Here is a 53840-nt window from a genome sequence, read left to right on the forward strand (position 1 = left end):
CGAGGCTTTGATGCCATCTTTGCACAGACCTTCGAGGACAATGCGCCCTTAAACGCGGTGCTCAAGCAGTTTACCAACCACAAGGCAGAACTCCTGCGCGTCCTGGAGATGCCAGCGCTGCCTTTGCATACCAATGCCGCTGAATCTGATATTCGCGAGATGGTCACTCGTCGTAAGATTAGTGGCACCACTCGCCATGACTTGGGCAGGCAGGCGCGTGACACCTTTGTCGGCCTCAAAAAAACCTGTCGCAAGCTGGGCTTTTCGTTCTGGCAATATTTGACCTCCAGGCTCAAACACGATGACACTGTTCCCTTGTTGCCTGATGTCATTAGACAAAGAGCGGCTCAGGCAACGGCTCAGGCCCTGCCTGCTGAGTCGGCTTGTTTTGTTGCAAGCTAAAACAAGCTTGCCTTCTACCAGCGGTTATTGAGCTATTGCGATTCGTGTACGTATTAGTCTAAAGAGTATCTAACTGGTACAGCTATGGCTTTTGTAAAAGATATAAGAATCGCAGATAATGCAACTCCGGCTGCAGCTACATCTCATATTGTTGCCAAACGCCTTGGCAAATCATTTAGAGAGAGATTCCAAGCCTTCATACACAAACGCGAATGTAAGTCCAGTCAGGTTGATTATGAGATCAAAATGGCTAGTAGAGCTATAGCTGCATTTTCAATATATAACTTGGCTGTAGTAGATGATGCTACGGCTGGACAAAGTGTATGTGATAGTTCTGAAGATGGTGGCATTGATGCTTTATGCGTCAATCACAGTGAAAAAAGAGTTGTAGTAGTTCAGTCAAAATTCAACCAAAAAGGTAGTAGTACCTGGACAAAAGACGATTTTCTTGCATTCAAGGATGCATGCGAAAAACTTCAGCGAGAAGAATATTCTCGATTTGATCAAATTTTGCGACAAATGGCTAGTGATATAGAAATCGGCCTTGAATCTCAAAATTATAAATTTTTATTTGTAATGGCGCACACAGGGAAGCGTGGTGCTGCCGAGGCAATTCTAGGTGATATGCAAAGGTGGCAAGATGAACTAAATTCAGCAGCTCTTGCCCCCGAAAATACCCCGCAGGATGATCTTCCGTTTCAAGTACATCTTGTCTCTGCCGAAGATTTGACAGAGTGGCTACAAACTGGAACACACGTAAATATCGATCTTGATGACGTTGAAATAGAAAACTATGGGGAAAAAACCGAGCCACACCTAGCATTCTATGGACAAATCAGCGGCGACCAAATATCAGAGTGGTGGGAAGCTCATGGAACTCGTCTATTTGCGAAAAACATAAGAAACCTACTGGGCAGTACAGACGTTAACGAGTCAATTAGAAATACTGCCACCAATAATCCAGAGATGTTCTGGTATTACAACAACGGAATTACGTTGTTAGTTTCAGACATATCGCCGCATCGCCGCAATGCCAATAGAGACACCACAAAAGGGACGTTTAAATTTTCGAATGTGAGTGTCATCAATGGTGCTCAAACCGTCAGCACCATTGGCCATATATTTAAAAACATTTCTGAAGAGAACAATACTCTCGCTCAGATAAAAATTCCCGCAAGGTTCATCAAGGTCGCTGACATTGAAAATGCAGAAGTTGCTACGGCTATCACTAAAGCAAATAATCATCAAAATAGAGTTCTAGGAAGAGACTTCGCCTCACAACATACTGAGCAGTTAAGAATTTCAAAAGAACTTGCTGTTGAGAATTATCAATACCAACTGCTAAGAACAGCTGGTCAAAGCATTCATATTGATGCAAATACTATCGATTTAGACGAGGCACTTGATGGGTTAGCATGCTTGACCATGTCGGCATCTGTTATTGCCGCATTGAAAGATAAAAGAGGACGATTCTTCGAGAACTTAGATGGCTCTTTCTATAAAAGTGTTTTTAACCCTACAACTTCAGGCATCAAGGTGATCAATTCTGTTATTCACACTCGTATGATTGAGCGACTTGTAAATGCTAAGATGAGCGCAACAGACAAAAATACGCATAGAAAACGCCGCCTTATTATTACTCATGCTAATAGAGTAATGACAGCTCTTCTTTTGAATAGAGTGAGTAACATAGCAACTGCTACAGAGTTAATTTTGCCGAATGAAGAGCTTCTATCAGAGAAACTCGATCTAATTGTTAACGAAGTTGAGCAATATATTGAAACAAACTATACAAATGCTTATCCGGCAAGATTCTTTGTAAATGTTGCAAAGGTCGACGAGATACTCAATGCATTGAACGATAAGCTGCAGAGCTAACAAGATCAAGCACATAGCTCACCTCGGCCACATAGCCCTCATGCTGAATATGTTTAACAGTTGCCATTCTTGGTGCTCTCCCCAGGCTCTAAATCACAATCTTTTAAAAATTTGCGTATCTGTTTGATATAAGGCGTCTTCAGCCCTCACATATGCCATATGAGAACACACCAGCAATTTTAGCTCTCAGCACCGTTAAAATTGAGGAGCTATTACAGGTTGAATTAGACCTATGGTTATGCAGCGCGTAGAAATTGAGCTACCCGAATCTGTGTATCGGCAACTCGCCCGGATTGCCGAGGAAACGGCGCAGCCAATTGCGACGCTTGCCGCTCAAAGCGTGATTAGCAACCTTCCGCCCTCTGTGGAAGATACCCTGCCCGAACTGAGAGCAGAGCTGCTTAAGTTGCAAACGCTAGCAACCGAAGACCTGCTAAGGGTGGCTCAATCTGAAGTAGGCCCAGCCGACCATGTGCGACAAGTAGAACTGTTAGAAAAACATGAAGACGGTCAATTGACGGAGCCAGAGCGCCAGGAACTATCAACGCTCAGACAATCGGCTGATCGGCTGATGCTACGTAAGGCATATGCTTGGTCAATCCTACGATGGCGAGGCCAAAGCTTGCCTTCGCTGCAAGAGTTGCCAATTCCGCAATGAGCATTCCTAGCAACTTTATCCTTTCACGACTTCGTTGAGAGCCGCTTGAATCACGTCATCACCGACACCGCGACGTTTCAAACTGTCAATCAAGGACGAGAGGGTGTCGTTCTCCAGGCGTTCCATATCGGTACGTAGCCCTTGACCGATATATGTCCGCGCAAGCGGCTGATAGCCAGAAAACCCCAAGATAGGGGCTATACGCTTTAAGTCTTCAATCACATCCTCAGGCATCCGAATCGTGACTGTAGTCATCGGGCGATCGCGCTTAAGTCGCTTTTTGAGAGCATCAGGCTTCATAGTATTCACGCTCCTTTCGGGTAGCTTCGCGGGCAGAGACAATACGGATGTAGTCATCTTCGCGTTCAACAAACACAACAAACAAGAGGTTCCACCTTTTGTCTAGAGCAACGACAGCATCCCTGGCTTCATCGTTGCGACTGGCATCAATGACGACCAATAGCGGATCGAAGAAGGCTTCTGCGGCTTGAGGAAAGGTGATGCCGTCATGTTTGAGCGGATTGGCTCTTGCCTTCTCCTCATTCCAAACGAAAGCAATGCCGTTGAGTGGAAAGTACACATCCATAAGGTGCATTATAGGTAAACGTATTTATATTGTAAATACGTTTGTATCGCAGTTCATCAAGCTGTCAAACTTACTGATGCCCCTCATCAACGAGTCAAAGCAATACCTGTGAACTAGCGAAAAACGGGGTTTTCGAGACGATTAACAGCCTAGGTCTTTAGCCGGCTTTTATTCAGCTTTGGCACAGCCATATTTCAACCTCCTCTTGAACTGATCAACCTCACAGTGCCCTATGAGAACACGCCAGCCATTTTGGTTCTTAGCGTTGCGCTCTACATTCCTTAACACCGTGAAACAAGCCGGAAGGACACGCTAGGATAAAAAATACTGCTTAGCGTCAGCCTATTCAGGCAGCGACTCAGATACAGACCATTTGCTAGACAAAACTTGTCACAGCGTGAGCAGACTTAGCCCTGCCAGCGACTAACCCCCTTTTTTTAACCGCAAGGAGCGCGTTTTGGTTACCACCACGACCCTAAAAACGACCAAATCTAACGAAATCTTTTCCGCCGCCCAGTCGCTGATGCCCGGTGGCGTCAGTTCACCCGTGCGGGCGTTTCGCTCAGTAGGCGGTCAGCCCATCGTCTTCGACCACGTCAAAGGCGCTTACGTTTGGGATGTTGACGACAACAAATATATTGACTACGTCGGCACCTGGGGGCCAGCCATCTGCGGCCATGCCCACCCAGAAGTAATCGCCGCGCTCAAAGCCGCAATCGATAAAGGCACCAGCTTTGGCGCGCCCTGCTATTTAGAAAACGTGCTAGCCGAAGCCGTGATCGACGCCGTGCCCAGCGTTGAAATGGTGCGCTTCGTCAACTCCGGCACAGAAGCTTGCATGGCCGTTCTCCGCCTGATGCGGGCCTTCACCGGTCGCAATAAACTTGTCAAATTTGAAGGCTGCTACCACGGCCACGCCGACATGTTTTTGGTCAAAGCCGGTTCTGGTGTAGCCACACTGGGCCTGCCCGACTCCCCCGGCGTCCCCAAAGCCGCCACTGCCGACACGCTAAATGCGCCCTACAACAACTTAGAAGCAGTCAAAAAGCTCTTTGCCGAAAATCCCGGAGAAATTGCTGGCGTTATTCTAGAGCCCGTAGTTGGCAACTCTGGCTTTATCACGCCCGATGCCGGTTTCTTAGAGGGCCTAAGAGAAATCACCCGCGAAAACGACGCGCTGCTGGTATTTGATGAAGTGATGACCGGCTTCCGCATTGCCTACGGCGGTGCCCAGCAGAAGTTTGGCGTCACCCCTGACCTGACCACGATGGGCAAAGTAATTGGCGGCGGCTTGCCCGTTGGAGCCTACGGCGGTCGGCGAGAAATCATGGAGATGATTGCCCCAGCAGGCCCGGTCTATCAGGCTGGAACGCTCTCTGGCAATCCGCTGGCGATGACAGCGGGCATCAAAACGCTGGAGATTTTGCGTCGTCCTGGCGCTTATGAGCAGCTAGAGCAGATTACCCACAAGCTCAGCCAGGGACTTTTGACGGCAGCGCGTGAAGCGGGTCACGAAGTCACAGGCGGCAACATCAGCGCCATGTTTGGCATGTTCTTTACCAGCGAGCCCGTTCACAACTACGACGAGGCGAAGAAGTCTGATCTCGAAAAGTTCAGCCGCTTCCACCGAGGTATGTTAGAAAACGGCGTATACCTGGCCCCCTCTCAGTTTGAAGCCGGATTTACTTCCCTGGCTCACACCGATGAGGACATCGAGAATACGCTGGCCGCCGCTCGTCGCGTACTATCTGAGATTTAGAATGTAATAAGGTGGGGGCAGATGGCTGCCCCTACAGAGGACTAAAGGGTTTTGTGAGGCAGCAGGCGACCAGTGGACATGCCAGCGAATATGTATGATGACGAGCTAGCAGTATTAGATGCTGAGGTCGGTCGGGAGAGCCCGTTTGATCCGTTGGATGCGATCGCCCCCCTCGGCGAAGACGAAGCACCCAAGCCTAATGCCGACAACATGCTGCTGCTGCTCCACCACCCCGACCAGCAGCAGCGGATGCTCGGTGCCCGCGCCTTTTGCGAAATTGAAGACCCGCGCTCTATTCCCTTTTTGATCGGCATGTTAGCCGACCCTTGCCCGCTAGTCAGGGTGAGCACAGCCTACGCGCTAGGCCGTAACACTAGCCCAATGGCCATTGACCCACTGATTGCTCAGTTTCACCGCGACTGGAATGGCTATGCCCGCAAAGGCATTGTCTGGGCGCTGGGCAATACTCGCGACGCCCGTGCCGTTAGCACCCTGTGTAACGCCTTAAAAACTGACATTTCCGCCGTCCGCCTGTGGGCCGCTAGCGCCCTGGGACAAACACCCAAAATCGACTACGCATCCATGATCAAAGCCGTGCCACCGCTGATTGGCGGTCTGCGCCGAGACGACGTGTCGGCGGTGCGCAGCAACTGCGCCTGGGCGATTGGGCAAATTTGTACTGAGCTGCCTTCAAACGTTGTCTATGCCACTGCGGTTGACGCGCTGATTGAAGCTTTCGCCGAAGATGAAGAGCTGGGCGTCAAAGAAGATGCTCGCGCGGCTATTTTGAGCATTGGCGATTCGCGCGGTTTGCAGGTGATTGAGGAAATTGAGCAGGATGGTTACTTTTAGGCTGTGAGCCCAAACCGTAGCAGCCGGTCAGGTTATTTGCAGTACCTGACCGGCTGTCAGGTCAAGCTGCGGGAAAGTAGCCGACTCGATCCGCTGCTGCCCTGTGAAAACAGCCTCCTCATATAGCCCGTCTACCAGCACCAGGATGATTATATGAGCCTGCTTCGGATCGACTACCCAGTATTCAAGAATGCCTCGCGCTGCGTACTCTGATCGCTTGTAGCGATAATCGCGATCTTGATTTTTCTTGCCTGGAGAAACAATCTCTACGACTATCTGGGGGGAAGGCATATCAGCGCGGACGAGACCACGCGACGCGCCTTTCATAGCCTCATCAAGCTCTTCAGTTAGCAGCATGATGTCGGGAATGCGAACCGTAGCCCCAGAACCGCTGGTTTCGATTTCGGTGGCCCACCGGAGCAAAGATCGAGGCACAAACTCACCGAAAGCAAACAGTAAGAAAACGGCGATCGCCTGATTCAAATGACTTTCCGACGGCATCCTAATAATCTCTCCGTTTTCTAGCTCATAACGATGAGAATCCGAGCCGTCATCGTAGGTGAGATATTCTGCCAGCGTCCATCTTTTAGTAGCAACTGTCATGACGGCTATCCGTGATGCCCATTTGGGAAAAGGTATGTCTAGCCACTATAGCTTTGACTGCCCGGATCAATACAATGACGACTTTGCACATTTGTCTGCGTTGAAGAGCCGTGACAGAAATTTCTGTCTGGTGCGGTGGCGTGGCATGATCACAGCGACCTCTTTACGCAAGCTGCGCCTATGCAACCGATTGACTGGATAATTGTCATTGGCTATCTCATTCTGACGATGGTGCTGGGGGTGTATCTCTCTCGCAAAGCCTCGGGTAGCCTGGTGGACTTTTTCGTGTCGGGGCGATCGCTTCCCTGGTGGCTAGCGGGCACCAGCATGGCCGCGACTACGTTTTCGATTGATACGCCGCTCTACATTGCTGGGGTTGTGGGCAATCGCGGCATTGCAGGCAACTGGGAATGGTGGAGCTTTGGCATGGCCCATGTGGTGATGATCTACGTCTTTGCGCGGATGTGGCGGCGCTCTGAAATCGTCACCGATGCGGAGCTAACGGAGATGCGCTATGGCGGCAACACGGCGGCGGTGCTGCGAGGGGTCAAGGCTTTCTTATTTGCGGTACCCATTAACTGTATTGGCATTGGCTACGCGATGCTGGCGATGACTAAAGTGGTCGACGCGCTACAGCTATGGCAGAGTTTGGGCGTTGATCCGGGCGAAAATACCAATCTCAAGCTGTGGAGCGTGATCGGCATTAGCGTACTGGTGCTGTTCTACGCAGGGTTTTCTGGCCTGTGGGGCGTGGTGGCGACTGACTTTTTTCAGTTTTTTCTAGCGCTGTTTGGGGCGGTGGTGGTGGCGATCGCTGCAGTCAATTCACCGGAGATTGGAGGGATGCGATCGCTCGTCGATCAGTTCACAGCCGCAACCAATCCAGACATGCTCAGCTTTTTTCCGGTCAGCTTTAACGGCGGCATTCAGTGGAGCGCTCTGGCCGGGATTCCCTCCAGCACCTTCTTAGCCTACGTGCTGCTGCAGTGGTGGTCGTTTCGACGCAGCGACGGCGGCGGTGAATTTGTCCAGCGGCTGGCTGCTTCTAAAACAGAGGCCGAAGCTGAGAAAGCCGCCTGGTTTTTCAATATTTTGCACTACGTGGTTCGCACCTGGCCGTGGATTATCGTCGCTCTAGCAGCGGTCGTCCTGTACCCAGATTTAGCCGATCGGGAGCTGGGCTATCCCATTCTTATGCTCGACTATTTGCCGCCGATTATGCTGGGGCTGGTGGTGGCTTCACTGATTGCCGCATTCATGAGCACGGTGTCTACCTTGATTAACTGGGGCGCGTCGTATCTGACCAATGACCTCTACGGTCGGTTCATCAGCCCGGCAGCGACTCAGGCAGAGCTGGTGTTTGCCGGACGGGTGGCTTCGATTTTGGTGACGGTGTTGGGGGCGATGGCCGCTTTTATCGCAACCGATGTCGCCACCGTCTTCCGGCTGGTGATCGCCATTGGCACGGGTCCAGGGTTGGTGCTGATATTGCGCTGGTTCTGGTGGCGCATCAACGCGGCGGCTGAACTAGCGGCGATGGTGGGTGGCTTTATTGTGGGCCTGCTCACTAGCATTGTCCCGATTATCACTATCGAAGATTTTGGCCTGCGGCTGCTGGTCACCTCGGCGATTACCACCGTCTTTTGGGTCGCGGCCATGCTCCTGACCCCGCCCGAAAGCCCCGAAACGCTCGACCGCTTCTATACCAAGGTGCGGCCTGCTGGCCCTGGCTGGCAGCAGCAAAGGCAGCGAACGGGTCTACCGCCTCAGCAAAATCTAGGGCTCGACATTCAGCGGGTGCTAGCGGCGCTGCTGCTGCTTTTTGGCCTGATGTTCACCGTCGGTGGCTTTTTGCTCTTTCAGTCGCTCACAGGCTGGATATCGCTGATATCGGCGGTCATCGGCGGCTATTGGCTGCGGCAGCTCAACAAACGACCGGCCTTTCCGATGGGGCGACCTGGCACAGAAGATGGCTAGTCAACAGGTCGGAACTGGGCCTGTAGAATAGAGCTAACACCAATTTATACAACTTCGTTGACAGCTATGGGTTTCCTTCGTCAGTACATCGCTCCTCTATTCATCTTTCTGATTTTTGCAGTGGCTTTACTCGCTGTCAGCGCCCGCATTTTCTTGCCTAGCGATATGATGGCCCCGGCTCCCATTGAGCAACCCGTCTCTGTTTTGCCAGCCAATTCACCCGCCGCCGCTTCTCTACTCTCCTAGTGACCGACTGTCCTATCCCCGCCAACTATCGATTAGAGGCGGGTTCTTCACTAGATAGAGCCCGCCTCGTTAAGTTTATGCAGCGGGCCTACCGCGAACTAGGCGCAACTGATGCCAGCGCTCACCTGGCTGATACGGTAGAGCGCCATTTTTCGGCCAGCGCTCAGCTGTGGTGGCTGGTTGAGGCGCGGACAGCTGCCTTGCCTGCTGGTCTGCCAGGGACAAATCGACCTGAGCCCTCAGGCTGCTTATGGCTAGGAGAGGCTATCGACCAGCGCAGCGGACTCAAACAGGCCTACGTATTTTTGCTGTATGTAAATCCTGACCATCGCCAGCAAGGGCTCGGCACCGCCCTGATGCATCATGCTCATCAGTGGGCCGCTCAGCAGGGTTACCGTCAAATTGGTCTGCAAGTATTTGAAGATAATGCGTCTGCTCTAAAGCTGTACCGCAAGCTAGGCTACCGCTCTCAAGCCAGATGGATGTCTTTAGATATCTAACTGAATTCATTGCCAAAAGTGTAGAGCGCTCTAGCGATAGTTGTCAAATTGCAAAGCCATGGGCCAGTCTTCGGCTTTGATCAGGGCGATCGCCTCTTGCAAATCGTCTTTATCTTTAGCCGAGATGCGCACCGAGTCGCCCTGAATAGACGCCTGTACTTTCTTCAGGTTGTCTTTAATCAGCTTAGAAATTTTCTTAGCGTCTTCCTTTTCAATGCCTTTTTTTAGCTTGATCTCCTGCCGCACCCGGCTACCGCTAGCCGCATCTATATCGCCGAAGTCAAAAATTTTCATCGACAGGTTGCGCTTTGCGGCCTTGGTTTGCATGACCACATGCACCGCTCTCAGGGTCATGTCGCTGTCGGTTTCTACGTCGATGCTGTCTTCTTTGAGATCGAGCGTGGTCTTAGTATCTTTGAGGTCGTAGCGGCTTTTGACTTCGCGGCGGGTTTGGTCCAGGGCATTGACCAGTTCCTGGCGGTCGAAATCGCTGACAACATCAAAAGAATAAGTAGAAGCCATAGGGGGGCGGGTGATCGCGAACGTCAACTATTATACAAAAGCTGCCTGAATGCTGTTGAAATATAAAGAAAAAATGCTGCCCATGCTGATGGCCCAGGAGAGTGATCGCAAAATCGGCACATCAAAAATATAGAACGCAGCGTAGGCAATCCGGGCCGCTATGTAGATTAAGACAGTGCCCGCCACCTGCTCTGCGGGCAACCCTACCGTAAACGCCATCAGCGCGGCAGGCGCATAGAGAATAAACGACTCAAAAGAATTTTGGTGCGCCCAGGTCGCTCGCTTGGCATAGTCGGGCAGCTTATCGAGCATGGCCCGGGGCGCACCCATATCGTAGCCAGACTGCACCCGACCTACCCCCACTAGCAAAAAGGGCAAATAGATCAGGAGGGCGGCGATCGCAATACTACAAAGCAGCAAATTCGCCGGAGAAACAAACGGCAGAGAATACAAGATATCCACAAAATTCACAAAGGTTAGAACTGCTTGCCTGCATTGAGTCTAGTCAAAATAGAAGAGCGTCACAATCTTGCGCTGATCTTCTGCATCGTGACAGGTTTTGAGCAGCGTCGCACTGTCATGAAAAGCAAAGCAAATCAGCTGCTGGCAGCGAGAAATGATTTCCCGGTTGCACATAGCACTAGCATCGGCCAGCGGCAGCGTGTCATTCGCCTCATTTTCGACCAGATTGGTCACTAGCTCTAGCTGATCACGCGACTCACGCGGCTGCTTTCTTAAGCTCTGAGGCAAAATTACCGTCAATAGGTTGGGGTCGGCTCTCATCGCTCCCCGAATTGCCGCTGAGTTAGTGCCCGTTGCGCCAGAGGTGATCAGCCGATTGCCGCCCAGCACGAGGGCATAGCTCATCAGCTCAATGAGGTTTTGATGGGTGATCGGGACATGACGCGACCCCAAGATGGCAATGCGCTTTGAGCCAGACTGCTGAATCGTCGCCAGCTCTTGCAAAAAGTCATCTACCTTAACGGAATCAAGCGGATTTTCGACTGACTGACTCAATGGCTATCTCAGGGTAAAGGGCACACAAAAATAAACTATGCAATTCTACCAAACCCTTGAAAATTCTCATAAAGCCCTGTGGATTCAGTTCCCGATTCAAGGCGTTTAGTCTGACGATTAGTTTTGTCTGGGTTGTGTAGGCAACTGTCACACAGACAGCCATCAGGCAGTAACCGCCGGGCTCAGGCCCAAAGCATCCATCAGCCGCTGCGTGTCAAAGTGCTGCTCCATCAGGTAGCCAATGCACTCTACTTTAATCGGCTCATGCAGCCGTACCTGATCAAAAGCTTGGTCGATAATTTCGACAGTGGTTAGCGTATCTAAGTCTACCGAGAGAATCGGCACTTCCAGATCGCGCGCCCGGTCTAGTACGTCTTTGCGGGGAGACAGGCGACCGGTGAGGACTAAGCACTGAGTGGAGCTTTCGAGCGCGGCCATTTGGATATCGAAGCGATCGCCCCCCGTCACCACCACCATATTATGCGCCTGGTTAAAATAGCGCAGCGCCGAATTTGCATTCATAGCCCCAATCGAAATCTCTTCGACCATCATCTGATCGATCCGGCCAGGGCTATTAAGAATCTCAGCTTGCAGATGATGCACCAGCGCCTCTACACTCACACTGCGCATAATCGCCGTTCTCGGCAAAATGCCAAACACCCGAATATCGTGTCGTTCCAGGCATGCTTTTACCGGATTTAGCGCCGTTTCCATCAGCGCTGCAGGCACGTCGTTAATCACCACACCCAAAAGCTGATCCCCTAGCTTTTGCTTGGCTGCCAGCAGCTGATCGACAATCAGAGCCGATTGATAGCGCGCCACCAGCACCACCGACGCCTGGCTCATTTCAGCCATATCCAGCAGCGACAGGCCAAACAAAGTCCCTTCTGCTAAGTTGCCCGGCCCTTCGATTAGCAGAATGTCTTCGCCCTGGCTTGCCAAAACGCTTTCCACCTCCTGACGGTAGACCAGCTTTTCTTTAGAGAGCTGCTGCTGAATAGTCGCTTCATCCAGCGAAAATAGGGTGGGCCGCACTCGCTCAGCGCTCAATCCTAACGTGTGGCTAATAAAGCGGACATCTTCATCGAGCTGGTCAACCCCCTCGCTCGGGCAAGTGCCAATTGGCTTAGCATAGGCAATATCTAGCCCTTGAGCACGCATCTGCAGGGCCAGTCCCAATACGGTCGCTGACTTACCGCTGTATGCCTCAATTGACCCAATAAGCAAATGCTTAGCTGAGCGATCTGATATCCGGCTCGATGATTGGGGCACGCCTAACTCCTTAAACGATAGCTTTGGCCATACAGATGAGAGATCACTTGCATAAGCGTGACGCTCAGATGGCGGGTACGAATGACTTCAGAGAATAACCCAGCAAACAGCGCAGCGGTGATCCAAGCAGCGCGAAAACGCCATACATCCAAACATGGCAGACATAGCGCATCAGGCGATTCAGATACGCCTTTGCTATGCCGCGATATCTTTGACGCGATATCTTTGACGCGATATCTTTGAATATAGGGTAGCTGGTAGTTAAACCCAGATCATTCAATCATTCTGCCATGTTCACTACGGAGATGGGCGAGAAAATTAAAAGAGCCAACCAACCTGCGCTCATCGGGGTTAGCTAGCTCTCGAAGTGGGTCTTCATAATATTTGAGGTCATTTTGCCCTAATTCTATCGGGGCTCAGGCGGTGGCTCAGGACTGGTCAGTGGCTTCAGTGACGATAAATACCTGTGGCTATCTATGCGTCCATGCGCAGCAGCTTGCGGTAGAAGCTTTTATCAAAGTCAGGAACTTTTTCCTGGTTCATCAGGACGACGATACTGATTAAGAAGTCGACAAACTCGAAGGTTGCCAGGGTAATTTCGTAGGTAAGGTCAGCGTCACCGTCGAACTGCATGCGGCAGCGGGTAAGGTCAGCAGGCAGCATAGATACATTCCAGGTAGCTAAGAAAGGGATGCTGTCGGTGCCCTCAATTTCGCGCTCGCCCTCGATGTTACCTTGTTTGTAAAGGCCGATAGCGTAGGGCAAAGCGTTGCGTCTTTTGCCCTGATAGTACGGTAGATAAACGCTAGCTTCTGGCTTGGTAGCAGGCTGAATAGATTGAAGAGACATAGCTGCTGTGAACTTCCCTGATGGGTGCATGTGCAAATATATAGCATTGGTCACTTGGCTTCATGCCGCATTACTGGCTGTAAGCCATATACAGCAATAGGCAAAGTGCTCCACAAAGCGCGAATGCATCCGCGCTTTGCTGTAAATCTTGCCTCAGAATTCCCGCCTGTTCTAAGAATTGACCATCAGCGTTGCCTTTAACCTTGAGAAGGGCAGTCTGTAGTCCGGCGCTGAGGTAGCGATTCTGACGCTGAAATCGCTAGAAGATTGGGCGGATTTAGACGGTTGATTAACGGCAGGTCAGCACAGACGGCGAAGGGGGTATGGTTAAATTAAGATTATTTGTTAAGGGATCTAAACAAAACTAAGTATGTCAGATTTCGCCGAGCCCGATGTCTCTGAATTGGACCTGGAGTCTGATTTGGCCTTCGAGGTTGAACTGTTTAAGGGATATGCCGGACGACGGCTGAAGGCCGCGATCGCGCTGGTGACTCTCTGGGTGATTACCGCTTTGCTGCATAGCGTAGCCTGGGGTCACGGACTGGGGCTGCTTTTTGCCGGTCTGCTGAGCATTCAAGCGCTGCGAGTGATGTTCGCTAAGCCGTTAGCCGTACCGCAGCAACTGCCCTCTAGCCAAACCGATGACTCAGTTCAGCTAACGGCTCAAGAGCTGTCTGAGTGGCCCTATGTCTCTCTGCTGGTGGCCGCTAAAAATGAGGAGCGCGTCATCGGCAAACTGATCGAGTCTCTGCTGCACATTGACTATCCGGCGGCTCGCTACGACCTGTGGATTATCGATGACTACAGCACTGACCAAACGCCTCAGATACTCGACGATCTCGCCCGGCGCTATCCGCGGTTGCAGGTGGTGCATCGAGGCCCGGAGGCAGTGGGCGGCAAATCTGGCGCGCTTAACCTGGTGTGGCCTAAAACTCAGGCTGATATCCTGGCCGTATTTGATGCGGATGCTCATGTGCCGGGTGATCTGTTGCGTCATGTGGTGCCTTTGTTTGACCCAGCGCTGGGCTATGCGAAGGTTGGGGCGGTGCAGGTACGTAAGGCGATCGCCAATGTCAGAACCAATTTTTGGACGCGCGGCCAAAAGGCAGAGATGGCCCTCGATAGCTACATGCAGGAGCGGCGGATTGCAGTCGGCGGCATCGGTGAGCTGCGCGGTAATGGTCAGTTTGTGCGGCGGAGCGCTCTAGCCCAGTGCGGCGGTTGGAATGAAGAGACGATTACCGACGACCTGGATTTGACCATTCAGCTCCATCTGCAGCAGTGGGATATTGGGCTATTGTTCACGCCAGCGGTGGAAGAAGAAGGCGTGACCAGTGCCCTATCGCTCTGGCATCAGCGCAACCGCTGGGCAGAAGGCGGCTTTCAGCGCTACTTAGACTACTGGCGGCAGCTTGCTCAAAATCGCCTGGGCTGGAGAAAATCAATTGATATGGCCAGTTTTTGGGTGATTCAGTACATGATGCCGGCGGTGGCGCTGCCCGATGTGGCGATCGCCCTGGCTCGTCATCGTCTACCGATATTTGGCCCCGTCACGGCTCTCACCGTAGCGATGTCTGGCATCGGCATGTTTACGACCCTACGCCGGGCTGAACAAACCTCTATCTTTAGCGCGGCTATTCAAACTGTGCGGGGGACGCTGTACATGCTGCACTGGGTGCTGGTGATTGCCACGATGGCTATGCGGATCTCAGTGCGCCCCAAGCGATTGAAATGGGTGAAGACCATACACGGCGACAGCTAAGTCGGTTCTGAGGTGCGTCGCCCTGCCGTCATAATTCGCACGATCACAACGCTCAGGCCGACGGACAAGGCGACCCCGAGACCGGCCAGCAGCAGATTGCCGGACTGACGCACGGCGATCGCGCTCAAGGCCCAAACGGTCACAGCAGGGTAGAACGCATCTCCATACTTCAAGGCTACTATCGCCGCCAGTCCGGCGCTGACTGCCATCATTACCGCCGTCAGCCCGACTGAGCCTGCAAATACGGTTGACCAGACAGCGGGTAGGCTAATGATCAGCGCCGATGAGATATTGACGACGGCTGCCACGGTAATCCAGCCGAAGTAGACGCTGATAGGCGCTCTCAGCAGCCAGCGCACGGCGCGATTAGGCCGCACTGAGCGGGTTTGCACATAGGCCGCTATCAGACAGGCCAGAATGCCCAGCATCAGCACCACCGATAGCCAAAAGCGAGCGGTCAAAAAGGCATACACCCACAGAATTTGCAGCAGACAAGCGCCGATCACCGCCCAGGAAACTTGAGAAATCGCCGGTTGCTGTCGCTGAGCGGGCAAAGCCTGATAGAGGCTGAAGGCAATCAGCCCGACGTAGATTAGCCCCCAAATTGCAAAGGCGTAGCCAGCGGGCGTAATCAGCACATCGGCAAAAGTCGTGTTTGAGACTTCACCAATGTTTTTTCCAGCGGGCGGATAAAAGTTTGAGAGGGCGTTGATGGCGATCGCCAGGAGCACTGCCGCCACAGTCAGCCACTGCCGCCCCCTTGATCCAATTATTTTTTGCATTGACATCTCCCGATACAGCCTGACGAATCTCAAACGAGCAAAACCCTAAAGCTGATCCATGATTTTCTCCAGACGGCAGCTCTCAGATTGAGCCGCGCTCAGCAAGTCATCCCAATCATTAGGCGGATTGCCGCGCTCAATCATCTTTTTGAAAAGTCGATAGGCGTCTGTTTTGCTATCGTACGCCCACTTGGTCTCAGGATCATTCACCCAGCCAAAGACAATGACCTTGCTCTCCAGGTGATATCGAAAAAATAGACGATACTGCTGACTACTCGTCCTCGCCTGGAAGTGGCGCGTTGAGTTCTCCAGTCTCGATGTTAGCTAGTAAAGACTTCAATCGATCTACCCATTCAGCGCTGATAGGCTTCAGGTTTTGAGGGTTTTGTTCAATGTCTTTAGCCAGGAAAGCTAAAAACTTTTCCAGGACGGGGTCTTCTTCTTCAGCGCGCGCTATGTAGACTTTGCCATCTGCGCCGATGTGGTAGGCAATTTTGTCTTGCTTGCTGAGCCCGAGCGCCTTACGAACGGAGCTAGGGACAGTCGTTTGATATCGGTCGGTCAGTGTTGATTCGGCGACAGCGAATAGGGTCTCAGTCATGGTGGCACTGCGGTTATAGGCTTTACTACTTAGTCAATAGTAATGCATTTGCATTGCCGAAGCTAAGGTTTCGAGTAAGTATTCCTTTGAAAGAGGGGCTTCACCATCACGCCGCATCACAACCTCAGCAGCAGGCGTCGAGCCTCAACTTCAAGCAGTGCTGCCGAGTTCTTAAAAAGCATTAAGCGATGCAAAATTATTTTTAGCCAGTTAGTTTTTTAGCAAGAAATGTTCACGGGAGAGGCAGGTTACTTTCGCTAAGGTGAAAGTAGCTATTAAACCTTGGGAAATCGTAATGATGACCACTTCTAAACTCTCTTTGAGACAGTTTAATTGGGATGCTTTAGTCCTTTTGATTGTGACTTTTTGGCTGAGCAGCAGCGCCCTTTTAGACTTTTTGCTAATGCCGGTGATGTACGAATCTGGCATGATGAAAGGCCCCGAGTTTGCCACTGCCGGGTACAGCATTTTTGGGATCTTTAACCGGGTAGAGCTGCTCTGCGCCGCTGCGATTTTGGCGGGTTTGCTGGCACTGCGTCAGCGTCGCGGGCAGTTTGATGTGGTTGCTAGCGGTTCTCAGAGCCGATGGGCTTTGATGATCAGCGGCGCGTTGCTGGCGATCGCTTTCATCTACACCTATGTTCTTACGCCTCATATGGGCGCACTCGGTCTCGACTTGAGCGGCTCTTTCGGCGGCCAAGCTCAGCCCATGCCTCGGGCAATGAGCTACCTACATGCTTTTTACTGGGGGCTAGAAGCCGTCAAACTGATTGCGGCTGGCTGGCTGGTGAAGCTTTGCTACCGCGACGTAGCAGCTACGTTCGAGTAACCTACGGTGCGAATCCGACGCTAGATATTTTCAACCTGATCGCTAGTCTTCGCTGGGCGTTTCACTCTCAGGCCACAGTAGTCGGACTGCCAGTAGACCAAAGCCAATCGCCGCTACGCCTTTAACGATTTTGTCTGGCAGCAGCAAGGCGGTGCTTTCTCCCAGCAACACACCGATCAAGGTGGCGAGCAGCAGGGCACTAGCGGTGCCAAAGAAGACGGCTTTCGGCGAAGACGACGATCCGCCAAGGGCGATCACCGCTAGCTGACTCTTATCGCCCAGCTCTGAAATGAAGACCGCTGTAAAGCTGATTAGCAGAAGCTGAAAATCCATACTCTCTCAATGCATAGGAACGTAATCTTCAGATGTAGGACATACTCACTGCCCGACAATATCGCCGATTAGCCCAATCGTAATCAGCAGCAGCAAAATTCCAGCACAAGTGTCCAGCGTATCTGAAGACACGCGCTTAGCTAGCCACCGCCCGAGCAGCACACCTACCAAGCTTGTAGCAATCAGCGCTAGACCTGCCCCTACAAATACCGTCAGCGGCGACTGCGATCCTGCACTCATCAATAGAATAGTGACCTGGGTCTTGTCGCCTAGCTCCGCCAAAAAAATGGTGACGAATGTGGATAGAAACACGCTCCAAAACACGCTAGGCGGCTGAATCGCCGATTCAGTTAGCTCATCAGGTTCATCAGCAGCTAACGGGTCTTCAGAAGTTCTGGAGGAAGCTGAGTCGGAAGAAGAGACCATACGAGCAATTTCATATTTGTTTCATTATCTGCAAAGCTGTCCGCGATCGCAATCTCAATGAGCAAGTTAGCCGCCTATGCGGATCAATCTTCAGCCGTTAGCTCAATCACCCTACTGTCTACGCCTACCGCCTGATAAAACCGGGTCATCTCCTCGCTGTGGCTACCGTAAATGCCGGTGATCTGCTGCTCGCAGCATTCTATGGCAAAGTCATTTAGCTCTGCAGGGGCTACATCATAGAGGTGCTCAAAGGTCTTGGGCTCCACCCGGCAAAAGTTGGGCCGCTGGTCGTAAATGCGGCATTCGCGCTGCGCCACATCGTAGTGAATGCACCAGCCGTCTTTGCCAACCATGCTCATATAGAGCGCTAGCTCAGCAGGGGTGAGATAGTCGTCGAGGTCGGGGCGGTCTGCTGGGTCAAGCTGGCAGCAGGCACCGCAATTTTTAACACACTGCCAGGTAGCCATAAGGTCTCAATAGATAACATTGCATAGAAAGGAAGCTTGCTATAAGGTATCGTACCCCGCTCCGCGATGCGCTTTCTCAGCGCAGCAACGAGGGCTAAAACGCATGAGAAAGGGGGCTCCTAGAACTTAGAATTTTGTAAACAAAGTTTAATTTCACCTGCCCTCAGCAGGTACAATGCTTGCAGTGAAATTGTCTCAATCTGGTTCGGCTAGAACTGTTCGGAGGATAAATGGCCTTTCTAAGTAATATTGATTTTGTCTTGATTGCCCAGCTCACCATGCTGGCTATGGTGGTTATTTCTGGCCCGGCGGTTGTATTTTTGCTGGCCCTGCGTGGCGGCGACCTCTAAAGGCTTACTAAATAAGCTTTTTGCAGAGAGCTTCACAACTTACAAACCGGGTTGGAACCGCTGCTAGAGACAATTATGGTTGCTCCCCTATCACAGTTGTGAGGTGGGGGAGCTTTTCAGTGCTGGCGGTAAGATATTCCAGGAGGTGAGTAGCAAAGGCGGCACAGTGGCTAAGCTTTAGCACGCTGCTGAAGAATGGACTGGGCGATCGCCAGATCTACAGGCGTCGTCACCTTCAAGTTCGTCTCCTCCCCTTCAACGATGCTGACGGGCACCCCGCATTTTTCTAGTAGAGCGGCATCGTCAGTCACCTGCCAGTTTTGCTGCTGCCCTCGACGGTGACATCGCTTCAGCCACTCTACCTCAAATCCCTGAGGAGTCTGCGCTGCCCAGAGCTGAGCGCGGTCGGGAGTATGGGTGATAATTTTCTGAGCGTTGACCTGCTTGATCGTATCTTTGACCGGAACTGCCGCGATGAGTCCGGCGACTTGACGAACCGCTACCGCACAGCGATTAAACAGATCGGGAGTGGCCAGACAGCGCGCGCCATCGTGAATCAGAATGTGAGTAGCCGCTGCTGGGAGTGCCTGCAGTCCGTTATATACCGAGGCTTGCCGGGTATCGCCACCGGGAATAAATTCCACGGGCGTGGGCCGCTGGTGCTGACTGAGCACCTGATCAACAATTTGCTCAAAGTCAGACCGGTCTACCGGCTGGCAAATGATGCCAATCCAGTCGATGCTACTGGCGGCAATGGCAGCGTCTAATGTCCAGGCGAGGATAGGGCGGTCTATGAGCGGCAGCAGCAGCTTGTTGCGATCGCTGCCCATGCGACGACCTACACCAGCCGCCGGAAGAAGTAAATGCATATCCAAATCCACCCGAGAAATTGGTCAGGCCCAGATCATATGTACACCCTAACTGGTAGTTAAAAACACCGTTTTACAGCAATTTGGTTTTATTTCTGGCGGTAATCGTGTTTCATCCCCGGTGTCCCTTAGAATGGTGAGCGGATCAAAGTATTGAATTTTAACCGCATGCGTATACTGGCCCTAGTCCCCGGCAGCATCAGTCATCAGCTTTTGTTTTTTCCGGCCTTAGACGATATTAAAAGGGCCTATCCAAACGCCGAAATTGCCGTTGTAGTTGAACCTAAGTCAGCTCCTGCCTACCGAGTTTCGAAGATTGTCGATACCGTTATTCCGTTTCCGTTTGCCGGTGCAAAAAGTCCCTCTGACTGGGCTAATTTATTGGGCACTATTCGCGATCGCGAATACGAAGTAGCGATCACAACCGATACACGCTGGAGCACGGGTCTGCTGCTGTGGCTGAGCGGCGTGCCCACTCGCATCACCTACAGCAGCACTGGCACGCCCTGGTTTTTTACGGCGACTGTCCCTGAGAAGGCTGAGTACCGGGCCGAGCGCTATCACGATTTGCTGAGCGCCATTAAAATCAACGGGGCCACTCCCGAACCGGCGATCAACGTGCCCGAAGGCGATATTGCCTGGGCCAATGCGCTACGCGATCGCCTCAAGCTAAAAGATGGCTACGTGCTCATGTATCCGGGGCCAGAAGCCGGCGACAGCAGCCAATCTGCCGACTATCCGGTGGCTAGCTGGCAAAAGCTGATTCAAGACTTTCGCGATAAACAGCCGCAGCTACCCGTTGTTTTGCTGCAGACTAACCACAGCACAGAGCAGGCCAACGCGCTAAAAAATCTCGACTCTCAGCTGATTGTGGCGATGGCAGAAAATCTTGGCCAGACAGCAGCGATCATTGCTGGGGCCGATCTGGTGCTGACGCCCAATAGCTATATCATGCAGCTATCGGTCGCCCTGAAAGTATTTACACTGGCGCTCTTTGGCGCACACAAGCCCCAAGAAATGCTGCCGCCTGTTGAAGGTGAGGAAGCTCGGTTTTTAGGCATTGCCTCTGACACCAGCCGGGTAGCTGATATCCAACCAGAGGCAGTTTTACAAAAAGTCTGGGGTGGCTAGGCTGACCCTGATAGGTCTAGCGAGATCACTGATCGTAGCTTTGCTGAAGCGCTCTTGGGGCGATCGCCATAAAGGGCCATCACAAAAGGCCACCACAAAGGGCATTGGCTGAGCAAAGTAGGGGCATCTGCTGTTCGTCTATCTTCTCATCACCAATCCTGTTGACACTTCATCTCTTTTAGAACTATGGATCGTATTCAGACGCAAGCCTCCAAGATTTGGGATCTTTTGTTCGCTAACGAAACCGCTGCGACCTATCAAAAGGCGCTCAATCTCACGGGTACTTTTCTCACAGAATTAGCACAGCTAGTTTGGCTGATAGTTTGCTCGGTGTTTGTCTTTGGCGCTTGGGTTGGCGACGCTTCAATGAAGGCAGGTCAGAGCATTCGCGAATGGGTAGACCGGCAGAGTAGCGGTGCGGTTAAGCCAGCCAGCCAGAAGTCAGTCACGGCAGCGGGCAAAAGCCTGCTGGGTACAGGGCGCGATGGTGCGGCTTACTTGCTGGCTCAGGCCCGCGAACAGCTTGGCTTAGAATCAGCTCCCCCGGCTAGTCAGACGAAGACAGCATCCGTCAGCATACCGCCACAGCCTGCGCCGCCTGAACCCACTCAGTCGCCTGTCGCAGCGGTGCCTGAACAGCCCAGAGGATATGGCTCTGCAGAACCGCCTAGCAGCCTAGCCGAAGAGGATCTCGTTGACGAGGCTGACGAAGCAGCAGATGACGATTGGCCGCCTAAAGACGACATCTAGGCGATCATCGCTACCCGGTTCTATCTATTAGCGGCTCAATTGCTGCCGCTGCCTAAGACAAAGAGCCCTAGCATGGTGACACTGTTCCAGGCGCTGTGAAGCAAAATAGAGGACATCAGATTGCGCGATCGCACATACGCAAACCCCAAAATTGCCCCCAGTACGGTGAGCGGCAGCACTTCTGAAAAGCTCAGGTGAGCCACCGAAAAGATCAGGCTGCTCAGGCCGATGGCTCCCCAGACGGGCAGATAACGGGTCAGCGAAGGCAGCAAAAAGCCACGAAACAGGATTTCTTCAAAGACCGGGGCCGCGATCGCCGCTGTAAATAAAAACATCCCCAGTGCCAGCGGATCGCGCTCTTCTAGCACTAGCTGCAAGATTGGATTATTACCCCCCTGCCCCTGCCAGATCTGTTGATTGAGCAAAGAAACCACCACCATCAAAGGCAAGGCCACAAAGTAGCTGCCCAGCCCCCACAGCGGCCATTTGCCCGATAGCTTGAGCCGAAACCAGTCTTTAGGCAACGGCAAATAGCTCTTAATCGACCAGTACAGGACGCCCAGCGTACTGGCTGCCATCAATCCATAAAACACTAGCGAATAGAAGGCTTTGCCCCGGCTAGTCAGACCGATCACCAGGCTGTCTGAAGTCCAATCAGGGCTCCAATGTGCTAGAGACCCTGCGATCGCCAGTCCAGCATCTGCCCCTCCATCTGGCAGTAAGAAAGACTGTCCGGCGGCTAAGCCAACCTGGAGCCCCAGCGGCAAGACAATTTGCCCCACAAACAAAAAGCCGCCGACAATCACCTGCCAAATTACTTCCCAATCCCAGGGCACCTGCCACTGACCTTCGGGAATGGCCAAAATAGCCGTCTCTTTACCTTTGAGCAGCCGCTGCCCGATCAGCGCTATCAGCCCGGCTGTGCCCAGCAATCCGCCGAGAGAAGGCAGTATCCCTACCAGACTCAGCTTGATCAAGGTGCGTTCAGCGATGACGCTTTCTGACGCTTCGAGCTGTGTTAGCTGTTCGCTCTGATCATTGACGCTGTAAAGGCGTTTGAGTGCGCTATAGCGAAACCAGCCGCTGAGCCGTGCCTGGATAACGGCTGCTGTCTCTGGCTGGGTAACCGGAGGAGTTTGCCAGAGGTTGGCCAATGTATCGGCGGCGATCGCCTCATCACTGGCGCTGTCAGCTAACTGTCGCCAGGTTTGGATTGCCTTGGTCACCTGGTCTCGCTGGGCTTGCACCATGCCTAGCCGCAAATCGATCTGATTGATCTGCTGCTGCTGCGCTAGGGCCGTGGCAGATAGCTGTAAATTGCTGCCATCACTGGCCTCCGAAGTCTCTTCAATCTGCTGTAGCCGGGCCAGTCCGGTAGCCGATGCTTCACGCACTTCCAGATATTGCTCAGTAGCGGTTTCTAGAGCGTCTTTACCAAAGACAGCGCTGCGAAACTGCTGCACTTCGGCTTCAGGTAGGCCGCTGCCCCGCCACTCACTGGCCTGCACCAGCAAATCGGTTTGATAGAGCTGTAGCTGGCTGCCCACCTGCGGTTCGCTCAGGCTGCTAATGAGCGATGCGCCCATCTCCAATGCCACGATAAACGTCAAAAAAGAGAGGACTATACGCTTGAAGGTCATGCTAGGTGAAAATCTCTTAAACAAAAACGGTGGCCAGATGGCCAAGATATCGGTATTCACGCCGCCAGCCGTCATAGCGGCACCGGCACAGCCTGTATTATCGCACTTTGCTCAAGGCGGCTGAGCGTTTTGCGACTGAGAATTTCCTAAACCCGGCAGTTTTCTACTTTTGAGCGCACTTTCTAGCCACCACCAGCCGCTAAAATTAGGCCACTTCTCTTAACAATTGCCATCCCGCCCTCACCATGAACAGCCCCACTGCCGCCAACTCCGATCAAAGCGTACTCGACCAAACCGCTACTCAGCTCGATGAAGAAGCGACTCAGCAAGGGCTGAGTGAGACGCAGTACAAGCGCAAAATGCAGCGCCGTAAGGAGGTGCAGACGCAGCGATTGGAAAGCCGCAGCGTCGAAAAAGGGCTGATCATTGTGAATACTGGCAACGGTAAGGGCAAGACAACGGCAGCGCTGGGCATTGTGCTGCGATCGCTCGGTCACGGCTTCAAAGTTGCCATTGTGCAATTCATTAAAGGCGGCTGGGAACCGGCAGAAAAGGCCGCGCTCAGCCACTGGCCCGATCAGCTACAGTTTCATGCAATGGGCGAAGGCTTTACCTGGGAGACGCAGGATCGCGATCGCGACATCCAAACTGCTCAAGCCGCTTGGGAAAAAGCCCTCACCTACATTCGCGATGCCAACTACCGTACCGTTCTGCTCGACGAAGTCAATATCGCGCTGAAGCTGGGCTATCTCTCAGTTGAGCAAGTGCTAGCAGGCTTAGATGAAAAGCCCGAGATGAGTCACGTCATTCTCACTGGGCGGGGTGCGCCTCAAGCGCTGATAGACCGGGCCGACTTAGTGACTGAAATGACCCTAATCAAGCATCCCTTCAAAGAGCAGGGTATCAAGGCGCAAGCTGGCGTAGAGTTTTAGGCTTGAAGAAGTTTTAGGCTTGAAAACTATGCCCTGCATTTCAAAACTGTCATAGCGCACAAAAAACGAGATCGAACATACGGGATGATTGTCAGCGGCAGTCTGCTGGGTACGCTCGCGGCTGCTTTCAACTGCTGGCACTGTTCTTCATGCTAGAAATCACCCGCCTCTCAAAACGGTTTGGCCAGCGGCAGGCGCTGAGCGAGCTATCGCTAGCCCTACAGCCGGGTGAAATCTACGGTTTGCTCGGCCCCAACGGCGCAGGAAAAACGACTGCACTCAATTTGCTATGCGGCCTGCTAAAGCCCGACAGTGGCGAAATTTTGGTTCAAGGAAAACCGGTCTCTCAGGCAACTAAGCTATTAGTAGGCGTCATGCCTCAGCAAAATTTGCTCTATCAGAGCCTTACCTGTGAAGAGAACCTGTCATTTTTAGCCCGCATTTATGGACTCGGCAAAAAAGATATTTCCCAGCAGGTGCGGAACTGTCTGGCAGCGGTCAATCTGGCAGACCGGGCCGGTAGCGTCGTCGGTGATCTCAGCGGCGGGATGCAACGGCGGCTGAGCCTGGCAGCGGCGATTATTCACCGGCCCAAGCTGGTCGTGCTTGATGAACCTTCGACCGGGCTCGATATTGAAGCTCGCTATGAAGTTTGGGAGCTAATTCGCTCGCTCAAGCAGCAGGGGGTAACCGTACTGCTGACGACTCATCTGCTCGATGAAGTAGAGCGGCTGTGCGATCGCATCGGCATTATCAAACAGGGCCAACTTCTTGCAGAAGGCACTCTAGAAACCTTACGCCAGCGCATTCCCGTAGAGGAAGTCGTCGTGATTCAAACCGAGGACGAACCAGCAGCGATCGCCCGCGCCCAGTCTCACGGCTTTACCCCTCGTCGCTACGGCAGAGATCTGGCCTTCTGGGTACCTGAGCTGCTAGAGCTGCCCGAACTGCTCAACCGCTTTTCTGGCCTGACGATGGAATCTATTTCGCGCCATCCGATTGGCCTGGAGCATATTTATCTAGAAGTCACTCAAAACCAATCAGACAGGTAGCGCTTATGCTAATGATGTAGTTCAGTTGTGAGCGTCCTAAGGCATGGTGAAGCTTGTAGTGGTGATTATTCCGGCGGTGCTGGTAGTGGCGATCGCCATCCTCTCAGTGCAAAACGCTACTCTCATTCCGCTCACCTTTTTGAACGCAACGACCATTGCCTTACCGGTCGGCATCTGGCTCGCCTTTGGCTTAGGCGCTGGCATGATCGGCACGGCCCTGCTGCTCAGCTTGTTTGGGTTCGGAAAAGCTAAGAGCAGCCGTCTGTAGGCATTACAGATATTTTATAGATTCGGATCAAACGGTATTTGGGCGATCGCCGCTAAAAGCTGCGGCACTATCGCGGATGGCCATTCGCCTTCGCCCCGTCGTCCGCTCAGCAAAATGAACCGCAGGCCGTAAGCCGCCGGAAAGCCCTCCGTCTCTAGCCAGATGGTCTCGGTTTCTTGCTCACAGGCCAAACGCTCCTCGGCCATGAGCTGGTCAGCCATCGCGGTCATGGTATCGCCTAGCTGCTGGGCCAAACGGCAGAAGTCTTTAAACTCAGCGGCGGTCAGCTCTATTGCCCAGCGATCGCCCGCGACCAACCCGCAAAATTCGTCAGCGATTGGGTTCCAGCCTAGCCGCCAGCCTTCTCCTGAGCGCAGATAGCGGCTCATGAATTAGCGATAGTAAAGACTTCGTAGAGGGCGTTTACCAGGCGGTCGCGCTGTTCGCGGCTGAGGGCTTGGATGACAGTGCGATCGCCCACCAGCGGATTTTCACGCAGCCCATAGTCAGGGTAGAGATCGGCAGAAATTCGTTCAAACGCGCCCAGGTAATCGGCCAGGGTCAGCTTCCAATCGAGGCGAAAGTTAGTTGGTCGCTCTTTTATATAAATGTGATAGCGAATAATTCTAGATACCAGCGTATTTTCAGTTGCGCTCTCGCCGGTGTCGCTACTGATGTACTGATTTTCCAGCGGCAAGTCGGGCAGTTGCTCGTAGACCTGCGCGGCAGTCATCGCCGGGTTAACGCGGCGCAGTGGGGCAGGCTGGGCCTGAGCAGGCAAGTTGCCCATCAGACCTGAACCTTGCAAGCCCGGGTTGAACGCTCCGAGCAGCATCAGCGCAGCAGCCATGGCCAAAGCCACACTGATAAAACGAAATCGCTTCAAGGGTGGCGGCATGACTCACTCTAAAATCAATGAAGGCTGATGGCTTCCGGATCAAAGAAGGCGCTATTCGCCGATAATCTCAGGCTGAGTCAGCTCGTCAGACATTTCTATAATGGCGCGCAGCACTGGCTTCATCTTCGACTCATCCAGGCTATCAAATTCTTCAAAGCGGCGACGCTGAGCGCGGTTGGCTACCTGCACCGTGATCCGATAGCGGTTAGAGGCGGCGCTGATCAGGTCTTCAGTGCGACGCATGACTTGCTGGGTGTCAAAGGAAAGGCGCTTCATAGGGTTTGTCAATAAGACGAATATTTAGTGTAGCAAACCTGGGAACCCGTTTAGCTTTCCTGACGAATGCCCTGCGATGTGAACTGAACAAGGTGAAGCTGCAGATCGGGGTCGCTGATTTGCTGGCGCACGGACTGTAATACCGATTGAGCCTGGTCGGGCGTTTCGGTCAGGGTAAAGACTGTGGGGCCAGAGCCGGACATCAGAGTACCCAGCCCGCCCTGCGCAGCCATCGTTTCCTTGAGCTGGCGAACTTTGGCATGAGCAGGTAAAACGACCTTTTCTAAATCATTACGCAGATGGCGGCCAATCGCTGTAGCGTCGTGAGTGCCAAGCGCACCGACCATTTTGCCGGAGTGTACTCGCGCCTGTCGTTCTTCTAAGCTGGCTGTGTCCTTTAAAGGTAGATAGGTGTGCTCAAACTGCTGCCGATAGGTTTTGTAAGCCCAGGGCGTAGAGACCGCAAGGCTGGTGTATTTGGCTAGCACTGCGCTGAGCTTGGGCGTGTTGTGCAGCGAATCTATTTCCTCACCGCGGCCGGTGGCGATCGCACATCCCCCCGCCAAACAAAACGGCACGTCCGATCCCAACTCTGCACCCAGCTCTTGCAGCTCTATTCGGGTTAGCCCTAGCTGCCACAGCACGTTTAACCCAAACAGAGTCGCTGCTGCATTGGATGAACCGCCAGCGAGCCCTGCGCCCACCGGAATTTTTTTGTCGATGGTGATTTCCACGCCGCCATAGCGATTGGTGCGGTGGGGAAAGCGTTTTTGCAGCAGCATGACCGCTTTATAGGCCAGATTGGTATGGTCAGTGGGCACCAGCGGATGGTCACAAAGCAGCCGGGTATTGGGCGTATTCAGCGGGTTTAGCGTGATCCGGTCGGCGAGGTCAACGCTTTGCATTATCATCACCAGTTCGTGAAAGCCGTCAGCCCGATTGCCGATAATTTCGAGATAGAGGTTGATTTTGGCGTGAGCCAGAAGAGTCATCATAGAAGTACAGAGCTATTGGCAGGCGCTATCGTATCTACCGCGTCACTGAGGGCTACCCACTCGGCTACGCCCAGCCCTTCTGCCCGCACCTGGGGATTGATCGATAGGCGATTAAGCACAGCAGTTAGGGTTTCGCGATCAACGACGCTTTGCAGGTTATTGCGCAGCATTTTGCGCTTTTGAGAAAAGCCCAGTTTGACGAGCTGACTAAGCCGGGCGGGATTTTTGGCAGGCGTACCAAAAGGCCGAGGCCGCAGCCGAATTACTGCAGACTCCACCTTCGGCGGCGGCTTAAAGGCGCTGGCTGGCACCGGGCAGATTTCCTCACAGTCGGCCAAATACTGAGCGCGAATGGTCAGGGCACCGTTGGCGCGGGTACCCGGTTCGGCGCAGAGGCGATCGCTAATTTCCTTTTGCACCAGCAGCACAATATCGCTAAACGGGCGAAGATTGGGCTGGCGAATCGTGCCCAGCAGCTTTTCTAAAATTGGCGCGGTGATGTAGTAAGGGATATTAGCCACCACTTTATTGGGCCGCTCCAGCTCAAAGTCAATCAGCGCTTGGTCAAAATCGAGCTTTAAAAAGTCAGCCTCAACCAACCGAAACTGACCGGTCGCCATGGCTGGAATAAACAGATCGCGCAGTTGCAGGCACAGATCACGGTCAATCTCGACGGCTAGCACCTGAGCTGCCGTAGCGAGCAGCCGCTGGGTGAGCACGCCCTGACCCGGGCCAATTTCTAAAACGCGATCGCCTTCCTTCAGCTGGGCCGCTGCCACAATCTGGTTAAGTATCGGGTCGCTGCGCAGCCAATGCTGGCCAAATCTTTTACGTGCTCTTGGGGCCACAGGCTAGGTCATCCTTAAATTTGTGAAGCAGCATGAACAGTAGAACATTGCACAGATAAATTGCACAGATAAAACGTCATCTAAAACGTCATCATAGGAGCACGGCACCTTATTTTAGAAGGCAGGCCGAGGCGCGTAAACTCACTGCCGCACCTCGTATTAAGTATTTACCTTTTGTCGCCCCTTGCTTTAGCCCTATGGAAAAACCCACTCTCCCCGATCTAGCTGCTGACAGCGAAGCCAAACCCAAAGCCCGCCTGACCGCTACGCCCCTGCGCTGCTTTACCGGAGCCCTCACCGCTGGCACCTTTTCTCTACTGGCCTATCGGCTGACGCTCTCAGTTGCGACTACTTTTGCCAACAAGCCCGTCACCTCTGACAACCCGGCAGTCGTCAATATCTCCGCCGCCGTTCGCACATTGGTCACCGGCATCGTCGCCTTAGGCGCAGGCGTTTTTGGCATCGCCGCTCTGGGCCTTGCCGCCCTAGGCATTCAGCTATTGTTCAAGTCAGTCCGTTCCGCCGCTACCGAAACAGACACCGCAAAGAACCCAGAGCCGTAGCCCTTTTTCCCCTTTTTCCCTTTCCCCCCTTTCCCTCATCCCCCTTATCCCTGCTCCTAAATAAGGTATTCTGGCGAGAATAAGCGATCCATCACCACTATCAGGTCAATCAACAGCAACATAGGACAGGAGCAACCAGCATCCAATGGCACAGATTTTCATCTCGGCGGGTCATGGCGGCATCGAAAACGGCGTTCGCGATCCGGGCGCGCAGATAGCAGGCACGACCGAAGCCCAGGAGATGATTGCCCTGAGAGATCTAATTGTGCCAGAACTGCGATCGCGCGGCTATGACGTATTTTCGGTACCTGACGACCTTAGCCTGGCTCAGGGCATCGGCTGGATTAACGCCCGCGCCCAGCCCACTGCAGTCGCCCTAGAAATCCACGCCGAGAAATTTAGCAACACGGCCACTCGCGGCGCTACGGTCTACTACATCTATAACAACGAGCAGCGCCGTATCCAGGCCGAACGAGTGCTGCTCGCCCTGCTCAAAGAAGTCCCAGAACTGCCCAGCCGAGGCGTACGCCCCGATACTGCCGCCGGCACAGGCAGACTGGCCTTTCTCCGACAGACGGTACCGCCCTCACTCCTGGCCGAAATTGCCTATCTCACCAACCCTCAAGACTTCGCCCTGCTGACTCAGAGACGGCGCAACTTTGCCATAGGGTTAGCCAACGGTCTAGCCGCTTGGAGCCGAGGTATTATCGGCAGCAGCCCGATTCCACCGGGCGAGACTGTGCCAGTCGAGTACCCCACTATCAACATCGAAATCAACGGTGGCGTCTATGGGGAAAAAGGTATCATCATCACCGGCAATGCCTATATCCCGATTGACTTAGCTGATCGGCTCGGCGTTGATTTAACTCAGAGCACCGAGACTCGTCGGGTGCGCTATCGCGGCGCGGTCTATGTCAAAGCCATTGATCTCAGGCCCTTTAGCGTGGGCATTGGCTGGGATGCTGCGACCCGCACGCTGCAGCTTCGCTCAGCTTCCGCCCTCAAGATTTGCCCAGGCAGCATTGACCTGATTATGAGTCGCGGCAGCGCTACAGAACTGAACCTGATTACTTTCCTGCGGTCAGAAAACGCCAAAGCCCTCGATCTCTTTCCTGATCTAGCTGAGATCTATCGGCAAGAAGCCACGATTGAAGGCGTAGACTATGACATTGCCTTTTGCCAGATGTGCGTAGAGACCGACTTTTTGCGCTTCCCTGGTCTGGTGCAGCCGACTCAAAATAACTTCGCAGGTCTGGCAGATGGCTCTGGCAACCTGGCGACCTTTAGCAGTGCCCGCCTTGGCGTTCGCGCTCAAATTCAGCATCTCAAAGCCTATGCCAGTACGGAGCCTTTGGCCCGTGAGAAAGTTGATCCTCGCTTCGATTTTGTCAAACGCGGGGTCGCACCTTTGGTCGGGCAGCTTAGCAATCTGTGGGCGGCAGACCCGCTCTATGGCAAAAAGATACTGGCCCGTCTAGAAGATCTCTACAGAGCGTCCGGACTGCTGTGATGACATGACGAATGAGGTACCGGTCACTGTAGCGGCGGTCAGACTGCCGTTTGGCTACAAAATTATCGCTATGACAGCTGGCAGCGGTGTCTATACGTGAGTGCATCTAGCGGGTGACCAGTTGGGGGATCAGATCACGGGCAGCGATCGCCAGTGCGAGTAATATGGGCAAGTTTGCTAAAGATCAGCTGCGCTCAATACTGAAGCTAATGAAGAGGCCCGGCCCTCAGGAATAGAACCAACCGACAAACTGCCACTCCGCTTATTTAGAAATGTTCAGATTTTAGAGACTGTAGGGGAACGCTGGAAGACAGCTTCAAGTCAACTTGATTGATCCCATTGGCCCGCCTCAATTCGCTGCCGTTTCATATAAATTAGCTAAATTAGCTTTGCCACCATGACTACGCAGACCACCCCCTTCGCTAAAAATTGGCTGCTTTGCCTGACCGCTACTCGTCCTACAGGCGCTGCTTGCGAAGGACGCCCGCCCGCCAAATCGGCGCTGCGCTGGAGTCTTCGCTGGTGGGGCGGTCTGCTGCTGTGGCTGGTGTTGGTGCTACCCGCTCAGGCGGCGGTAGAATTGCGAGTAGCGATCGCCCAGGGCACCCAAACTATCAATATCGGCAGCTCCACCACAGGCGTCATTCGCAATGGCAGTGGTCAAGATCTCTATCAATTGCCCGAGCTGCAAGGCATTACCTTAAAGGCCGATGCCAATGAGGTAGACCTCACCAATGGTGGCGCGCCTCTAGCAGAATCTAATGCCTTTTGGCTGGAGCCCTCAGAAAACGGCTTTGTCTGGATTGGAGACAAGTGGTATCGCGGCCGGGTGATGGTGACCGTTGAAGGCGGCAAGCTGGTAGCGGTGAACTACGTCGATTTAGAAGATTATCTATATAGCGTAGTCGGTAGCGAAATGCCGACTAGCTGGCCCCAGGCAGCGCTGCAGTCTCAGGCAGTGGCCGCTCGCTCTTACGCGCTGTATAAGCGATCGCGCACGCGCAACCCCCTGTACGATCTCGATGCCACCACCGCATCTCAGGTCTATAAAGGTATCGCCCAAGAGGCTCCGAGTACGGTTACCGCCGTCGATACCACTGCGAATCAGGTGGTTACCTACAACGGCCAGGTGATCGAAGCTATTTTCCACTCTTCTTCGGGCGGCCATACCGAAAACGCCAGCGAAGTCTGGAGCAGTGATGTGCCCTATCTACGCGGCGTCGCAGACTACGACCAAAGCGCCCCCGTCTACCAATGGCAAGAGACGTTTAGCCTGGCTGACTTTAGCAGCAGACTTGGCAATGTCGGCACCGTTCGCACTATTGGCACCCCTCATCTCACCAGTCAGGGACGAGTGGCGACTATCAGCATCACCGGCGATCGCGGCACCCAAACCCTAAAAGGGCAGGATATTCGCTCAGCGCTGCGTCTGCGAAGCACCCGCTTTACCATCAGCCTCGACCAAAGTGCCGGACGGGTCACCGTGTCTGGTTTTGGCTTTGGCCACGGTGTAGGGATGAGTCAGTGGGGCGCGCGCAGCCTGGCCGAGCAGGGTTGGAGCTTTGACCAGATCTTGCAGCACTACTATCAGAGTACGGCGATCGCCCAGCTAGAAGGGTAGCTTAGTAATAAGCGCGACCCGCCTTTTGGCAAGTCGCGCTAAAAAAACGAATTTCAATACCTTTCTAGAGGCCTTCAAGCCGCCGCCGCCATTCAGCATCTATTTGGTCGGCGCGATCGCTCTCTTGCTCGATCAAATCTGTCTCTGTGCTGTACACAGAATCTTCTTCTCGCAGCACTTTTTGCTCAGCAAACTGATGGGCAAAAGCCAGCTTTTCTTGAAAGGCAGGGCCAAGACGGTTGAGCGTTTCGGCCCGCTCTGCCCGCTGCTGGTTGCGCTGCTCGATTTTGGCATTTTGACGCTGCACCCAGTAGTAGCGCACGAGCGGCACAGTTAAAAACGCCACCCCGTAAGCTAGCAGCAGCCAAAAGATAGACTGGGCAAAGGCTGCCGCTACCGGCAAGGCCACACCCTGCGCTGCAAAGTTTTGCAGCATATTCCGCAGCACCAGAGCCCCGACGATGTTCAGCGAGCCCAGCCCGATGGAAATCATCACCTGATTGGCAGACGCCTCTGTAAACTTGCGTTTCACTTCCTTCAGGTAGGCGCTCACCGTCGCTTTTCCTCGCTGCACAGCCGAGACTTGAAGCTCCGGAAAGTAGTACACCATCTCGCCATTAGGGCTAACTTCTGGCTGACCGTTAAAACGGCTCAGCACCAGCAGCATATAGTCTTCGTATTCCTTATCCCAGCCTTCGCCCAAATCATCCAGGTAGGGCGCGACTTGCTCAGCGGCGATCGCTCCGCCATTGTTGCTGATGACGTTACCAATCGTGCGCCAGCGACGCTCTTCCAAATCGATATTGGGGTTGCCATCGCCAAAGAGAAAGGAAAAAATAGCCTCAAAAAAGTTCAGCTTTTCGCCCGGTCGGCGGGCTGGGGCCGTTCTGGCACCGTAGGCGGCTTGTCTGCGCCTGCCATATCTGGGGCTAAATAGCCAGAAGATATCACTCGGGAAGAAAAAGAAGCCGCCGCCAAAACCGCCGAAGCCGCCGCGTCGATTATCGCGATCGCCCCCGCCCTGGCTACTCGCTGCGATCATCAGCGCAAAAATAGCAATAAAAATAATTGCAATCGATACCAGCAGCATCACGCCAAAAGACAGGCGAATGATGTAAAATACCACCTGCCAAATCTTAGAGAGCGTTTCCCGAAAGCGCAGTTGCCAATACTTATTGCGCAGCATGCCTTGAAAATCACGCGGAAATTCATAGGCAATTTCCCCCGTATCTGACACCTGCATGTGCCCTTGCGTCTCTGAGGCTAGCGCCAATAGCCCCTGCTGGGCGATCGCTACATTCAAACCTGCCCGAGCGGCTACGTCGCCTACCGTCACCCGATAGTCGAGCGCTTCCACCGCCTGCATCACATCTTTGTTTAGTTCCACAGCCTTTGCCTCGCATGTCTGCCGGTCATCTCACTTAGACACTTGCAGACTTTAGTATTCAATCGCTTTTTCTCCAGTATACGAGGCAGATTATCAGCTTGCAGGCCGGGTTGAGGTTCGGCTTTCTGCTAGCGACAGAACTCGAAGACACAGACGAGCATGGGCAGGCAATGGCCCGAAAACAACCTGAAAACAGCAAAAACGCCGACCGCTCCAAACCGGAACTGTCGGCGTTCAATCATCTAGCTGACGGGCATGACCCTACTTTAAGGTTCACTACCGCCAGTACACTAACGCCAGTAAAGCACTAGATCTGAGAAGTGCGGCCCAAAACTTGATCCTTCAGAGCTTCCATTTCGGTCGCTAGCTCACGGCGGTTAGAAGCCTTAAGCAAATAGCGATAGATGAACCAGCCACTGTAGATCAGGCCGATCAGCTCAAACAAGGGTGCCAAAACCGGCACATCGTTGATGGCGTCTAGAATTGCCAGGGTCAGCTTAACGGCAATGAATGCGCCAAAAATCAGGCCCAAAGCTGTGAGCGGGCGCTTGTATTCTTGGAAAAATTCGCCAAAATACTTAGGCAGTTCGCCCAGCTTATCAACGACTTGTCCAGTCATCCGCTTTACGGTCTCAACGGTTTCAGCTGTCGGGGTGTCTCCGGTCAGCGGCTCAGTCCCAGGAGAATTAAAGTCGGCTGCCGTATTACTTTCAGCATAAACAGCGTCATCGGTTTCAAGATTAGTAGCCATAGGGGTTTATAGGGATTAACGACAGGGGTGTTTCTCTGCCCTTAAGCTCCAGCATTTTCATAGCAATGACTCACGTATCAATCGCCGCTTCATAATTTACGCTGGCGATTTTTGACCATTGCCCAGGCTAGCGACATAAGAGGCAGAGTATAAATTAAGGCATCATGATAGCGCCTTCACCATAGGGTAGCTAGCGCATATAGATAGAGCGTTGACAATCGTCAATCTACACCCTGAGAGGTGATTTATCTATAGCAAAGCTCTAAAATAGCTCAAAGCCTTAGAGATACCTATCCCGTGAAAAGGGCTAATAATAACTACCTGGCTGCATTGTACTATTATTTGTACTATATAGCGTTTCATCACAAATTTGTTACAGTCGCCGCACCAGAGTGAACCGCTAACCTACCTTTGAGCTGAATTATTGGGAAAAATTGTGACGCTTGGGAGCGATCGCCTAGCCACGCTCGTCTCACTCCTTAGAATAGAAGCAGCAAATAGAAGCAGCCGCATGCTTCAAGGAGTAACCCCATAGAGAAAATTTACGGTGATCTAAAAGGGCTAAAAACCAGCCAGGTCAAAGCGCTTCAAAGAATCTACCATCAGCGTTTGCCGATTGACCGCGTCACGACCCCAGAGTTTGCGCAGCGTCTGGCGGCTGTGAGTACAGACATCAATCAGGCGGTGTGTGCTTATGTAGATCGGCGCGGCCATGTCATCCGGGTGGGTGTTGGCAGCCCGCACCAAACGCAGATTCCGGTGCTAGAGCTGCCGCGCTACGGGGCGGAGCGACTGTGCGGCATTCGCTGCATTGCCACTCAGCTAAAAATTGAGCCGCCGAGCCACAGTGTGCTCACGGCGATGGCGGTGCAAAGGCTGGATGCGATCGCCCTACTCACCCTCACGGGCACCGGCTTCACACGCAAAGGCGGCGGTGCCACTGGCTACATCCGAGAGGGCTATTTGGCTCATCTGGTTCCCCATCCTGAGGTGCAGTGGGCCGTCTCGGAGCCACTCAGCTTAGATGAACTCGATCAGCAAGACTTTTTAGACCTGGCCGAAGGACTAGAAGAAGAGTTTCGCCGGGTATTTGTCGCTCAGCAGGTAGACACTGACCATGAGCGCGTGGTAATCGCCGGGCTGATGACGGATCAGATGGATGAGGCCACGTTTAAAAACGGGTTACAAGAAGTGGCGCGGCTGGTGGAGACGGCGGGCGGTGACGTTTTGCAAACGCTGACTCAGAAGCGATCGCGCCCCCACCCACAAACCGTTCTCGGCGCAGGCAAAGTCAGCGATATTGCCTTGGCCGTCCAAACCCTCGGAGCCAATCTGATCGTGTTTAACCGCGATCTTTCTCCCGCTCAAATCCGCAATTTAGAAAAGCGGATAGGCGTGCGGGTGGTAGATCGCACTGAGCTAATTTTGGATATCTTTGCTCAGCGGGCTAAGTCTGGGGCCGGTAAGCTTCAGGTAGAGCTGGCCCAGCTAGCGTATCAACTGCCTCGGCTGACCGGACGCGGACAAGCCATGTCCCGGCTAGGGGGCGGTATCGGCACCCGAGGCCCTGGTGAAACTAAGCTGGAAACCGAGCGCCGCGCCATTCAAAAGCGCCTCAGCCGTCTTCAGCAGGAAGTTGATCAGCTGCAGGCCCACCGGGCACGACTTCGCCAGCGGCGGCAGCATCACTCAGTGCCCTCTGTGGCAATTATCGGCTACACCAACGCCGGTAAATCTACCTTGCTCAACCGCCTGACTGACGCAAAAGTCTACGCAGCTGACCAGCTTTTTGCCACGCTCGACCCAACTACCCGCCGCATTACCATTGCCGATGAACAGGCCGATCACTCAGATGGGCCGCGATCGCTCGTCCTTACCGACACTGTGGGCTTCATTCAAGACCTGCCGCCTGCCCTAATGGATGCCTTTCGCGCCACGCTAGAAGAAGTGACCGAAGCCGACGCGCTGATTCACGTAGTCGATGCGGCCCATCCCGCCTGGCAGGCGCATATCCGCTCAGTGATGGGGCTGCTGGCGCAAATGCCGGTCGCCCCTGGGCCAATTTTACTGGTCTTTAACAAGCTCGATCAGGCGAGTACAGACGCTTTAGAACTGGCGAAAGACGAATACCCGCAGGCGGTCTTTATCTCAGCCGTGAATAATCTAGGTTTGGATACGCTCAGGCAAAAAGTGCTTCAGCTTGTAGATTACGCGGTCGCTAGCTGATCGGCTGTAAGCATACCCATCAAAATTTCCATGACATCCTGCAGATCTTCTGGGATAGGGTAAAGCGAGGTGTCCTGCGTAATTCTTTGCTGCTCCACATCCAGATAACCGAAGATCCAGGCGTTACCGATGGTAACTGCCCCATACAGCATTTTTTGGGTCGTTTCTACGCGCGAAAGTGCAATCAGCTCAACTGCTAACTGAGTAAATCCCCGGGTAAGGTCGTCATTTTTGGCCTCTACTACCAGTAAGCTACGTTCTCCTCTAATCAGGTAGTCCAGTTTTCCTTTTAATTGCTCATCGACCGTGAGTAAGTATTCGATTCGCAGCTGACTGCCGGATAATAGAGCCACTTTAGTGAGTACTGGGGCAACCAGTATTTCTCTGCGGGCGGTTTCGCTAGAGAGGAGCACGATTTGCAAATTGCTTTCCAAATCTGCCTTGAGTGGATTCACAATGCTCGAAGGCACTGCCGATCTGGGCAAAGACAGCTTCTGCGCACTAAAGCCCACGCCAAACTCTGCCAGAATCTCATCTATTTCATAGGGCATCTCAAAATATGAGCGAAAGGTGTAAGACTTACCTTCTCCTAAAAGATTCAAGCGAGACATAACACGTTCCCTACCGCCGTGAATTCTTTAGTCTATGCGCTATTACTCAGGGACGCTATAGCCGCCTGAGGTGGCGGGCTCTTCGTCTCTGACGGCGGGCTGCTCAAAGCCGGAGAGCCGGGCGAGTTTGCCTAGCGTCTGTGTGCCTAAGTAGCGATCGCCCCCAATCACCCAGGTCGGATAAGCCTCTATCCCTTCAGCTTGACACAGCTCAGGCTGGGCATCGAAGCCTTCGGGATCGCATTCTACATAAGGAACATGGTTTGCCGCTCCGCCAAAGCTGTCTTTTTGCACCATGCAGTGAGGACACCAGTAAGCGCCATACATTTTTGCGCCCGTTGCACTCAGATGGTCAGCTAACCGCACTTCATACGAGTTAGGCAAGGTGCTACAGCTAGAGAGCAGGGCTAAGGCCGCCCATCCCATTCGAGAGACTCGCAGATAGCTAGATAGCCCACTTGAGCAACCAACGGACGGATTTTTCACAGTCAACGCTTTTTTTGGCAAATTATCTCCACCAATAGCATAAGCGCCGCTGCGATTGAGCAACCAAAAACCTTTGCGGTATGTGAGCTAACAGCTTGCGACCTCAAACTTAGCCATACTAGTTTAAGCACCGAATACCGATCAGCCGTCATCCGTACAGACCCGCCCCGTACATCCACACCCCACAGACCTTAAGGAAGCTGGCAAAATAGGGGGCAAAACCTTTGCTCAAAATGGGTGTCTGCGCAGCACAGCACCTTAGATTTTCGTAAGCGAGAGATCTGATGAATTTTCTTCAAAGCCTGCCGCCTTTTGGCCTCTTTATGCGATGGTTTGCGTCTGCAGCGATCGCCCTTCTACTCACCAACGGCTTGTGGATGCTGCCGGCAAGAGCCCAGTCAGCGGTACCCGTACAGACCACGGCTCCGTCTACGGTGACCAGCGCGCTTTCAGCGGAGAGCTTTGTCGCGGCAGCAGTTCGCACCGTCGGCAGCGCTGTCGTTCGGATTGATACAGAGCGCACCGTGACGCGCAACGTACCCGATATGTTTTACGAAGATCCTTTCTTTCGCGGGCGCTTTGGCGGCGGGCCGAACCTGTTTCAAAACATCCCCCAAGAAGAGCGGCTGCGCGGGCAGGGCTCCGGGTTCATCATCAGCGGCGGCGGCGATATTTTGACTAACGCTCATGTGGTCGATGGCACTGATCGGGTCACGGTCACGCTCAAAGACGGTCGCTCTTTTGAAGGCGTGGTCGAAGGTATTGATGACATTACCGACCTGGCCGTTATTCATATTGACGCGGGCAGTGAGGCGCTGCCAATCTCTAGGCTGGGTGATTCTGACCGGGTAGAAGTGGGTGACTGGGCGATCGCCGTCGGCAATCCACTCGGGCTCGATAATACAGTGACCCTGGGCATTGTCAGCACGCTAAAGCGCTCTAGCGCGGCAGTTGGCATTCCTGGTAAGCGCATTGACTTTATCCAGACCGACGCGGCGATTAACCCGGGTAACTCAGGGGGGCCGCTGCTGAACGCTCAGGGCGAGGTGATTGGGATCAACACGGCTATTCGCGCCGATGCGAATGGGATCGGCTTTGCCATTCCTATCAACAAGGCCAAAGCGGTTCAGGCTCGTTTGGCCAGAGGCGAACGGATTGCCCATCCTTACTTGGGCGTGCAGATTGCTACCCTCACCCCCGATATGGCCCGGCTGAATAATGAGGACCCTAACAGCGCGATCAAACTGCCCGAGACCGATGGGGTGCTGGTGGTGCGAGTGTTGCCCAATACGCCCGCAGCCAAGGCCGGACTGCGTCGGGGTGATGTGATTGTCGCAGTCGCGGGTAAGCCGGTCAGACGGGCCGATCAGATGCAGACCCGGGTCGATCAGGTAAAGGTGGGCGAGGCGCTAGAAGTGACTTTGCAAAGGGGCGATCGCACTCAGCAGTTCTCAGTTGAAACCGCCGATCTCTCTACCCAAGAAAACGCCTGAGCCGCTAGGGTCACCTATTTGGCTTTCGGGCGCTGAGGGTTGGCAATGCTACCCATTCTCACCTGGCTCACTACTGTGGCTATCAGGATGCAGACCGCCCCAATTGCGCCATTGAGATTCAAACCTTCGCCCAGAAGTAAGATCGAAAAGACTGTAGCGAAAACAGGCTCCAAGGTGTAAAGCAAAGCCGCTTCATGGGCAGGCACCCACCGTTGACCTAGGGCTTGCCCCCAGAGCGGGCCAATGGTGACGACAAGCCCTAGATACAGCAGGGCCGGAACGTGATTGCCAATCTCGATTCCTCGATGAAGGACTTCTGGCAATGCCCAGATTCCACCGAGCACAACGACAACCCAAACTTGCATAGCGGCTAGTGATAGAGGTGCATGACGAGGCGCAATTGCCTCCAGCAGGACGATATAGGCCGCAATACCAACGGCTGACGCCATTGTCAATCCATCGCCCGAGCTTAATCCGCCCCCATCCCATGACATCACACTCATGCCCAGTACTGCTAAGCCCGCAGCCAAGAGGATTCGTCTCGATAACGGTCGGCCCATCAGGGCACCTAAAAACGGCACCCCGATAACGCTGAGACCGACGATGAACGCGGATCGGCTAGCAGAAATCGTTTCCAAGCCAGTCAGCGCACACATCGTTTCTAGAAATAAGATAGACCCCAACAGGGCACCATCCCGCAGGAGTGAGCGGCTCGCGTTTCGCAGCCAGGGCAAGAGAGCGATCGCCGCAATGCTGTATCGAACGGCGATCAGCACAGCCGGGTGAACGCTGCTGAGCGTGTCTTTCAGTACGGGGAACGAGGTCCCCCAGATGACAGTCACGAGCAGGAGCAAAAGTGTCCCTTTTTGGTGGGTCGTTACAGAAATAGCCGTCATCGCAGTCAACCGTTACGTCATGATGGCTCACTGTACGGGACGAGGCGCTGATTGACAAAGCAGTGAGCCGAACGTTTCTATCGGTCAATTCGATAGAAAGATCGCCTCCTTTGCCTACCAAGTTTGCGACAATCCAAACAGTCTGACCAGGCCCGCTCAAAAGCGTGATCGAGGGTGAACCTATGGGGCTGAGTTTCCCGAACTATCCAAAGCTATCGCATCTGCACGCACTAATTGCGATCGCCGATTCTGGCAGTTTTAGTGAAGCGGCCCTGCGGCTTCAGCTCTCTCAATCTTCTGTGAGCTATGCGGATTGCCTCCCTCGAAAAGGAGATCTGTGTGATGGGCTGGTCTATGAGCATTGCGCCCAGCATGGCATCACACTACCGCCCAAATACCATGTGCACTCTGATGCCACCATTGTCAGCATGGTGGCAATGGGATTGGGTGCAACGATCATCCCCGGCTAGCCATAGAGCCTACGCCAGAGGGCGTTCATGTCTATGCCTTACCCGTGCCCTTGGTTCGCAATATTCGCGTAGCGATTCTAAAAGAGTCGCTGCTGACACCCGCAGGATTCACATTCTTAGATTTGCTCAGAGAAATGTGTCTCCTCCATCGTCAGTTGAGCCTGGACTGTGAGGGCAGACACGCTGATGCTCAGTGCCATTGTGGACATCATCAATAGACCAAAAGCATTCACCGGCCTAAACCACAACTCAAAAGCCCTGCCGTTTTTACAACAGCAGGGCTTCTTTGTAGACGAGCTACGGATCAACTATTGAACAAGCGATCGCTTGCTACAGCGTCTCGCTTTTATCATCAATCAGACCATCGCTTCCAACCAGCGGAGAAGACCCATTATTGTCACTCTCTGCCGCTTTTTGCTCATTGCCGCCGACCATGCCGTCGCCCGCAATCAGGTCTAGACCGCCTTCGCGGTCATAAGCTCGGGCCGTGCGGTCGTCTAGCACCATGTCCTGAAGCGCTAAGTCATTATCTAGAAATGTACCGTCAAAGGACGTGTCTATTTCCGGCGAAGAAGGCTCTTCGTAGGCATTAAAGCCAGTACCCGCCGGAATCAGGCGACCGATAATCACGTTTTCCTTGAGGCCCCTTAGCCAGTCAGACTTACCCTGAATTGCCGCCTCAGTGAGCACCCGAGTGGTCTCCTGGAAGCTAGCCGCTGAGATAAAGCTGTCGGTATTGAGCGAAGCTTTAGTGATCCCCAAGAGCACAGGCGTGTAGTCAGCTGGAGCCATGCCGGTAATCGACATCGCTTCATTCACCTGCTCTAGCTGGCGAATCTCGATCAGCTCACCTGGCAGCATGGTCGTATCGCCGCCGTCTTCCAATCGGGCCTTAGAGGTCATCTGCCGCACAATGACTTCAATGTGCTTGTCAGAAATATCGATCCCCTGGGATTGGTAAACCGACTGCACCTCGTTCACCAAGAACGTCTGGACTCTTTCTAGACTGAGCATAGAGGCTTCGTGAGTGCCTTTGTGCTCGCGGTAGTACTTGAAGAATACCTCCAGAATCTGGTGAGGATTAGAAGGGCCATCGGTCAGAGGCTCACCGATATCCACCTTCTGACCATCGCCGACGACCAGGTTCTGCCCTGGCGTTACTGGGTAGTCAGTCACGACCCCGTCGCTTTCAATCACCTTAATTTCAACCGTTTCATCGTCAGCGTACACAACCTGAGCAGTGCCTGGCCGCTCCGCTAAGATGCACGCTTCTTTCGGCTTGCGGGCCTCTAGCAGCTCCTCAATTCGCGGCAGACCCTGAATGATGTCGCCCGTTTTAGCTCGCTCAAAGACCAGCAGCACCAGGCCATCACCCCGCTGTACCAGGTCGCTATTTTCGATATGCAGAACCGCGCCGGTTGAGACCCGGTAAGGACGGGCGATGCGCATGACGATCTGGCGATCACCCACATCCACCACCTGACCCGACTCTGAGGCCCGCACACCCTCAGCGATCTCAGTATTATCCACCAGCAGGTCGCCTTCAGAGACCTTAGGCGAGTTGCCTTGAGTATCAATGATCACGCGATCCGCGTCACGCACCACCAGCACCCGGCGGACGGCCTCCAAACCTTCTCGCACACCGCGAACTTGTCCCGCCTCTTTACACTGAATCTCTGTACGCGCAATCACCGCGCCCGGCTCAATTTCATCGCCGTCGTTTACCAACAGACGAGTGCGAGTACTGCCCTGAGTCTGATCAGCTTCAATATCGCGGCGGACGACCAGCGTTTCTAAGATCACCAGCTGCAGGCGCTTAGCGGCGTCTTCGTCATCGCTATCCGCTTTTAGCTCAATGTCGGCTGTGAGCTGCGAGCCGCCCTCCTCGATCTCAAGCACCAGCTGAGTGCGCAAGATCTCCAAGCCCTCTACTGACTTCACCCGCTCGCCGTCTTTATAGAGCAAGCGCTGAATGGCTCTTAAGCGAATGGTCTTGTCATCGCTGTCGCTGACTGAGTCCTGACTGGGCACTTTCGCCGTATCGGGCACCTCAAATTCCTGCACTGGCCGCAGCAGCAAAGCCGCGCCTTCTGGCGTTTCGACATACTCTACATAGCGCAGCGCAGCGGCGACTACACCTGGCATCACTTCTTCGCCAGCATTGACGATACTGCCGTTTTTGCTGTCGGCGTCGTCAGGACTATCGACCATGTGAATATCGCCAGGGCGAATCACAATCTCACGCAAGATGTCGTTTTTCTGAGTGACTTCGACAACGCCGCTGGTCTGACAGAAGATGTCTTTGACGACCTCTGTGCCCGCCTCGACAAGCTGGCCGTCTTCTACCATCAGCAGGGAGATGTCTTTATTCACCTCGTGGGCCTCTTCAGGGATCCACAGCAGAGTGCCGCCTTTCGTGATTTCGTAGCCGGTTTTGGCCTTACCGCGCTTGGAAACTTCGACACCAGCAAACTTAATAATGCCGCCGGTTTGCGTGCGGAAGGTATCGTCTACTAGTTCAGCCACGACCTGACCGCTGGTGACCTTAGTGCCGGGTGTCGCATTGAGCGAAAAGCGCTGGCCACTGGCAGTGTTAAGGAAGTAGTGCTCACGCCCTTGGCCACTTTCAACGATCACTTCTGACTTGTCTAGCAGCACAGAAGCAGTGATGATTTCTACTTCGCGGCCACCTTTACCGTCGGTAGAGTTACTGGTTAGCCGGACAATACCGCCGCGCTCAGTGATCAGCTTGGTTTCTGCAAGTACACCTTCTGCTTCTACAAGGTCGCCATTTTTAACAATCGGTTCCGCCCCTGGCGGCAAGTTATACACCTCACCCGAGAGCACCCACAGCAGTCCGCCCCGCTGAGCCAAGCGTGTCATGTTGCCCTGCCGGTCGGTTTTTTCTTCCTGCACCAGCCCTTCAAAGATCACCTCGCCCGAGAGATCAGAAGTCACGTCCTTACTGGCTTTCTCAGTGACTTTACGTACCCGGCTGGTGCTAGGCATCTCGGCAATCATGTCGCCTTTTTTCAGCTCATCGCCTGCCTTGGCAAATAAAATCGCGCCCTGCGGCAGAGAAACCGCATATTCCTTGCCATTAGACTCGATGGAAATCTGGTTGTTCGCTTCCATCACCAGCGCATCTTCGCCGTGGCGAGTGCGGAATGGTCGGCTGCGAATATTGTCTGGGATGCGAATAGTTCCAGTACGCTTAGCCCGCACCTGAGGCGCTAGCTCACCGGTAAAGGTACCGCCCGTGTGGAAGGTGCGCATTGTTAGCTGAGTGCCCGGTTCGCCAATGGACTGAGCAGCAATGATGCCCACCGCTTCACCCAAGTCGACCATGTGAGAGTGCGCCAAACTCCAGCCATAGCAGTGCTGGCATACAGAGCGGGCGGCTTCACAAGTCAGCGCCGAGCGCGCCTTGACTTCTTTGACTTTAGCGGCCCCAATAGCTTTGGTCAGATCGTCGGTAATCGCCTGATTGCGAGCGACGATTACTTCGCCTGTCTTGGGATGCAGCACATCTTCTGCCGGTACTCGGCCCAGCAAACGGTCCTTCAGCGGAATTAGCGTCCGCTCACCGTCAGTCATCGGTCGCACTGGAATATACCGCTCCGTGCCACAGTCGATCTCGCGGACAATCACATCCTGCGAGACATCAACCAGGCGACGAGTGAGGTAGCCAGAGTCAGCGGTTCGCAGGGCCGTATCTACCAGTCCCTTACGCGCGCCATAGGAGGAAATAATGTACTCAGTGACCGTTAGCCCTTCTCGGAAGTTAGTTTTAATCGGAAGGTCAATGATCTCCCCTTGCGGGTTTGCCATCAGACCCCGCATGCCTACTAGCTGGCGCACCTGAGAGATATTCCCCCGCGCCCCTGAGTTAGACATCATGTAGACCGAGTTCAGAGGGTTGTGGTCACGAAAGTTTTCCACCACTTTATCTTTGAGGTGTTCGCTGGTTTCGTTCCAGGTGTCGATCACCTTTTGAAACCGCTCAACTTCGGTGATTTCCCCTCGGGTGTAGCGCTCTTCAGTATCGCGAATTTCTTCTTCGGCTGTCTCTAGCATCGCCTTTTTACTGGGCGGTACCTGCAGGTCATCCACACTGATAGAAACGCCCGCTCGGGTCGCGTACTTGAAGCCTAAGCTTTTGATTTCATCGGCCATCTGAGCGGTGCGGGCCGTACCGTAATGCTCAAAAGACCATGAGACCAAATTTTTGAGCTGCTTTTTGTCAATAACCCGGTTTCTAAAGACAACTGGTTTAGCTGCGCCTTTCTCTGTCATGCTCTGTTTTGCCCCTTATAACGCTTTGCTGCTGTGCTGATGCGTGGAATTTCTGAATTCGATGTCCTGGGAGTAGGGAGCGCTGTGGGAGAAGGTCACAGCGCCACTGCTTGGCCTATTCAGCCAATGCACCCAACACCACGTGGTTGTAGATAATGCGACCGGGAGTGGTTTCTACGTACTGAGAAATCACGTTGCCTGATTCGTCTTCTCGCACCCGGCGAAACTTGTAGACTTTAGTAGTCGCGCCGCTGTCATCGGTGGTGACTTCTATCGGTTCGCTGTCGTCTTCGTCGGTCTCTACCTGGCCTTGAAAGCGCAGCCAAACCTTGGCATGAATGGCGACGTTGCCTTGTTCGTAAGCGGCGATCGCATCCTCCATGTTGGCAAAGTAGCGACCTGCCCCCTCCTGCTTGTGCGGATTATCTGCCGTCAGGTAATAGCAGCCCAGCACCATGTCCTGACTTGGGGTGATAATCGGTCGCCCAGTTGCTGGCGAAAGCACATTGTTAGATGCCAGCATCAGCAGCCGCGCCTCCGCCTGCGCCTCCAGAGAAAGCGGTACATGCACCGCCATCTGGTCACCGTCAAAGTCGGCGTTAAACGCCGGACAGACCAGCGGGTGCAGCTGAATGGCCCGGCCCTCTACCATAATTGGTTCAAACGCCTGAATGCCCAGTCGGTGCAGGGTCGGGGCCCGGTTGAGCATCACCGGATGGTTTTCGATTACCTCTTCAAGCACTTCCCAAACGCTGGGATCATTGCGCTGAATCAGTTTTTTAGCTGCCTTGATATTGTTGACTAGCCCCTGCCGAATCAACCGATGAATCACAAACGGCTGAAACAGCTCGATCGCCATCTCTCTAGGCAGGCCGCACTGATGAATCTTCAGATTAGGGCCAACCACAATGACTGAACGGCCAGAGTAGTCCACCCGCTTACCCAGTAGGTTCTGGCGGAAGCGGCCCTGCTTACCCTCAATAATGTCAGAAAGAGACTTCAGCGGTCGGTTATTCGCACCTACAACCGTGCGTCCCCGGCGACCATTGTCAATCAGCGCGTCTACGGCCTCTTGCAGCATCCGCTTTTCGTTACGGACAATAATCTCAGGAGCCAAAATCTCCTGCAACCTAGCCAGACGATTATTCCGGTTGATCACCCGGCGATACAGATCGTTCAGGTCAGAGGTGGCAAATCGCCCGCCGTCTAGCTGCACCATGGGCCGCAGATCTGGCGGAATCACTGGAATCACATCCAGCACCATCCAGTCGGGCTTAGATCCGGTGGCAACAAAGTTGTCAATCACGCGCAGCCGCTTGATCAGCTTGGCCCGCTTTTGCCCCTTAGAAGTCGAAATGGTATCTCGCAGTTGCTCAGCCGTCTCTTCTAGCTGCAGATCTTCTAGCAGTCGCTTCAGCGCTTCAGCGCCGATGCCAACTTCGATACCCGCCAGCTGCGAGTCTTCGTCATACAGCTGATCTTCAATCTCCATCCACTGATCTTCACTCAGCAGCTGTTTGTAAGAGAGGTTATCGGCATTGCCCGCATCCAACACCACATAGGCGTTGAAGTAGACAATCTGCTCTACATCTCGCAGCGGCATATCCAGCAAGATGGCGATATAGCTAGGGATGCCTTTGAGATACCAAACGTGGGCGACCGGTGCGGCTAGCTTGATATAGCCCATGCGATGACGGCGCACCCGAGACTCGGTCACCTCTACGCCGCAGCGCTCGCAAACAATGCCCCGGTGGCGCACTCGCTTGTATTTACCACAGTGACACTCCCAGTCTTTGGCTGGGCCAAAAATTCGCTCACAAAACAGCCCATCCATCTCTGGCTTGAGCGTTCTGTAGTTAATGGTTTCTGGCTTGGTCACTTCACCGACCACGGTGCCATTGGGCAGGGTCCGCTCCCCCCACTGACGGATTCGCTCCGGCGAGGCCAGGCCGATCTTGACGTAGTCAAACCGCTGTTCTACTTTCGGCATCCTTTCATTCCCTTACAACTTGACTGAATCTCAATATCTTTGTGGCGGGGCAGGGCTGAGGTAGGATGGGCGATCGCGCTCCAATCACCCCAATCACCCACTCTCTTTGACGCCTTCCCCGACTTCAGCTAGTCCTCGGTCACAACCTATAGCAACGGCTGTTCCTCAAGCTTTTCAGCAGCAGGCTCTTCTCGGGCTGCCGACTCATAAGTTGGCCTTGAAGGCGTTCTGCGGTTACCTACATCGGCCATCAGATCTACCTCACTATCCCGGCTAGTACCATCTTCCTGAGTCTCTAGCTTATGCACTGCGATATCTAGGCAGAGCGACTGTAGCTCTCTCATCAATACCTTGAACGACTCTGGTGTTCCCGGACGAGGAATGGCCTTTCCCTTGACAATCGCATTCAGCGCCTCATTCCGGCCCTGCATATCGTCAGACTTCACCGTCAGCAATTCTTGCAGCGTATACGCCGCGCCAAAGGCTTCTAGCGCCCATACTTCCATCTCACCAAAGCGCTGTCCCCCCTGCTGAGCTTTACCGCCCAGAGGCTGCTGAGTCACCAGCGAATAAGGCCCGGTCGAGCGCGCGTGGATCTTATCGTCTACCAAATGCACCAGCTTCAGCATGTAAGCCTGACCCACCGTTACCGGCTGGTCAAACGGCTCTCCAGAGCGACCGTCGTACAGCTGAATCTTGCCAGGGTTATCCGGGTTAAAGATCCAATCTTTGCCGGTAACCTCCCTCGCCTCCTGCAGCTTGCCGTGAGTGGTATTTTTAGACGCTTCCTCGCCGTACATCTCGTCAAACGGCGTCACTTTAAATCGGGCATCAAGATTTTGTCCGGCCCAGCCCAGCAGACACTCAAACACCTGACCTACATTCATCCGTGAGGGCACACCCAAGGGATTTAGCACAATGTCAATCGGCGTGCCGTCAGGCAGATAAGGCATGTCTTCTACTGGCAAAATCCGGGAGATAATTCCCTTATTGCCATGACGACCCGCCATCTTGTCGCCTACCTGGATCTTGCGCTTCTGCGCGACGTACACCCGCACCACCATGTTGGCACCAGGAGGCAGTTCGTCACCCTGTTCTCGGGTAAACACCCGCACATCGACCACGCGGCCCTTCTCACCGTTAGGCACCCGCAGCGAATTATCACGGACATCTCGCGCTTTTTCACCAAAGATCGCCCGCAGCAGCTTCTCCTCCGGCGGCTGGTCGGACTCACCTTTAGGCGTCACCTTACCGACCAAGATATCACCCGAACTTACCCAAGCGCCGATGCGGATAATGCCGGTTTCATCCAGCTGCCGCAGCGCGTCTTCCCCTACGTTAGGGATTTCGCGAGTAATCTCTTCCGGGCCTAGCTTGGTCTGACGGGCCTCAATCTCATACTTCTCAATATGAATTGAGGTGTAGACATCTTCGTAAACTAGCCGCTCGCTCAGCAAGATAGCGTCTTCGTAGTTGTAACCCTCCCAGGGCATATACGTAATCAGCACGTTTTGACCCAGGGCAATTTCTCCCCCTTCAGTCGCGGAGCCATCGCCCATCACCTGGCCGGTCAGCACTTCGTCGCCTTCAAACACCAGCGGTCGCTGGTTGAGGCAGGTATCCTGGTTAGAGCGCTGGTATTTTTGCAGCTCGTAAGCATGTTCCTTGCCTTCTGGGTCGCGCACCTTGATCCAGTTGGCGTCCACATAGCTAACCGTGCCATCTGTCCGGCTAATAATCACCATGCCAGAGTCGCGAGCCGCCTGAGCTTCTAGCCCGGTACCTACCAGCGGCCGCTCAGGTCGCAGCAGAGGCACTGCCTGACGCTGCATGTTCGAGCCCATCAGGGCGCGGTTAGCATCGTCATGCTCTAGGAAGGGAATGAGCGAGGTCGCGACCGAAATGATTTGTACGGGCGAAACCGCCACGTAGTCCACTTCGGTGGGCGATGTCACTGTGAAGTCTTGGCGATAGCGCACCGGCACTGACTCACCCAGAATGTTGTTATCAGCATCAATCGGTACATCGCCAGGAGCAACCCGCAAATCGTCTTCTTCGTCAGCAGTCATGTACACCGCTGGCTTATCTTTGATGATTTGACCATTGACCACTGGGAAAAACGGCGTCTCAATGAAGCCAAAGTCATTTACTCGGGCGTGAGTCGCCAGTGAGCCAATCAAGCCAGCGTTAGGGCCTTCGGGTGTCTCAATCGGACAGATGCGGCCATGATGAGAAGGGTGAATATCTCGCACGGCAAAGCCAGCGCGCTCGCGCGTCAGTCCGCCTGGGCCCAGGGCACTGATCCGTCGCTTGTGGGTCAGCTCCGCCAGCGGATTGGTCTGATCCATAAACTGAGATAGCTGACTGGAGCCAAAGAATTCTTTGATAGCTGCAACCAGGGGCTTAGGGTTCACCAAAGAGGCAGGCGTTAGCGAATCGGCGTCAGAAACGGTCATCCGCTCGCGGATAATCCGCTCTAGGCGGTTGAGGCCAACTCGCACCTGGTTTTGCAGCAGCTCACCGACCGATCGCACCCGGCGATTACCCAAGTGGTCAATATCATCGGGGCTACCAATATCGAATTCCAAATTGATCAGATAGTCGATCGCCGAAACAATATCTTGAGGCGTCAGGACCCTAGTAGTCTCAGGAATATTGAGGCGCAGCTTCCGGTTGAGTTTGTGGCGACCCACCTTACCCAGGTCATAACGCTTAGGATCGAAAAAGCGAGAGTCGAGCAGCTGCTGACCACCATTGACTGTGGGCGGCTCGCCAGGACGCAGCTTCCGGTACAGCTCTAGTAGCGCTTCTTCCTCGCTAAACTGGCCCTCTTTCTCGATCGTCTTTTGAAAATACTCTGGATGGCGCAGCGAGTCGAAGATCTCGCCATCGCTGAGCCCGAGCGCTTTTAGCAGCACCTGTGCTGAGAGCTTACGAGTTTTGTCAATCCGCACCCAGACGAGGTCGTTCTTATCGGTTTCAAACTTCAACCAGGCTCCCCGGTTAGGAATCAGGTTAGCGGTATAGGTACGGCGGCCATGCTTATCAGTCTCGGCCTTGTAGTACACGCCGGGGCTACGCACAATCTGGTTGACGATCACTCGCTCAGCGCCGTTAATGATAAAGGTGCCTCGATCTGTCATCAGCGGTAAGTCACCGATGAAGACCTCTTGCTCCTTGATCTCCCCAGTTTCTTTATTGATTAGCCGGGTCGGTACATACATTTGCACAGAGTAGGTGCTGTCACGCCGCTTGGCCTCGTCTACCATGTACTTCGGCGCTTTTAGCCGGTACTCTCTGCCTAAAAAGTGCAGCTCTAGTTTGCCGGTGTAGTCGGTAATTGGAGAGAAGCTTTCCAGCTCTTCGACAAGTCCTTCTGACAAAAACCAGCGAAAGCTTGCCCGCTGAATTTCAACAAGGTCAGGCAGTAGGTGAGCTGGCGCCTGGTTGACGGCAGGATAGATATTAGGATCGACAGTTGCAAGCGTAGTAGAGTCAGTCATGCGTTTCCTCAAAGTTGCGCCGAGCAGGGCAAACGTTTAGACAGCAGGGGGGTGCTAGAGAGGCATAAGCCTATAGCTAGGAGCGCGCAGGGCTCCATGGACGAAAAGAAATTTTAGAGCAATAAATAGAGCGTCCGAATTTTCAGCGGCGTATCGCTAGGCAGTACTTATTCGCGGCGATGCTCGCCTCGATAGGCTACGTCGTCTTAGCGTCGACCATAGCTTTTGGGCAACACAGGCAGACAGCGGCCTGGCAGCTCGCCTCAGAGCTGAAAGCGAAAAGTTTAAAGATGTAAAAAGTTCTAAATTCACTCGCGATTGAGAGGGAAAATTAGGAAAATTCAAGAGCAGACGCAGTAGAGGATAGACGAGTAGAAGGGAATTAATCTGCCCGGAAGAGCGGCTGTTCGCAAGACTACAACCCCCTGTTATAGAGGTGGTATGGTCTGCTCAGGCAGGGCAGCCAAGTCGAAATCTGGATTGGGCAATAGTAAAGATATTTTTGTGGTGTATATATCATAGGCTAAATTTGGATCTTAAAAATATCAGATTGTCAAGATGCTTGAGTGCCTGCATCTATATTTATGACTCTGAACGATGACAAGAGCTTACCGGCATGACCTTCGAGTGATGGCTCTATATCTCCGCACCGTTAGCCTCCGATGAAACTAGCTCGCCTGGCAACCGAAACAGCCTCTGGGCATTACAAGTCGTTTGCCAGGCGAGCGTCTCTAAAGAGACTTCTCTCAGCTCTGCTACGTACTCTGCAACATAGCGAACAAAGGCTGGCTGATTGCGCTTCTCCTTGCGCTTTGGGACTGGCGACAGAAAGGGGCAGTCGGTCTCCACCAGGATGCGATCGCTTGGTACCATCCGCGCTGAGGCTTTGACTTGAGTCGCGTTTTTGAAGGTGACAATGCCGCTAAAGCTGATGAAAAACCCCAGGTCTAAAAACTGCTGGGTTTCTGCTGGGCTACCTGTCCAGCAGTGCATCACGCCGGAGATGTGACCTCGATTTTGGCTAAACGACCTGAGCAATTCGGCTGTCTCGGCTGCGGCCTCTCGGCAGTGAATAATCACCGGCAGATCTAAGGCGTGTGCAACCTCTAGCTGAGCTACAAAAGCCTTCATTTGCAGCGCTTTGTCATCTGCCTTAAAAAAATCCAGGCCCATTTCACCAATAGCCACCACTTTGCGTTCTGAGGCAGCTATATGAGCAATTTGCGCCGCTGTAGTCTCTGTCCACTTATCCATATCCAGTGGGTGTAGCCCCACTGCCATAGAGACTTCCGGATAGCGCTGAGCGATCGCCTGAATTTTTGGAAACTCTGCAGGTTCAACGCAAGAATGCACCAGGTGAGCCACGCCCGCTTCTCGCCAAGCCCGAGCAACCTCATCCCTATCGATATCAAAAGAATCGAAATTGATGTGGACGTGAGTATCAATTAGGCGCATCGACCTGCAAGCAATAGATAAAGATTAAGTAGTTCAGCAAGCCAGCTATGCCGAATTAATTCGGCAAGTAGCCCTTCCAGCGCATTGGTCAGGCACTAGCGGCCGATTCACGTGCTTTCAGCGCATTGGCCAATCGAGATTTACGTCTTGCGCCCGCATTACGATGCAGGACTCCTCGCTTGACGGCTTTATCAATCTTGCTAAAAGCAGCAGACATGCTTTCTTGTACAAGCTTGCTGCTTTCTTCAGAGGGACTAGCCTCATAGGTTGTGAGTGCTTCGTGATATCGCTTGGTCAGCGTTTTGACCGCTGACTTGTACGCTTTATTACGCAAACGATTCCGCTCTGCAACTCGAATACGTTTGATCGCAGACTTAGTATTTGCCACGGCTCGCCCTTAAATTCACTTAAAATAAAACTGTCAGAATAAGCAATCGTAGCATAAAAATTTCGCGTTTAGCAGAGGCTGAGGATAAAAATCTCTTCGGCTTCACCTGCTTCGCCTGAATTAGCGTCAACCGCAATTAGATGTAATCGGTGTATTCAACGGCGCTGACCGGTTCTAGCCAATACTGAAATTCTCCGTCAGAACAGATCTCCATGAGAATTCCACGCTAAGCTGGTGAATATCTCGAAACGGGCAGCCCATTTAACCCATCAAGTCTAGATTAGATTAGGCCATTTCTCCTAATGCACCCCTCTTTGGCTGTCAAGGTCTGCTCTGAATTAAATAGTCCGGTTAGAAATAATCTGATTAGAACGGGGCGATCGCCCGATGCTGTCACCACAATTCTCCCCACATGCTGCGAATTACCAATCAGCTGAGTGATGCTAGAGTAGAGCTACGGCGTATTTGCGATCGCACCCATGACATTCAGGTCGCCGAAAAAGAAGCCACCGTCCGCCAAATTGTTGAGGCGGTCAGGGAGAAAGGCGACGAAGCGCTACTGTACTACACCGAAAAATTTGACCATCAGCGGTTCACCCCCGAAACTCTGAAGATAGACGGCGCTCAGCTCGATGCAGCCTACCAGCAAATTTCTCAAGATCTGCTGAAAGCGATCCAAAAAGCCTGCAAAAATATCGAGCGATTCCATCGTCAGCGCCTGCCTAAAAGCTGGGTCACCTTCGAAGAGAACGGCGTCATTTTGGGAAAACGCTATACGCCCGTCGCCAGAGCCGGTATCTATGTACCGGGTGGACGGGCTAGCTACCCGAGTACGGTGATGATGAATGCTATCCCGGCTCGCGTGGCGGGAGTGTCTCGCATCGTCATGGTGACCCCCAATAGTAGCGAAAATGGTACCGGCAGCAGCCTCAGCCCGGCAGTTTTGGTGGCGGCTCAAGAAGCCGGTATTGAAGAAATTTATCAGGTCGGAGGGGCTCAGGCGATCGCTGCTCTTGCCTACGGCACCGCCACCATTCCCAATGTCGATGTGATCACTGGACCAGGGAATGTCTACGTCACTTTGGCCAAAAAGCAGGTGTATGGCACCGTCGGCATCGATTCTTTAGCGGGCCCTTCAGAAGTACTCATTATTGCCGATCATACGGCCAACCCGGTGCATGTAGCAGCTGACTTGCTGGCTCAAGCTGAACACGACCCGATGGCCGCTGCAATTTTGATCACCACTGACGCAGCACTTGCTCAAGCGGTTGCCCAAGAAGTCAGCCGTCAGCTCGACCAGCATCCGCGTCAGACTTCGACTGAAAAAGCGATCGCCCACTACGGGCTGGCCATTGTCGTTGATGACCTAGCGACCGCTGCTCAGCTTTCAGATATCTTTGCACCTGAGCACTTAGAGCTAGAAGTCGCCGATCCCTGGGAGCTGCTGCCCAGCATTCATCAGGCCGGTGCTATCTTCTTAGGACACGACACCCCAGAAGCCGTCGGCGACTACATCGCTGGGCCTAACCACACGCTGCCGACTTCTGGTGCTGCTCGCTACGCCTCACCGCTCAGCACAGAGACCTTTATGAAGCACACCAGCCTGGTACAGTACACCCGGCCAGCTTTGAAAGCGATCGCCACTGATATCGATGTCCTCACCCAAGCAGAAGGGCTTCCCTCACATGGCGACTCGGTCAGATTCCGGGTAGAAGATCAAAGCTGAAGCTTATTGTACCGGCTGTGCCTGAGCAAGCTAGATAAATTAGACCTCTTGCAGAAATGATTATGTGATAGACTAACGCGCCTCGCTGAGACTACCAAGCGGCTATCGTGCGTTCATGATTGTAGAGGGCCGCAATCA

General features: G+C 53.5%; 55 protein-coding genes. 24 read left to right on the plus strand and 31 right to left on the minus strand.

All coding sequences use genetic code 11. The features are described 5' to 3' along the window. The 3 genes from CKL79_RS15250 to CKL79_RS15260 all read left to right on the plus strand — a co-directional run. Positions 1 to 402: transposase (locus CKL79_RS15250; RefSeq protein ID WP_240518737.1), on the plus strand; the 402-nt coding region annotated here is incomplete at its 5' end. A gap of 84 nt (positions 403 to 486) precedes the next feature. Continuing rightward, positions 487 to 2280 (plus strand): AIPR family protein, encoded by a 1794-nt coding sequence (locus CKL79_RS15255; protein ID WP_121970443.1) that lies wholly within the window; start codon positions 487 to 489, stop codon positions 2278 to 2280. Positions 2281 to 2512: 232 nt separating this feature from the next. Continuing rightward, positions 2513 to 2938, plus strand: a complete 426-nt coding sequence (locus CKL79_RS15260; RefSeq protein WP_121970444.1) for a hypothetical protein — start codon at positions 2513 to 2515, stop codon at positions 2936 to 2938. A 15-nt stretch (positions 2939 to 2953) separates the two neighbouring features. On the opposite strand, the gene CKL79_RS15265 is transcribed toward CKL79_RS15260, so the two are convergent. Together CKL79_RS15265 and CKL79_RS15270 are read right to left on the minus strand one after the other, a co-directional pair. Next, positions 2954 to 3238 (minus strand): hypothetical protein, encoded by a 285-nt coding sequence (locus tag CKL79_RS15265; protein ID WP_121970445.1) that lies wholly within the window; start codon positions 3236 to 3238, stop codon positions 2954 to 2956. Further along, a complete protein-coding gene (locus CKL79_RS15270; RefSeq protein WP_121970488.1) occupies positions 3228 to 3524 on the minus strand; it encodes a BrnT family toxin in 297 nt (98 codons plus the stop codon). The genes CKL79_RS15265 and CKL79_RS15270 overlap by 11 nt, the downstream gene beginning before the upstream one ends. A gap of 457 nt (positions 3525 to 3981) precedes the next feature. Between CKL79_RS15270 and hemL the strand changes: the two genes are divergently transcribed. Both hemL and CKL79_RS15280 read left to right on the plus strand, forming a co-directional pair. Beyond that, on the plus strand, positions 3982 to 5283 hold the full coding sequence (hemL, locus tag CKL79_RS15275; protein ID WP_121970446.1) for a glutamate-1-semialdehyde 2,1-aminomutase: 1302 nt from the start codon (positions 3982 to 3984) through the stop codon (positions 5281 to 5283). Between the two features lie 90 nt (positions 5284 to 5373). After that, positions 5374 to 6135, plus strand: a complete 762-nt coding sequence (locus CKL79_RS15280) for a HEAT repeat domain-containing protein (protein ID WP_121970447.1) — start codon at positions 5374 to 5376, stop codon at positions 6133 to 6135. A 27-nt stretch (positions 6136 to 6162) separates the two neighbouring features. Here CKL79_RS15280 and CKL79_RS15285 read toward each other — a convergent pair whose 3' ends face one another. Next, positions 6163 to 6738, minus strand: coding sequence for a Uma2 family endonuclease (locus CKL79_RS15285; RefSeq protein WP_121970448.1), 576 nt, complete (start codon positions 6736 to 6738; stop codon positions 6163 to 6165). A gap of 180 nt (positions 6739 to 6918) precedes the next feature. Here CKL79_RS15285 and CKL79_RS15290 point away from each other — a divergent pair, with 180 nt between their 5' ends. The 3 genes from CKL79_RS15290 to CKL79_RS15300 all read left to right on the plus strand — a co-directional run bounded on the left by CKL79_RS15290 (position 6919) and on the right by CKL79_RS15300 (position 9461). Then, a complete protein-coding gene (locus tag CKL79_RS15290; RefSeq protein ID WP_121970489.1) occupies positions 6919 to 8715 on the plus strand; it encodes a sodium:solute symporter family protein in 1797 nt (598 codons plus the stop codon). Between the two features lie 66 nt (positions 8716 to 8781). Continuing rightward, complete coding sequence (locus CKL79_RS15295; RefSeq protein WP_121970449.1) at positions 8782 to 8961, plus strand: hypothetical protein; 180 nt, start codon at positions 8782 to 8784, stop codon at positions 8959 to 8961. Then, positions 8961 to 9461, plus strand: a complete 501-nt coding sequence (locus tag CKL79_RS15300; RefSeq protein WP_240518880.1) for a GNAT family N-acetyltransferase — start codon at positions 8961 to 8963, stop codon at positions 9459 to 9461. Before CKL79_RS15295 ends, CKL79_RS15300 begins: the two co-directional genes overlap by 1 nt. 30 nt (positions 9462 to 9491) lie before the next feature. On the opposite strand, the gene CKL79_RS15305 is transcribed toward CKL79_RS15300, so the two are convergent. The 5 genes from CKL79_RS15305 to ebsA form a co-directional block, all read right to left on the minus strand. Beyond that, entirely contained in the window at positions 9492 to 9983 is a 492-nt protein-coding gene (locus CKL79_RS15305) for a YajQ family cyclic di-GMP-binding protein (protein ID WP_121970450.1), read from the minus strand. A gap of 30 nt (positions 9984 to 10013) precedes the next feature. Beyond that, the gene (locus tag CKL79_RS15310) at positions 10014 to 10445 is read right to left on the minus strand and encodes an MAPEG family protein (protein WP_205879110.1); all 432 of its coding nucleotides are present in this window, start codon (positions 10443 to 10445) and stop codon (positions 10014 to 10016) included. 39 nt (positions 10446 to 10484) lie between these two features. Next, positions 10485 to 11000: a DNA recombination-mediator protein A gene (locus CKL79_RS15315; RefSeq protein ID WP_121970451.1), complete on the minus strand. Its 516-nt coding sequence runs from the start codon at positions 10998 to 11000 to the stop codon at positions 10485 to 10487. Positions 11001 to 11162: 162 nt separating this feature from the next. Beyond that, positions 11163 to 12272, minus strand: a complete 1110-nt coding sequence (locus tag CKL79_RS15320; protein WP_240518881.1) for a phosphotransacetylase family protein — start codon at positions 12270 to 12272, stop codon at positions 11163 to 11165. A gap of 474 nt (positions 12273 to 12746) precedes the next feature. Next, complete coding sequence (ebsA, locus tag CKL79_RS15325) at positions 12747 to 13121, minus strand: type IV pilus biogenesis protein EbsA (RefSeq protein ID WP_121970452.1); 375 nt, start codon at positions 13119 to 13121, stop codon at positions 12747 to 12749. 370 nt (positions 13122 to 13491) lie between these two features. Between ebsA and CKL79_RS15330 the strand changes: the two genes are divergently transcribed. Further along, positions 13492 to 14883: a glycosyltransferase family 2 protein gene (locus tag CKL79_RS15330; RefSeq protein WP_121970453.1), complete on the plus strand. Its 1392-nt coding sequence runs from the start codon at positions 13492 to 13494 to the stop codon at positions 14881 to 14883. Here CKL79_RS15330 and CKL79_RS15335 read toward each other — a convergent pair. The 3 genes from CKL79_RS15335 to CKL79_RS15345 are packed head-to-tail and all read right to left on the minus strand — an operon-like array spanning position 14880 to position 16266. Continuing rightward, positions 14880 to 15665, minus strand: coding sequence for a tryptophan-rich sensory protein (locus CKL79_RS15335; protein ID WP_121970454.1), 786 nt, complete (start codon positions 15663 to 15665; stop codon positions 14880 to 14882). The two genes, CKL79_RS15330 and CKL79_RS15335, sit on opposite strands and share 4 nt — an antisense overlap. A 45-nt stretch (positions 15666 to 15710) precedes the next feature. Beyond that, complete coding sequence (locus CKL79_RS15340; protein ID WP_121970455.1) at positions 15711 to 15977, minus strand: type II toxin-antitoxin system YhaV family toxin; 267 nt, start codon at positions 15975 to 15977, stop codon at positions 15711 to 15713. Next, positions 15937 to 16266: a type II toxin-antitoxin system PrlF family antitoxin gene (locus tag CKL79_RS15345; protein ID WP_121970456.1), complete on the minus strand. Its 330-nt coding sequence runs from the start codon at positions 16264 to 16266 to the stop codon at positions 15937 to 15939. Before CKL79_RS15345 ends, CKL79_RS15340 begins: the two co-directional genes overlap by 41 nt. Positions 16267 to 16561: 295 nt before the next feature. Here CKL79_RS15345 and CKL79_RS15350 point away from each other — a divergent pair, with 295 nt between their 5' ends. Next, complete coding sequence (locus CKL79_RS15350) at positions 16562 to 17095, plus strand: DUF4149 domain-containing protein (protein ID WP_121970457.1); 534 nt, start codon at positions 16562 to 16564, stop codon at positions 17093 to 17095. A gap of 42 nt (positions 17096 to 17137) precedes the next feature. Here CKL79_RS15350 and CKL79_RS15355 read toward each other — a convergent pair whose 3' ends face one another. From CKL79_RS15355 to CKL79_RS15365, 3 genes are all read right to left on the minus strand, one after another. Beyond that, entirely contained in the window at positions 17138 to 17428 is a 291-nt protein-coding gene (locus CKL79_RS15355) for a TMEM165/GDT1 family protein (protein WP_121970458.1), read from the minus strand. Positions 17429 to 17473: 45 nt separating this feature from the next. Beyond that, complete coding sequence (locus tag CKL79_RS15360; RefSeq protein ID WP_121970459.1) at positions 17474 to 17854, minus strand: TMEM165/GDT1 family protein; 381 nt, start codon at positions 17852 to 17854, stop codon at positions 17474 to 17476. A gap of 83 nt (positions 17855 to 17937) precedes the next feature. Then, on the minus strand, positions 17938 to 18321 hold the full coding sequence (locus tag CKL79_RS15365; RefSeq protein WP_121970460.1) for a YkgJ family cysteine cluster protein: 384 nt from the start codon (positions 18319 to 18321) through the stop codon (positions 17938 to 17940). 230 nt (positions 18322 to 18551) lie between these two features. On the opposite strand from CKL79_RS15365, the gene CKL79_RS15370 reads away from it, so the two are divergent. Beyond that, positions 18552 to 18671, plus strand: a complete 120-nt coding sequence (locus CKL79_RS15370) for a photosystem II reaction center protein Ycf12 (protein ID WP_121970461.1) — start codon at positions 18552 to 18554, stop codon at positions 18669 to 18671. Between the two features lie 170 nt (positions 18672 to 18841). On the opposite strand, the gene ispD is transcribed toward CKL79_RS15370, so the two are convergent. After that, entirely contained in the window at positions 18842 to 19540 is a 699-nt protein-coding gene (gene ispD, locus CKL79_RS15375) for a 2-C-methyl-D-erythritol 4-phosphate cytidylyltransferase (protein WP_121970462.1), read from the minus strand. A 168-nt stretch (positions 19541 to 19708) separates the two neighbouring features. Here ispD and CKL79_RS15380 point away from each other — a divergent pair, with 168 nt between their 5' ends. Continuing rightward, positions 19709 to 20671 carry a glycosyltransferase family 9 protein gene (locus tag CKL79_RS15380; protein WP_121970463.1) on the plus strand — a complete coding sequence of 321 codons (963 nt, stop codon included), beginning with the start codon at positions 19709 to 19711 and terminating at the stop codon, positions 20669 to 20671. Between the two features lie 186 nt (positions 20672 to 20857). Next, positions 20858 to 21421 carry a hypothetical protein gene (locus tag CKL79_RS15385; RefSeq protein WP_121970464.1) on the plus strand — a complete coding sequence of 188 codons (564 nt, stop codon included), beginning with the start codon at positions 20858 to 20860 and terminating at the stop codon, positions 21419 to 21421. Positions 21422 to 21456: 35 nt separating this feature from the next. On the opposite strand, the gene CKL79_RS15390 is transcribed toward CKL79_RS15385, so the two are convergent. Next, positions 21457 to 23061: a type II CAAX endopeptidase family protein gene (locus CKL79_RS15390; RefSeq protein WP_121970492.1), complete on the minus strand. Its 1605-nt coding sequence runs from the start codon at positions 23059 to 23061 to the stop codon at positions 21457 to 21459. Between the two features lie 245 nt (positions 23062 to 23306). Here CKL79_RS15390 and cobO point away from each other — a divergent pair, with 245 nt between their 5' ends. From cobO to CKL79_RS15405, 3 genes are all read left to right on the plus strand, one after another. Then, complete coding sequence (gene cobO, locus CKL79_RS15395; RefSeq protein ID WP_121970465.1) at positions 23307 to 23993, plus strand: cob(I)yrinic acid a,c-diamide adenosyltransferase; 687 nt, start codon at positions 23307 to 23309, stop codon at positions 23991 to 23993. A gap of 149 nt (positions 23994 to 24142) precedes the next feature. Continuing rightward, a complete protein-coding gene (locus tag CKL79_RS15400) occupies positions 24143 to 25045 on the plus strand; it encodes an ABC transporter ATP-binding protein (RefSeq protein WP_121970466.1) in 903 nt (300 codons plus the stop codon). 43 nt (positions 25046 to 25088) lie between these two features. Then, complete coding sequence (locus tag CKL79_RS15405; protein WP_121970467.1) at positions 25089 to 25313, plus strand: DUF1049 domain-containing protein; 225 nt, start codon at positions 25089 to 25091, stop codon at positions 25311 to 25313. Between the two features lie 14 nt (positions 25314 to 25327). Here the strand turns inward: CKL79_RS15405 and CKL79_RS15410 are convergent, their stop codons facing one another. Genes CKL79_RS15410 through rsmA form a run of 5 tightly spaced genes read right to left on the minus strand, consistent with a single transcriptional unit; the run spans position 25328 to position 28330 of the window. Further along, the gene (locus tag CKL79_RS15410) at positions 25328 to 25702 is read right to left on the minus strand and encodes a DUF1818 family protein (protein WP_121970468.1); all 375 of its coding nucleotides are present in this window, start codon (positions 25700 to 25702) and stop codon (positions 25328 to 25330) included. Continuing rightward, positions 25699 to 26211, minus strand: coding sequence for a hypothetical protein (locus CKL79_RS15415; protein WP_205879111.1), 513 nt, complete (start codon positions 26209 to 26211; stop codon positions 25699 to 25701). The genes CKL79_RS15410 and CKL79_RS15415 overlap by 4 nt, the downstream gene beginning before the upstream one ends. Before the next feature lie 51 nt (positions 26212 to 26262). Beyond that, a complete protein-coding gene (locus CKL79_RS15420) occupies positions 26263 to 26487 on the minus strand; it encodes a DNA-directed RNA polymerase subunit omega (RefSeq protein WP_121970469.1) in 225 nt (74 codons plus the stop codon). A gap of 50 nt (positions 26488 to 26537) precedes the next feature. Beyond that, positions 26538 to 27482, minus strand: a complete 945-nt coding sequence (ispE, locus tag CKL79_RS15425; protein ID WP_121970470.1) for a 4-(cytidine 5'-diphospho)-2-C-methyl-D-erythritol kinase — start codon at positions 27480 to 27482, stop codon at positions 26538 to 26540. Continuing rightward, positions 27479 to 28330 (minus strand): 16S rRNA (adenine(1518)-N(6)/adenine(1519)-N(6))-dimethyltransferase RsmA, encoded by an 852-nt coding sequence (gene rsmA, locus CKL79_RS15430; RefSeq protein ID WP_121970471.1) that lies wholly within the window; start codon positions 28328 to 28330, stop codon positions 27479 to 27481. Before rsmA ends, ispE begins: the two co-directional genes overlap by 4 nt. 197 nt (positions 28331 to 28527) lie before the next feature. Here rsmA and CKL79_RS15435 point away from each other — a divergent pair, with 197 nt between their 5' ends. The 3 genes from CKL79_RS15435 to CKL79_RS15445 all read left to right on the plus strand — a co-directional run bounded on the left by CKL79_RS15435 (position 28528) and on the right by CKL79_RS15445 (position 32024). Beyond that, complete coding sequence (locus CKL79_RS15435; RefSeq protein WP_121970472.1) at positions 28528 to 28893, plus strand: DUF3082 domain-containing protein; 366 nt, start codon at positions 28528 to 28530, stop codon at positions 28891 to 28893. A 145-nt stretch (positions 28894 to 29038) separates the two neighbouring features. Then, a complete protein-coding gene (locus CKL79_RS15440) occupies positions 29039 to 30403 on the plus strand; it encodes an N-acetylmuramoyl-L-alanine amidase (protein ID WP_121970473.1) in 1365 nt (454 codons plus the stop codon). 397 nt (positions 30404 to 30800) lie between these two features. Then, positions 30801 to 32024: a SpoIID/LytB domain-containing protein gene (locus tag CKL79_RS15445; RefSeq protein WP_121970474.1), complete on the plus strand. Its 1224-nt coding sequence runs from the start codon at positions 30801 to 30803 to the stop codon at positions 32022 to 32024. A 64-nt stretch (positions 32025 to 32088) separates the two neighbouring features. Here the strand turns inward: CKL79_RS15445 and CKL79_RS15450 are convergent, their stop codons facing one another. After that, positions 32089 to 33411, minus strand: a complete 1323-nt coding sequence (locus CKL79_RS15450) for a hypothetical protein (RefSeq protein WP_121970475.1) — start codon at positions 33409 to 33411, stop codon at positions 32089 to 32091. A 307-nt stretch (positions 33412 to 33718) separates the two neighbouring features. After that, complete coding sequence (locus CKL79_RS15460) at positions 33719 to 34162, minus strand: CAAD domain-containing protein (RefSeq protein ID WP_121970477.1); 444 nt, start codon at positions 34160 to 34162, stop codon at positions 33719 to 33721. Positions 34163 to 34693: 531 nt separating this feature from the next. Here CKL79_RS15460 and hflX point away from each other — a divergent pair. Then, on the plus strand, positions 34694 to 36388 hold the full coding sequence (gene hflX, locus CKL79_RS15465) for a GTPase HflX (RefSeq protein ID WP_121970478.1): 1695 nt from the start codon (positions 34694 to 34696) through the stop codon (positions 36386 to 36388). Here the strand turns inward: hflX and CKL79_RS15470 are convergent. Further along, positions 36370 to 36999, minus strand: coding sequence for a hypothetical protein (locus CKL79_RS15470; protein WP_121970479.1), 630 nt, complete (start codon positions 36997 to 36999; stop codon positions 36370 to 36372). The two genes, hflX and CKL79_RS15470, sit on opposite strands and share 19 nt — an antisense overlap. A 42-nt stretch (positions 37000 to 37041) precedes the next feature. Continuing rightward, complete coding sequence (locus CKL79_RS15475; protein WP_141242218.1) at positions 37042 to 37485, minus strand: hypothetical protein; 444 nt, start codon at positions 37483 to 37485, stop codon at positions 37042 to 37044. A gap of 323 nt (positions 37486 to 37808) precedes the next feature. Here CKL79_RS15475 and CKL79_RS15480 point away from each other — a divergent pair, with 323 nt between their 5' ends. Further along, the gene (locus CKL79_RS15480) at positions 37809 to 38978 is read left to right on the plus strand and encodes an HhoA/HhoB/HtrA family serine endopeptidase (protein ID WP_346427064.1); all 1170 of its coding nucleotides are present in this window, start codon (positions 37809 to 37811) and stop codon (positions 38976 to 38978) included. Positions 38979 to 38992: 14 nt separating this feature from the next. Here the strand turns inward: CKL79_RS15480 and CKL79_RS15485 are convergent, their stop codons facing one another. After that, positions 38993 to 39874, minus strand: coding sequence for a DMT family transporter (locus tag CKL79_RS15485; RefSeq protein ID WP_121970482.1), 882 nt, complete (start codon positions 39872 to 39874; stop codon positions 38993 to 38995). 182 nt (positions 39875 to 40056) lie between these two features. Between CKL79_RS15485 and CKL79_RS23925 the strand changes: the two genes are divergently transcribed. Together CKL79_RS23925 and CKL79_RS24220 are read left to right on the plus strand one after the other, a co-directional pair. Continuing rightward, positions 40057 to 40344, plus strand: coding sequence for a LysR family transcriptional regulator (locus CKL79_RS23925; RefSeq protein ID WP_240518883.1), 288 nt, complete (start codon positions 40057 to 40059; stop codon positions 40342 to 40344). Positions 40345 to 40530: 186 nt separating this feature from the next. After that, positions 40531 to 40659, plus strand: a complete 129-nt coding sequence (locus CKL79_RS24220; protein WP_276300458.1) for a hypothetical protein — start codon at positions 40531 to 40533, stop codon at positions 40657 to 40659. Between the two features lie 15 nt (positions 40660 to 40674). Here the strand turns inward: CKL79_RS24220 and CKL79_RS15495 are convergent, their stop codons facing one another. From CKL79_RS15495 to rpsT, 5 genes are all read right to left on the minus strand, one after another. Next, complete coding sequence (locus tag CKL79_RS15495) at positions 40675 to 44640, minus strand: DNA-directed RNA polymerase subunit beta' (protein WP_121970483.1); 3966 nt, start codon at positions 44638 to 44640, stop codon at positions 40675 to 40677. Between the two features lie 115 nt (positions 44641 to 44755). After that, on the minus strand, positions 44756 to 46630 hold the full coding sequence (locus tag CKL79_RS15500) for a DNA-directed RNA polymerase subunit gamma (RefSeq protein ID WP_121970484.1): 1875 nt from the start codon (positions 46628 to 46630) through the stop codon (positions 44756 to 44758). Positions 46631 to 46776: 146 nt separating this feature from the next. Beyond that, positions 46777 to 50133: a DNA-directed RNA polymerase subunit beta gene (rpoB, locus tag CKL79_RS15505; RefSeq protein ID WP_240518884.1), complete on the minus strand. Its 3357-nt coding sequence runs from the start codon at positions 50131 to 50133 to the stop codon at positions 46777 to 46779. Between the two features lie 636 nt (positions 50134 to 50769). Beyond that, positions 50770 to 51588, minus strand: a complete 819-nt coding sequence (locus CKL79_RS15510; RefSeq protein ID WP_121970485.1) for a TatD family hydrolase — start codon at positions 51586 to 51588, stop codon at positions 50770 to 50772. A gap of 88 nt (positions 51589 to 51676) precedes the next feature. Further along, positions 51677 to 51976: a 30S ribosomal protein S20 gene (gene rpsT / locus CKL79_RS15515; protein WP_121970486.1), complete on the minus strand. Its 300-nt coding sequence runs from the start codon at positions 51974 to 51976 to the stop codon at positions 51677 to 51679. Between the two features lie 412 nt (positions 51977 to 52388). On the opposite strand from rpsT, the gene hisD reads away from it, so the two are divergent. Continuing rightward, positions 52389 to 53702, plus strand: coding sequence for a histidinol dehydrogenase (gene hisD, locus CKL79_RS15520; RefSeq protein WP_121970487.1), 1314 nt, complete (start codon positions 52389 to 52391; stop codon positions 53700 to 53702). Positions 53703 to 53840: the final 138 nt, after the last annotated feature.

The organism is Leptolyngbya sp. BC1307 (assembly GCF_002286735.1).
In the GTDB taxonomy this organism is placed as follows: Bacteria; Cyanobacteriota; Cyanobacteriia; order Phormidesmidales; family Phormidesmidaceae; genus Phormidesmis.

Bases quoted from the DNA above. Each gene is read 5' to 3' on its own strand.
- CKL79_RS15415 (WP_205879111.1), bottom strand. From the start codon at position 26,211: ATGCCGCCACCCTTGAAGCGATTTCGTTTTATCAGTGTGGCTTTGGCC.
- ispD (WP_121970462.1), bottom strand. From the start codon at position 19,540: ATGCATTTACTTCTTCCGGCGGCTGGTGTAGGTCGTCGCATGGGCAGC.
- CKL79_RS15460 (WP_121970477.1), bottom strand. From the start codon at position 34,162: ATGGCTACTAATCTTGAAACCGATGACGCTGTTTATGCTGAAAGTAAT.
- CKL79_RS15440 (WP_121970473.1), top strand. From the start codon at position 29,039: ATGGCACAGATTTTCATCTCGGCGGGTCATGGCGGCATCGAAAACGGC.
- hisD (WP_121970487.1), top strand. From the start codon at position 52,389: ATGCTGCGAATTACCAATCAGCTGAGTGATGCTAGAGTAGAGCTACGG.
- CKL79_RS15495 (WP_121970483.1), bottom strand. From the start codon at position 44,640: ATGACAGAGAAAGGCGCAGCTAAACCAGTTGTCTTTAGAAACCGGGTT.
- CKL79_RS15285 (WP_121970448.1), bottom strand. From the start codon at position 6,738: ATGACAGTTGCTACTAAAAGATGGACGCTGGCAGAATATCTCACCTAC.
- CKL79_RS15405 (WP_121970467.1), top strand. From the start codon at position 25,089: ATGGTGAAGCTTGTAGTGGTGATTATTCCGGCGGTGCTGGTAGTGGCG.
- CKL79_RS15270 (WP_121970488.1), bottom strand. From the start codon at position 3,524: ATGGATGTGTACTTTCCACTCAACGGCATTGCTTTCGTTTGGAATGAG.
- CKL79_RS15510 (WP_121970485.1), bottom strand. From the start codon at position 51,588: ATGCGCCTAATTGATACTCACGTCCACATCAATTTCGATTCTTTTGAT.
- CKL79_RS15435 (WP_121970472.1), top strand. From the start codon at position 28,528: ATGGAAAAACCCACTCTCCCCGATCTAGCTGCTGACAGCGAAGCCAAA.
- CKL79_RS15470 (WP_121970479.1), bottom strand. From the start codon at position 36,999: ATGTCTCGCTTGAATCTTTTAGGAGAAGGTAAGTCTTACACCTTTCGC.
- CKL79_RS15335 (WP_121970454.1), bottom strand. From the start codon at position 15,665: ATGCAAAAAATAATTGGATCAAGGGGGCGGCAGTGGCTGACTGTGGCG.
- CKL79_RS15400 (WP_121970466.1), top strand. From the start codon at position 24,143: ATGCTAGAAATCACCCGCCTCTCAAAACGGTTTGGCCAGCGGCAGGCG.
- CKL79_RS15265 (WP_121970445.1), bottom strand. From the start codon at position 3,238: ATGAAGCCTGATGCTCTCAAAAAGCGACTTAAGCGCGATCGCCCGATG.
- CKL79_RS15500 (WP_121970484.1), bottom strand. From the start codon at position 46,630: ATGCCGAAAGTAGAACAGCGGTTTGACTACGTCAAGATCGGCCTGGCC.
- CKL79_RS15260 (WP_121970444.1), top strand. From the start codon at position 2,513: ATGGTTATGCAGCGCGTAGAAATTGAGCTACCCGAATCTGTGTATCGG.
- CKL79_RS15365 (WP_121970460.1), bottom strand. From the start codon at position 18,321: ATGGCTACCTGGCAGTGTGTTAAAAATTGCGGTGCCTGCTGCCAGCTT.
- CKL79_RS15410 (WP_121970468.1), bottom strand. From the start codon at position 25,702: ATGAGCCGCTATCTGCGCTCAGGAGAAGGCTGGCGGCTAGGCTGGAAC.
- CKL79_RS15485 (WP_121970482.1), bottom strand. From the start codon at position 39,874: ATGACGGCTATTTCTGTAACGACCCACCAAAAAGGGACACTTTTGCTC.
- CKL79_RS15345 (WP_121970456.1), bottom strand. From the start codon at position 16,266: ATGACTGAGACCCTATTCGCTGTCGCCGAATCAACACTGACCGACCGA.
- CKL79_RS15390 (WP_121970492.1), bottom strand. From the start codon at position 23,061: ATGACCTTCAAGCGTATAGTCCTCTCTTTTTTGACGTTTATCGTGGCA.
- CKL79_RS15355 (WP_121970458.1), bottom strand. From the start codon at position 17,428: ATGGATTTTCAGCTTCTGCTAATCAGCTTTACAGCGGTCTTCATTTCA.
- rpoB (WP_240518884.1), bottom strand. From the start codon at position 50,133: ATGACTGACTCTACTACGCTTGCAACTGTCGATCCTAATATCTATCCT.
- cobO (WP_121970465.1), top strand. From the start codon at position 23,307: ATGAACAGCCCCACTGCCGCCAACTCCGATCAAAGCGTACTCGACCAA.
- CKL79_RS15360 (WP_121970459.1), bottom strand. From the start codon at position 17,854: ATGGTCTCTTCTTCCGACTCAGCTTCCTCCAGAACTTCTGAAGACCCG.
- CKL79_RS24220 (WP_276300458.1), top strand. From the start codon at position 40,531: ATGCTCAGTGCCATTGTGGACATCATCAATAGACCAAAAGCATTCACC.
- CKL79_RS15290 (WP_121970489.1), top strand. From the start codon at position 6,919: ATGCAACCGATTGACTGGATAATTGTCATTGGCTATCTCATTCTGACG.
- CKL79_RS15295 (WP_121970449.1), top strand. From the start codon at position 8,782: ATGGGTTTCCTTCGTCAGTACATCGCTCCTCTATTCATCTTTCTGATT.
- CKL79_RS15280 (WP_121970447.1), top strand. From the start codon at position 5,374: ATGTATGATGACGAGCTAGCAGTATTAGATGCTGAGGTCGGTCGGGAG.
- CKL79_RS15350 (WP_121970457.1), top strand. From the start codon at position 16,562: ATGATGACCACTTCTAAACTCTCTTTGAGACAGTTTAATTGGGATGCT.
- ebsA (WP_121970452.1), bottom strand. From the start codon at position 13,121: ATGTCTCTTCAATCTATTCAGCCTGCTACCAAGCCAGAAGCTAGCGTT.
- CKL79_RS15420 (WP_121970469.1), bottom strand. From the start codon at position 26,487: ATGAAGCGCCTTTCCTTTGACACCCAGCAAGTCATGCGTCGCACTGAA.
- CKL79_RS15305 (WP_121970450.1), bottom strand. From the start codon at position 9,983: ATGGCTTCTACTTATTCTTTTGATGTTGTCAGCGATTTCGACCGCCAG.
- ispE (WP_121970470.1), bottom strand. From the start codon at position 27,482: ATGATGACTCTTCTGGCTCACGCCAAAATCAACCTCTATCTCGAAATT.
- CKL79_RS15255 (WP_121970443.1), top strand. From the start codon at position 487: ATGGCTTTTGTAAAAGATATAAGAATCGCAGATAATGCAACTCCGGCT.
- CKL79_RS15370 (WP_121970461.1), top strand. From the start codon at position 18,552: ATGGCCTTTCTAAGTAATATTGATTTTGTCTTGATTGCCCAGCTCACC.
- CKL79_RS15480 (WP_346427064.1), top strand. From the start codon at position 37,809: ATGCGATGGTTTGCGTCTGCAGCGATCGCCCTTCTACTCACCAACGGC.
- CKL79_RS15385 (WP_121970464.1), top strand. From the start codon at position 20,858: ATGGATCGTATTCAGACGCAAGCCTCCAAGATTTGGGATCTTTTGTTC.
- CKL79_RS15330 (WP_121970453.1), top strand. From the start codon at position 13,492: ATGTCAGATTTCGCCGAGCCCGATGTCTCTGAATTGGACCTGGAGTCT.
- CKL79_RS23925 (WP_240518883.1), top strand. From the start codon at position 40,057: ATGGGGCTGAGTTTCCCGAACTATCCAAAGCTATCGCATCTGCACGCA.
- CKL79_RS15445 (WP_121970474.1), top strand. From the start codon at position 30,801: ATGACTACGCAGACCACCCCCTTCGCTAAAAATTGGCTGCTTTGCCTG.
- CKL79_RS15380 (WP_121970463.1), top strand. From the start codon at position 19,709: ATGCGTATACTGGCCCTAGTCCCCGGCAGCATCAGTCATCAGCTTTTG.